This window comes from Pelagicoccus sp. SDUM812003 (genome assembly GCF_031127815.1).
Lineage (GTDB): Bacteria > Verrucomicrobiota > Verrucomicrobiia > Opitutales > Opitutaceae > Pelagicoccus.
In genome coordinates, this window is the sequence record NZ_JARXHY010000008.1 from 1 (window position 1) to 57,671 (window position 57,671).

At 58.3% G+C, this 57,671-nt stretch carries 43 protein-coding genes; 19 read left to right on the forward strand and 24 right to left on the reverse strand.

Features of this window, described 5'->3' with window-relative positions; all coding sequences use genetic code 11:
* Positions 1 to 3,039 (forward strand): putative Ig domain-containing protein (locus QEH54_RS12210; RefSeq protein ID WP_309018961.1); only part of this gene is annotated, 3,039 nt, incomplete at its 5' end.
* Positions 3,040 to 3,239: 200 nt separating this feature from the next.
* Here QEH54_RS12210 and QEH54_RS12215 read toward each other — a convergent pair.
* From QEH54_RS12215 to QEH54_RS12275, 13 genes are all read right to left on the reverse strand, one after another.
* A complete protein-coding gene (locus QEH54_RS12215) occupies positions 3,240 to 3,653 on the reverse strand; it encodes an energy transducer TonB (protein WP_309018962.1) in 414 nt (137 codons plus the stop codon).
* 247 nt (positions 3,654 to 3,900) lie between these two features.
* Positions 3,901 to 5,097 (reverse strand): hypothetical protein, encoded by a 1,197-nt coding sequence (locus tag QEH54_RS12220; protein ID WP_309018963.1) that lies wholly within the window; start codon positions 5,095 to 5,097, stop codon positions 3,901 to 3,903.
* A gap of 138 nt (positions 5,098 to 5,235) precedes the next feature.
* On the reverse strand, positions 5,236 to 6,978 hold the full coding sequence (locus QEH54_RS12225) for a sulfite reductase subunit alpha (RefSeq protein ID WP_309018964.1): 1,743 nt from the start codon (positions 6,976 to 6,978) through the stop codon (positions 5,236 to 5,238).
* Positions 6,979 to 7,018: 40 nt separating this feature from the next.
* Positions 7,019 to 8,779 (reverse strand): NirA family protein, encoded by a 1,761-nt coding sequence (locus QEH54_RS12230; protein WP_309018965.1) that lies wholly within the window; start codon positions 8,777 to 8,779, stop codon positions 7,019 to 7,021.
* A 610-nt stretch (positions 8,780 to 9,389) separates the two neighbouring features.
* Positions 9,390 to 11,597, reverse strand: a complete 2,208-nt coding sequence (locus QEH54_RS12235; protein ID WP_309018966.1) for a nitrate reductase — start codon at positions 11,595 to 11,597, stop codon at positions 9,390 to 9,392.
* A complete protein-coding gene (locus QEH54_RS12240; RefSeq protein WP_309018967.1) occupies positions 11,594 to 13,171 on the reverse strand; it encodes a DmsC/YnfH family molybdoenzyme membrane anchor subunit in 1,578 nt (525 codons plus the stop codon). The genes QEH54_RS12235 and QEH54_RS12240 overlap by 4 nt, the downstream gene beginning before the upstream one ends.
* Positions 13,172 to 13,401: 230 nt before the next feature.
* Positions 13,402 to 15,135, reverse strand: coding sequence for a bifunctional protein-serine/threonine kinase/phosphatase (locus QEH54_RS12245; RefSeq protein ID WP_309018968.1), 1,734 nt, complete (start codon positions 15,133 to 15,135; stop codon positions 13,402 to 13,404).
* 124 nt (positions 15,136 to 15,259) lie between these two features.
* Positions 15,260 to 16,729, reverse strand: a complete 1,470-nt coding sequence (locus tag QEH54_RS12250) for an MFS transporter (RefSeq protein WP_309018969.1) — start codon at positions 16,727 to 16,729, stop codon at positions 15,260 to 15,262.
* Positions 16,730 to 16,994: 265 nt separating this feature from the next.
* Complete coding sequence (locus QEH54_RS12255; protein ID WP_309018970.1) at positions 16,995 to 17,813, reverse strand: ABC transporter ATP-binding protein; 819 nt, start codon at positions 17,811 to 17,813, stop codon at positions 16,995 to 16,997.
* Positions 17,814 to 17,831: 18 nt separating this feature from the next.
* A complete protein-coding gene (locus tag QEH54_RS12260; RefSeq protein ID WP_309018971.1) occupies positions 17,832 to 18,701 on the reverse strand; it encodes an ABC transporter ATP-binding protein in 870 nt (289 codons plus the stop codon).
* Positions 18,702 to 18,748: 47 nt separating this feature from the next.
* Positions 18,749 to 20,377, reverse strand: coding sequence for an ABC transporter permease subunit (locus QEH54_RS12265; protein WP_309018972.1), 1,629 nt, complete (start codon positions 20,375 to 20,377; stop codon positions 18,749 to 18,751).
* 120 nt (positions 20,378 to 20,497) lie between these two features.
* Positions 20,498 to 21,844 (reverse strand): CmpA/NrtA family ABC transporter substrate-binding protein, encoded by a 1,347-nt coding sequence (locus QEH54_RS12270; protein WP_309018973.1) that lies wholly within the window; start codon positions 21,842 to 21,844, stop codon positions 20,498 to 20,500.
* Between the two features lie 562 nt (positions 21,845 to 22,406).
* Complete coding sequence (locus QEH54_RS12275) at positions 22,407 to 23,483, reverse strand: ABC transporter substrate-binding protein (RefSeq protein ID WP_309018974.1); 1,077 nt, start codon at positions 23,481 to 23,483, stop codon at positions 22,407 to 22,409.
* A 102-nt stretch (positions 23,484 to 23,585) separates the two neighbouring features.
* Between QEH54_RS12275 and QEH54_RS12280 the strand changes: the two genes are divergently transcribed.
* Together QEH54_RS12280 and QEH54_RS12285 are read left to right on the forward strand one after the other, a co-directional pair.
* Positions 23,586 to 24,497, forward strand: a complete 912-nt coding sequence (locus tag QEH54_RS12280) for a LysR family transcriptional regulator (protein ID WP_309018975.1) — start codon at positions 23,586 to 23,588, stop codon at positions 24,495 to 24,497.
* 51 nt (positions 24,498 to 24,548) lie between these two features.
* On the forward strand, positions 24,549 to 25,457 hold the full coding sequence (locus QEH54_RS12285) for a DUF5694 domain-containing protein (protein WP_309018976.1): 909 nt from the start codon (positions 24,549 to 24,551) through the stop codon (positions 25,455 to 25,457).
* Here the strand turns inward: QEH54_RS12285 and QEH54_RS12290 are convergent.
* A complete protein-coding gene (locus QEH54_RS12290; protein ID WP_309018977.1) occupies positions 25,427 to 27,505 on the reverse strand; it encodes a PQQ-binding-like beta-propeller repeat protein in 2,079 nt (692 codons plus the stop codon). The genes QEH54_RS12285 and QEH54_RS12290 overlap by 31 nt on opposite strands.
* A 533-nt stretch (positions 27,506 to 28,038) precedes the next feature.
* On the opposite strand from QEH54_RS12290, the gene QEH54_RS12295 reads away from it, so the two are divergent.
* A complete protein-coding gene (locus QEH54_RS12295; protein WP_309018978.1) occupies positions 28,039 to 30,273 on the forward strand; it encodes an ATP-binding protein in 2,235 nt (744 codons plus the stop codon).
* A 64-nt stretch (positions 30,274 to 30,337) separates the two neighbouring features.
* On the opposite strand, the gene meaB is transcribed toward QEH54_RS12295, so the two are convergent.
* From meaB to QEH54_RS12310, 3 genes are all read right to left on the reverse strand, one after another.
* Complete coding sequence (meaB, locus tag QEH54_RS12300; protein WP_309018979.1) at positions 30,338 to 31,438, reverse strand: methylmalonyl Co-A mutase-associated GTPase MeaB; 1,101 nt, start codon at positions 31,436 to 31,438, stop codon at positions 30,338 to 30,340.
* A gap of 281 nt (positions 31,439 to 31,719) precedes the next feature.
* Positions 31,720 to 33,891, reverse strand: coding sequence for a methylmalonyl-CoA mutase (gene scpA / locus QEH54_RS12305; protein ID WP_309018980.1), 2,172 nt, complete (start codon positions 33,889 to 33,891; stop codon positions 31,720 to 31,722).
* Positions 33,892 to 33,911: 20 nt separating this feature from the next.
* Positions 33,912 to 35,999: a methylmalonyl-CoA mutase family protein gene (locus tag QEH54_RS12310; protein ID WP_309018981.1), complete on the reverse strand. Its 2,088-nt coding sequence runs from the start codon at positions 35,997 to 35,999 to the stop codon at positions 33,912 to 33,914.
* Between the two features lie 196 nt (positions 36,000 to 36,195).
* Here QEH54_RS12310 and mce point away from each other — a divergent pair, with 196 nt between their 5' ends.
* The 6 genes from mce to QEH54_RS12340 all read left to right on the forward strand — a co-directional run bounded on the left by mce (position 36,196) and on the right by QEH54_RS12340 (position 42,203).
* The gene (gene mce, locus QEH54_RS12315; protein ID WP_309018982.1) at positions 36,196 to 36,603 is read left to right on the forward strand and encodes a methylmalonyl-CoA epimerase; all 408 of its coding nucleotides are present in this window, start codon (positions 36,196 to 36,198) and stop codon (positions 36,601 to 36,603) included.
* Between the two features lie 31 nt (positions 36,604 to 36,634).
* Positions 36,635 to 38,188 (forward strand): acyl-CoA carboxylase subunit beta, encoded by a 1,554-nt coding sequence (locus QEH54_RS12320; protein ID WP_309018983.1) that lies wholly within the window; start codon positions 36,635 to 36,637, stop codon positions 38,186 to 38,188.
* 26 nt (positions 38,189 to 38,214) lie between these two features.
* Positions 38,215 to 38,631 (forward strand): OadG family protein, encoded by a 417-nt coding sequence (locus QEH54_RS12325; protein WP_309018984.1) that lies wholly within the window; start codon positions 38,215 to 38,217, stop codon positions 38,629 to 38,631.
* Between the two features lie 52 nt (positions 38,632 to 38,683).
* A complete protein-coding gene (locus QEH54_RS12330) occupies positions 38,684 to 39,079 on the forward strand; it encodes a biotin/lipoyl-containing protein (protein ID WP_309018985.1) in 396 nt (131 codons plus the stop codon).
* A gap of 114 nt (positions 39,080 to 39,193) precedes the next feature.
* A complete protein-coding gene (locus QEH54_RS12335) occupies positions 39,194 to 40,654 on the forward strand; it encodes a sodium ion-translocating decarboxylase subunit beta (protein WP_345785657.1) in 1,461 nt (486 codons plus the stop codon).
* A gap of 58 nt (positions 40,655 to 40,712) precedes the next feature.
* A complete protein-coding gene (locus QEH54_RS12340; RefSeq protein ID WP_309018987.1) occupies positions 40,713 to 42,203 on the forward strand; it encodes an acetyl-CoA hydrolase/transferase family protein in 1,491 nt (496 codons plus the stop codon).
* A 160-nt stretch (positions 42,204 to 42,363) separates the two neighbouring features.
* On the opposite strand, the gene QEH54_RS12345 is transcribed toward QEH54_RS12340, so the two are convergent.
* Both QEH54_RS12345 and QEH54_RS12350 read right to left on the reverse strand, forming a co-directional pair.
* Positions 42,364 to 43,170 carry a MerR family transcriptional regulator gene (locus tag QEH54_RS12345; RefSeq protein ID WP_309018988.1) on the reverse strand — a complete coding sequence of 269 codons (807 nt, stop codon included), beginning with the start codon at positions 43,168 to 43,170 and terminating at the stop codon, positions 42,364 to 42,366.
* Positions 43,171 to 43,190: 20 nt separating this feature from the next.
* Positions 43,191 to 43,799 carry a GyrI-like domain-containing protein gene (locus QEH54_RS12350; protein WP_309018989.1) on the reverse strand — a complete coding sequence of 203 codons (609 nt, stop codon included), beginning with the start codon at positions 43,797 to 43,799 and terminating at the stop codon, positions 43,191 to 43,193.
* 53 nt (positions 43,800 to 43,852) lie between these two features.
* On the opposite strand from QEH54_RS12350, the gene QEH54_RS12355 reads away from it, so the two are divergent.
* Genes QEH54_RS12355 through QEH54_RS12375 form a run of 5 tightly spaced genes read left to right on the forward strand, consistent with a single transcriptional unit; the run spans position 43,853 to position 47,232 of the window.
* Positions 43,853 to 44,068 carry a ribbon-helix-helix protein, CopG family gene (locus tag QEH54_RS12355; protein WP_309018990.1) on the forward strand — a complete coding sequence of 72 codons (216 nt, stop codon included), beginning with the start codon at positions 43,853 to 43,855 and terminating at the stop codon, positions 44,066 to 44,068.
* A gap of 3 nt (positions 44,069 to 44,071) precedes the next feature.
* Positions 44,072 to 45,619 carry a CHAD domain-containing protein gene (locus QEH54_RS12360; protein WP_309018991.1) on the forward strand — a complete coding sequence of 516 codons (1,548 nt, stop codon included), beginning with the start codon at positions 44,072 to 44,074 and terminating at the stop codon, positions 45,617 to 45,619.
* Entirely contained in the window at positions 45,616 to 46,353 is a 738-nt protein-coding gene (locus QEH54_RS12365) for an AAA family ATPase (RefSeq protein ID WP_309018992.1), read from the forward strand. The genes QEH54_RS12360 and QEH54_RS12365 overlap by 4 nt, the downstream gene beginning before the upstream one ends.
* Positions 46,354 to 46,359: 6 nt before the next feature.
* Positions 46,360 to 46,827, forward strand: coding sequence for a CYTH domain-containing protein (locus tag QEH54_RS12370; RefSeq protein ID WP_309018993.1), 468 nt, complete (start codon positions 46,360 to 46,362; stop codon positions 46,825 to 46,827).
* 18 nt (positions 46,828 to 46,845) lie between these two features.
* Complete coding sequence (locus tag QEH54_RS12375) at positions 46,846 to 47,232, forward strand: NUDIX domain-containing protein (RefSeq protein ID WP_309018994.1); 387 nt, start codon at positions 46,846 to 46,848, stop codon at positions 47,230 to 47,232.
* A 119-nt stretch (positions 47,233 to 47,351) separates the two neighbouring features.
* Here the strand turns inward: QEH54_RS12375 and asd are convergent, their stop codons facing one another.
* The 3 genes from asd to QEH54_RS12390 all read right to left on the reverse strand — a co-directional run bounded on the left by asd (position 47,352) and on the right by QEH54_RS12390 (position 50,986).
* Entirely contained in the window at positions 47,352 to 48,245 is an 894-nt protein-coding gene (asd, locus tag QEH54_RS12380; RefSeq protein WP_309018995.1) for an archaetidylserine decarboxylase, read from the reverse strand.
* Between the two features lie 112 nt (positions 48,246 to 48,357).
* Complete coding sequence (gene asnS, locus QEH54_RS12385) at positions 48,358 to 49,743, reverse strand: asparagine--tRNA ligase (RefSeq protein ID WP_309018996.1); 1,386 nt, start codon at positions 49,741 to 49,743, stop codon at positions 48,358 to 48,360.
* 124 nt (positions 49,744 to 49,867) lie between these two features.
* Positions 49,868 to 50,986, reverse strand: a complete 1,119-nt coding sequence (locus QEH54_RS12390; RefSeq protein ID WP_309018997.1) for an LptF/LptG family permease — start codon at positions 50,984 to 50,986, stop codon at positions 49,868 to 49,870.
* Positions 50,987 to 51,092: 106 nt separating this feature from the next.
* Between QEH54_RS12390 and QEH54_RS12395 the strand changes: the two genes are divergently transcribed.
* The 3 genes from QEH54_RS12395 to QEH54_RS12405 all read left to right on the forward strand — a co-directional run bounded on the left by QEH54_RS12395 (position 51,093) and on the right by QEH54_RS12405 (position 54,294).
* Positions 51,093 to 52,850, forward strand: a complete 1,758-nt coding sequence (locus tag QEH54_RS12395) for a sodium-dependent transporter (RefSeq protein WP_309018998.1) — start codon at positions 51,093 to 51,095, stop codon at positions 52,848 to 52,850.
* A complete protein-coding gene (locus QEH54_RS12400) occupies positions 52,847 to 52,993 on the forward strand; it encodes a hypothetical protein (RefSeq protein ID WP_309018999.1) in 147 nt (48 codons plus the stop codon). Before QEH54_RS12395 ends, QEH54_RS12400 begins: the two co-directional genes overlap by 4 nt.
* A 323-nt stretch (positions 52,994 to 53,316) precedes the next feature.
* Positions 53,317 to 54,294: a chemotaxis protein gene (locus QEH54_RS12405; protein WP_309019000.1), complete on the forward strand. Its 978-nt coding sequence runs from the start codon at positions 53,317 to 53,319 to the stop codon at positions 54,292 to 54,294.
* Between the two features lie 120 nt (positions 54,295 to 54,414).
* Here QEH54_RS12405 and QEH54_RS12410 read toward each other — a convergent pair whose 3' ends face one another.
* Entirely contained in the window at positions 54,415 to 55,029 is a 615-nt protein-coding gene (locus tag QEH54_RS12410) for a YceI family protein (protein ID WP_309019001.1), read from the reverse strand.
* A gap of 20 nt (positions 55,030 to 55,049) precedes the next feature.
* A complete protein-coding gene (locus tag QEH54_RS12415) occupies positions 55,050 to 55,307 on the reverse strand; it encodes a hypothetical protein (RefSeq protein WP_309019002.1) in 258 nt (85 codons plus the stop codon).
* A gap of 238 nt (positions 55,308 to 55,545) precedes the next feature.
* On the opposite strand from QEH54_RS12415, the gene htpG reads away from it, so the two are divergent.
* On the forward strand, positions 55,546 to 57,396 hold the full coding sequence (htpG, locus tag QEH54_RS12420; protein WP_309019003.1) for a molecular chaperone HtpG: 1,851 nt from the start codon (positions 55,546 to 55,548) through the stop codon (positions 57,394 to 57,396).
* The last annotated feature ends 275 nt before the right edge of the window (positions 57,397 to 57,671 follow it).

A 57,671-nucleotide genomic window follows, 5' to 3' on the forward strand; every position in this document is an offset into this window, starting at 1 on the left:
ACCCTGGAAAACGGCGACCCGCTGCCCAGCTGGCTCTCCATCGACCCCACCACCGGACTACTCTCCGGCACCCCTGAAAACGCCGACGTGGGCGACATCGCGGTCACCGTCACCGCCACCGACGCCTCAGGCGCCACCGTTTCCGACATCTTCGGTATCAGCGTGGCCAATACCAACGACGGCCCCGTCGCAACCGCCATCGCCGACCAGTCCATCGATCGCGGCGAGGCATTCTCACTCGACGTCTCTTCAAGCTTTAGCGACGCCGACCCTGGCGACTCCTTGAGCTACAGCGCCACCATGGCAAATGGCGACCCGCTGCCAGAATGGCTGACCATCGATCCCTCGACTGGCATGCTCTCAGGCACCCCTGCTCAAAGCGACAGTGGCATCATCGAGGTGAGCGTCACTGCTTCCGACGGAACCGCTTCAGCGAGCGACACCTTTACTATCGATATAAACGATGTCGTAGCGCGCTACGGTGACAGTTCGGCCAACACCTTGAGCGGCGACGCCTACAACGATGAGATCTCTGGCGGCAAGGGCTCCGACACCATCGACGGAGGAGCAGGAGACGATCTCATCTACGGCGACGATTCGCCAAACAACTCAACGGCCAACGAAGGGAACTACATCATAAACGGCTCGTTCGAACACGTGGATGGCGGCGAGAACCACTCGTGGGGCAAAAAAATGAGCGCCGTCGATGGCTGGACTGAGGCAAACGGGAAACAGTTCGAAATGCACATCGAAGGATGGGACGGCATGGAAGCACCCACCGATGGCTCCTACTACCTCGATATGGAGGAATCCCCAGGAAATATCGACATCAGCCAGCAAGTGAATGGCTTGACCGATGGAGCGAGCTACACCCTCTCCTTCGACGCTGCAGACCGAGTCAGCGACCTCGGGAACCACATGGAAGTCTACTTTGGCGGAGAGCTCATCGCCACCGTCGATCCACAAAGCGAGGACTCCTTCCAGTCCTACACATTCGAAGTCACCGGAGGGATGGGCGATGGTTCGAACACACTACGCTTCGTGGGCTACGGTTCCGAAGATAATCGCGGCATCCTGCTCGACAACGTGCAGCTGCTGGACCTCCAAGACGACACCATCGACGCCGGAGCTGGCAACGACACCGTTTTCGGAGGTGAAGGGAACGATACCATCGATGCCGCCGAAGGTGACGATACCGTAGATGGCGGCTCAGGTGACGACACCTTGGTCCTCTCCGGAAATCGCTCCGACTACCAGTTCACCGACAATGGCGATGGCACCTTCACCATCGTAGATACCGTAGCCGATCGCGACGGAACGGACCTTGTATCCAACATCGAATACATACAATTCGCAGACCAAACTGCAGCTTTCAGCTTAGCGGTTAATCACGCCCCGACCGACATCGCATTCGCTCAGCCAAACGCGAACCAAGGAGTGGAAGCTCAAGTCAGCAACGCATACGTCTCCACCGGAGAGGGCGGCGGACAGGCCAGCTCTACAATCGACTTCTCTGGAGCAAACCAAGGCAGCGGCGAGATCGTCATCGAGTTCGGCCGCGTGGACAACTCTTTCGAGGTCCAGCTGAATGGACAGTCCCTCACTGGAGAAACAATTCAGCTGCAGGCCAACGACTACGATCCAGCGAGTGAAGTCTTCCTCAGATTCCAGGATGGAGGAGACATGTCAGACCCATGGAGCAGCAGCTCAAGCGGAGACCCCCGTATCAAGATGGTCATTACGGAGCAAGGAGTCGAAGTCTGGGGACTGAGAACCTCATCATCCACGACCTACGAACAGATGGAACTCGACGAGGGAGCCTTCGCTGCCCCGAGTATCAATCTCGGTAGCAACGAGCTTACGATCATCAATCCCGACAGCGTCGGGGCAGATGGTCTAAATGCCACCATCAGCGGCACCTATGACACCAGCCCCTTGGTAGCTATTGGGCTCGACGAGTCCGGAAACACCACCGCGACCCTGCCGGAAAACATCGCCGGAGCAGAGATCGCTACCCTCTCCTCCGCCGATCCAGACGCTGGCGATTCCGGGAGCTACAGCATCGATAGCGACCCCTCCGGTCTATTCGAAATCGTGGGAAACACCTTGAAGCTGAAAGAGGGCTCCTCGCTCGACTTCGAAAACCAAAGTTCGCATCGCGTCAGTATCAAAGTCACCGATACAAATGGCGCCACCTATACCGAAAGCATCACCGTTCGCGCTTCGGATGTAGACGAAAACGCTTCCAGCTCCCCAGCGGATCCTGACGTCACCTACGTCGGCACCTGGGAAACCGAAACCATCACCACCGGCTCAGGAAACGATCACATCACTACAGGTGGCGGCAATGACACCGTAAACGCTGGCGACGGAAACAATACCGTCATCGGATCAAGCGCCTCCGAAACCATCACCACCGGATCGGGCGACGACTATATCGAAACCAACGGAGGAGACGATATCGTAAACGCAGGCGACGGGAACAACACCGTTGTAGGTACCTATGGAAATGAGACCATCACCACCGGAGCGGGCGACGATACCATCACCGCCAGTTGGGGCACAGACGTCATCAACTCGGGCGATGGAAACGACACCATCTACGCCGCAGCGGAGGAAGTAGATACCATCGATGCAGGGGCGGGTGACGATACAATCATCATTTCTGAAGGCTATTCCTTCGGCTCCATCGATGGCGGCATCGGAGAAGACACTCTCCTGCTGGATGGCGCCGACAAATGGATCGATTTCACCAATATCGGACCGGCCAATCAACTCTCCAACATCGAGCGCATCGACATCCATGGCAGCGGTTCAAACCACCTCAAGCTCAGCGCCGAAGACGTGCTCGACATGACTGATGGCGACAACCGCCTCTTCGTAGATGGCGATGGCGACGATACCGTGGATCTCGATCCGTCCTTTCAGAGCCAAGGCACTGAAAACGTCGACGGCACCGACTACACCCACTACTACGACGCCACCACCGACACCCATCTCTACATCAACAACGATATCACCGACCAATCGCCGTTCTAGCGCGCTTTCCGCGACGCGCCTTTCGTCGAAATCGGGTGGCGACCTTCTCCAAACGAAAACGCTGAAAACAAGCCTCCCTAAACGAAAAAGGAGGGTCCGAAGACCCTCCGTCTTTTCCACTCCAGTCAACCGAGCTGGCGATGCGAAGCCGAGATCGTCCCCAGCCTCGCGCTCGTTGGAATGGATCGCCTATTCCTAGACTAAAGCGACGCTATCGATACCGATGGCAAATCTTCGATAACAAAGTCTACGGGGACCAATACGGTTTGAGAGATCGGCACTCCATCGGCTTTTCCTGGCTCGAAATACCAGTGCTTCACCGACTTCATGGCCGCCTCGCTAAAGGCTTTGTTCGTCGTGGCTACGACTTGGACGGCATCCACCTCGCCACTGGAAGAGACGCGCAGCTTCAAAAGCGTGCGGCCTTGGATGCCGCGCTGCAGCATCGAAACAGGATAGTCCGGCTTGACCGTCTCCAACACATAGGCGTCCTGAGAAACCATGGCTGCAGGCTGGGGCGTTTGACTTTCCTCAGCGCTCGAGCTCTGGACCAGACCAAATCCTCCGCAAACCATCGCTGCAAACGCCAACTTAACAAATCTTGGGGTACTCATAACTTTGCTCCTTTCAGTTAGAAAAGCGCTTTTTGTAACGCTGCCGTAACATTGTTGCGCTATCGTAACCTTCTCAAGTAAATATGCTAATCCAGGGCAAAACGTAACATTAGTAAATTTTCTGCGCGAAAGGCGCAGCATAAGCCCTCAGCCTCGCATCCCGGAGCAGGCCCTTGGGAACGAGAAAACCCTCCGCCATGACAGCGGAGGGTCCTCAGACTAATTTCGAATCTAACCTATTCGAATTCTAGTAATTGAGATTCACCTCGAAGGTGAAGACCTGCTTGTCAGCTCCCCCGTAGCCGACGTTCTCCGCTCCATCGCTGCTGTAGTCGGCGAACTTGGTCACAAAGGTCATGTATTCATTCAGTTTATACGACGCCACCAGATCGATCTCCGAACCAAGGTAGTCGCTGATGTTTTCCGTAGCGAACTCGTGGTAGACCAGCTTGATCGGAACGTCGCCTGCCTTGAAGCCGAGAGAGACATACATGTCTTCCAGGCCCTCCGGAAGCCCACCGCCAAGTCCGAGCGAGGGACCTGCGAAGAGATCGGCAAACCCATTGAACTTATGCACGGTTGCCAGTGGCGTGGTAAACCCAGTGGTTCCGTCGCCTCCCAGAGATTCGATTCCTGCAGCGAGCGTGAAACCGCCAAGGTTCGCTCCGAACTCGCCCGCGTAGTAGGTGAGATCGAAATCGTTCATGCTCCCGCTATTGTCCATCTGCTTAGCGAAGCTGAAACTGTAGGTGTACTTGATCTCGCCACCATCGAACTTGCCGACTCCGCGCAAGCCATAGGTGTCGCTGGAGGCCAGAACCGGACGGTCGAAGTCAAGCAAGTATACGAAGCCAGTTAGATTGAAGTCCTCGGAGAACTTGTAGTTGCCGTTGGCGATGAGACCGCTCAGATCCTGCGAGGTGGCGTTGACCCGATGAACCGCGTCGAGATAGGCGAAGTTCAAGGTCGTCGCCTCGTTCACGGAACTCGAGTACGTGACCGCGTCAAAGGTCTGGATGTTCTGCCTCCAGCCCACATGCCCGATGAAACGATGATCGTCCAGGGTGTAGATCTGGCGACCTAGCTTCGTATCGGCAAACTGGATCCAGGCCTGATTCAGCTCGGTCGTGGGCACGTCCAAGCCCGGTCGATCGTCCGGATTGTTGAAGCTGATGTCCTCCAACTCGATCATAGCGGTGATTCCGTTGTAGGTGCCGGTCTTGTAGCCGAGTCGAGTGCGAATGCTGTATCCGTTTATTTCGGACGCGCCAGCTTCAGTGTATTCGTAGCGTGCGCGAGCGTTGAGGGACACTTTATCACCCTCCTTGAATCCATCCAGAATGTCGGAAATGGAATCAGCGGAGGCAGAGCTCGCCGCGAGGCAGAGCGAGGTCATGGTAGCGAACTTCGCGGCAACAGCGAAGGGCTTGGTTGTGGATTTCATGTTCATCTAGTTCTTTTTCGTTTTTAAGTCGGCAGTACGTCAGCTGCGGATACAATTATCCTAGGCCCTTAACCCACCGGTTCAGGAAATCGTAGTTGTCAATTTTTTTCGCCTCGGTCGCGCTCTCGACCTCGTCTGCTAATACACGTCTCTTAGGTAGCGCTTTTCCTTCTTCAGCGCATCGACATAGGCCTTCGCCTCATCGGAGCTCTTTCCTCCGTGCTCCGCGATGATCTCGTGCAGGGCGCGATCCACGTCCTTCGCCATTCGGGAGGCATCGCCGCATACATAAAAACGCGCCCCGCTCTCCAGCCATTTGAAGAGCTCCTCACCGCTTTCTTTCATTCGATCCTGCACGTAGACCTTCTTCTCCTGATCCCGTGAAAACGCCGTATCCAGGCGGGTCAGGAGTCCGCTCTCCTGATAGGCTTCGAGCTCCTCGCGGTACAGGAAGTCGCAGGACGCGTGCTGGTCGCCAAAGAAGAGCCAGTTCGATCCCTTGGCCCCAGTGGCGGACCGCTCCTCCAGAAACGCTCGGAAGGGCGCGATGCCCGTCCCTGGGCCCACCATGATCACTGGCGTATCGGCGTCTTCGGGCAGCTTGAACGTTTTCGTAGGGTGAAAATAGATACGAATCGGCTGGCTGCCATCGTGATCGGCCAGGAAATTCGAGCAGACTCCCTTTCGCAGGCGCCCATGGCTGTCGTAGCGCACCACGCCAACCGTCAAGTGCACTTCGTCCTGGTGAGCCTTGGGGCTCGAGGAAATCGAATACAAGCGCGGCTGCAGCTGCTTGAGCGGGGCCACGAGATACTCGGTGGTTGGAAAAACCACCCCGAACTCCACGATCGGATCAATCATCTGACGCCCCACCAGATAGGCCGACAGCTTCTCTTCGTCCTTGACCAGCTCCTTGAGCTCGGCCGACTTGCTCAGTCGAGCGCAAGCGAGCACGAAAGCTGAGGTCAGAACAGTTATGTCGTAGTGCTCGAGCAGCGCATCGTACAATGGCAGGTCGTCGCCATGCGGCGCCGGGGCCAGCTCGTGCGGCTCGAAACCGGCCGCGGCAATGAGCTCATCCACCAGATGCGGCGTGTTCATCGGCTTCACCGCCAGGGCATCGCCTGGCTCGTAAGAGAGTCCCGAACCTTCCAGCGAGATCTCAACGTGACGGGTTTCCTTGGAGGACCCTTCTCCATTGAGAACGGCGTTGCTGATCAGTTTCGCGGGAAAAGGATTGTGCTTGCCATACTCGGACTGCGGCTCCCCTTCGTCATCCTCCGCACTCTCAGCCACCGACGCAGCCCCGGCTGCCGTCTGCACCGCGGAAAGCCATTTCCCAAAGGGCTCCTCAAAATCCACGTCGCAGTCAACGCGCGGAGTCAGACACTCCGCTCCCAGAGCCCCGAGTCGCTGGTCGATCTCGATGCCGCACTTGCAGAAATCCGGGTAGTTCTTGTCGCCCAGAGCCAGCACCGAATACTTCAGCTTCTCGAGCTTAGGAGCGCTATCGCTCATGATCCAGTCGTAGAACGCCGCCGCGTTGTCAGGAGGCTCTCCCTCGCCGTAGGTCGACGTGATGACAAGCAACACTTCCTCTTCGCTCAGCTTCGCGAAGTCGTAATCTCCCATGTCGAAGACGGCGGGAGCGAACCCGTTTCCCCCAAGCGTCTTGGAGACCTTGCGAGCAAGGCCCTCGGAATTGCCGGTCTGAGAGCCCCAAAGGATGGTGATGGGACGTGTTTCCTGCGATTGGCCACTTCCAGAATCGAGGTCGCCATGGTTCGAGTACAGACCGGCCAGGAAGCCGTTCAGCCAGGATCGCTGCTCGGTGCTGAAAGGAGCGTTTTCGGGAATAAAGGGTGCGCTTAACGTAGTCATTATCCTAATACAAATTTCGATTGTTCGTGTCGATCAGCTCCTAGCTGGCCATCAGCTCGCTCACCGCGTAGATCTCCTTTAGCTCCTCAGCCGAATGCCGGCGATTGAAGGCGATGAAGGACTCGTCCCCCTCTCGTAGCTCGAGGAAACGCTCAAGGGCGTTGGCCAGCAATGGCTTCACATCGAAGAACGGAACGGACTTGAAGACCTCCTTGGCGATCGCTTGCTCATCGTCGACACCACCACCAAAGACGATGTTGTATCCATCGACGCTTTCGTCATTCACCTTGACGCGGACCGCTTGTAGCCCGATGTCGCCGACGTAGTGCTGAGCGCAGGAATGCGGGCATCCGGTCAAGTGGATGTTGATAGGCGCATCGAGCTGGAAACGCTCGCTCAGGTACTCGCCGAGCTCGACCGCGTTCGACTTCGTATCCGCCGACGCATACTTGCAACCGAAGCTCCCCGTGCAGGCGACTAGCCCGCCGCGTATCATGTCAGGCTGGCAACTGAATCCGACTCTCTCGATTTCAGACACCAGCGTATCCACGTTTTCGTTACGAACGTTCGGTATCAGAAGATTCTGCCAAACGGTCAGTCGAATCTCCCCGTTTCCGAAGCGACGAGCGAGAGCGGCGATCGCCTTCATCTGATCCGGCAGCATCCGTCCGACTGGGATGCGAGCCCCCACGTAGCTCAGTCCCTCCTGGGATTGAGCATGGACTCCGAGATGCCCATGACGGCGAATCGGCACGCGTTGCTGGCAGTTTTCCAAAGGCATTTTCACCAGTTCGAAATCGAGTTTCTTCTCGGTTTCCTGCACGAACTTCTGGTCGCCCCAACTGTCGATCAGGTACTTCAAGCGGGCCTTCTTGCGATTGGTGCGGTCACCGTTTTCGATGAATACGCGGATCATCGCAGCCGCCACCGCAAGACACTGTTCCGGTGCGATGAGAATGCCGCAATCCTTGGCGAACTGCTTGTGACCGGTGATGCCCGCGAGCTGCACGCGAAAATAGACGCCTGGCTCCACGGCCTGACCTTCCCCCACGCGAACCGCGTAGAACGCGATATCGTTGGTATCGGCGCAGACGCTGATGGCCCCGCCACCGTCGAAGGAGATGTTGAACTTGCGCGGCAGTCCGTAAAACTCGCGCGTATTCAGAATCAGGTGATGCATCGCCTTGGCGAGGGGGCGTACGTCGAACAGTTCGTCCGGATCGAATCCTGCGGTCGGCGAGCCGGTGATGTTTCGCAAGTTGTCCGCTCCCGCTCCGCGAGAGGTCAGCCCCAGATCGACCAGCTTCTCCAACACCTTGATGGCGTTGCGAGGCTGTATCTCGCGCAACTGAAAATTCGCCCGGGTCGTTATGTGGGCGTATCCGCCCGCCCAGTCCTCGGCCATTTCAGCCATGCCTTCCAACTGATGGGCCTGCATCAAGCCTCCAGCGATGCGACAGCGCAGCATCAGGCTCTCCTGAGCCGGAGACACGTTGAACAGTCCGTAGTACTTGAAACGGAACACGTCGGCGCCCTGAGGCAGCTCGTCCTTCGCCGCGCAAGCCGCGATGTCCTCATAGCAGTCCAGGCCATCCTTTTCATGTTTGATACGTTCCTCCTTGGAAAGCTCGTCCAAGGGAGTTCCATAAACGGTCTCCGCTTCAGCCGATGCGCTTTCCCCGGTGTAGGATCCGTCAGGCAGCTTGCCCAGAAACGGACTGAAGCCCCTTTGACTCGCTCCAGCGAAGAAACCGGATAGGTACTCCTTTTGTTCGGGGGTGAAAGGTAGATTAGAATTCATTTTCGTCTGAGGATTTTCGCGCCGATTTCGCAGGGCCCCGATGTCTGAAAACCGAGGCCTGAAACCCGCGCAATGGTTAGTGACTCCAACTTTAGCAGCCCGGATGCCAAGTACTCCTCACGCCAAACCAATCCTATCCGCGCATTAGGCGTCCCATGCCTTTCGCACGAAGACCAAAGGTACGCTTTTACCTGAACTACAGATACTTACAAAACACATGAAAATTAGTCCTACGTTTCCATACTGCAAAAACGCTCCATTTTAAGCGAAAACTCGCCACGACGCCCCCGTCTTCAGTGACCATTTTTGCATGTATACAAATAAAGTTCTTATCTTTATCTATCGATTTTATTCATGTTATCAAAACTGAGCATAAACCGCTAGGGAGAGCCCTGAAAGCTAGCCCGAAAAGCCCCTGCCGAATCCTGCAGATCGAAACAAGGCGCAGCCTTTTTTCCGCTGGCCGAAAACGGCCCTAGCCGTCCGTTTGCAGAAACGAGAGGGCCAAGCGAGCGCCGCCGGCGAAAAGCCGCTCATCCAACTCCAGGACCGCGACTCGGGCCCTGGGCTCCGCATCTTATGGGCTCGTCTTGAAGAAGGGACTGGCGTCCTAACGAACGCTCAGGGCCACGGCGCAATACTTAAACGATGGCTGGCGAGAATGCGGGTCGACATCGGGCTTGGTCAGCCAGTTCGTTTCAGCGTAATGCATGGGCATGAAGACCTGGCCTGGCTGCACTGTCGGCGTCACAAACGCCTTCGCTTTCACCGATCCCCGACGCGAGGCGACCACGATCACCTCGCCCCCAACCACACCCATTGATCGGGCGTCGTCAGAGTTGATTTCCACGTACACATCTTTTGGGTACAGCTTTCGCAAAACATCGGACTTGGAGGTTCGCGTTTGGGTGTGCCATTGCGCCGAAGTCCCTCGCCCCGTCAAAAGGATGAATGGGTAGTCACGGTCAGGCTTCTCCGGCACTTCCTTCGGCGCATCGAATAAAAACCGCGCTTTGCCATTCGGGTGGTAGTAGCGACCATCGGCAAACAAGCTGCGATGCGTCGCCCCGTCTCGGTCCTCCGAGCGATACGGCCATTGCACACCACCCTTTTCATCCAGCATAGCGTAGCTCTCGATACCGGAAATATCACACGGGCGGCCCTTGGTCAGCTGAGCCAAAATCTTGAATACGTTCTCTGGAGTATCCCACTTTCGGAACATGTCTCCACAACCCCAATACTCCGCTAGGATCTTGAAGATGCTGAAATCCGCTAGGGCCAGCCCTGGCGCTTTGCGCACTTTTCGAGTTCGACCGATGCGCCGCTCCGAGTTGATAAACGTGCCCTCGCGCTCGCCCCACGCTGCAGCCGGCAATACCAGATCGGCCATCTGAGCAGTCTCGGTGCTGTGGTACATATCCTGCACCACCAGGAAGTCGAGCTTGCGCATCGCGTCGCGAAAACGCCCTTGTCCGATCCACGAATGAGCGGAGTTGGTGGCTACGATCCACAGTCCCTTGATCTTCCCCGTTTCCACGCCTTCCACGATCTGATCGTAGGCCCAGCAATTCTCGTTCGGAATTTTGGATACATCGATCTGCAGGATGTCCGCGACCTTGCGGCGATGCTTGTCATTGAGAAAGTCATGCCCGCCCAGCAGACTGGTGGTATTGGAAAAGAGCCGCGAGCCCATGGCGTTGCATTGTCCCGTTATGGAGTTCGCTCCAGTTCCCGGACGCCCGATGTTTCCCGTCATCAGACAGATGTTGATCAGAGACTGAGCGAGCCGCACTCCTTCGTAACTTTGATTGACCCCCATGGTCCACCAAATGGATACGCGTTTTCCTTCCCCGATAGTACGGGCCAGGGTCTTGATGCTCTCCACCGACAACCCGCTCAGGGCCGACACCGATTCCAGATCGTAATCCAGCACGAACTCCGCAAACGCTTCGTAACCCTCGGTGTGCGCGGCCAAGTAGTCCTGGTCGATCCAGTCGTTGGCGATCAGCTCTCGAGCTACCGCATAAAAAAGGGCCAGGTCCGACTTTGGAGCCAGGGCGTAATGCTGGGTCGCCGCAACAGCAGTTTCCGTCTTGCGTGGATCGACCACGATGATCTCCGGATTGCGCCGATTGCGCATAACGCGCTGCCACATGATGGGATGAGCGATACAGGGATTCGCGCCCACGAAAACCAGCACATCCGACTCCTCGAAATCTTGATAGGAATACGGCGGGGCGTCGAAACCAAAAGACTGCTTGTACGCGGTGACCGCGGTCGCCATGCACTGGCGCGTATTGCCATCTCCATGACGGATGCCCATGCCGAACTTTCCGAGCGCCCCGAGAAAAGCGTGATCTTCGTTAGCGATCTGACCAGTCCCCAGCCATGCTAGGCTGTCTGGTCCATATTTCGACTGAATGCCCTTGAACTTCTCCACGAAGGTCCGTGCCGCCTTGTCCCAAGAAACAGGATACAGCTCCCCGTCCTCACCACGCAACAGCGGCTCCGTTGCCCGGTCTGGAGCGTCGAGCACCCGCATCGCTTCCCAGCCTTTCGGGCAGGCCATGCCGATGTTCACCGGATAGGCCTTGTTCGCGCTCAGATTGATGCCTTCCCCGTCCTTGAGATGGACCTTCAGAGAGCAACCGGTGGCGCAGAATCCACAAACCGAGTCAACTGTGCCATTGGGCTTCAGCCGCTCCGGGACCTTCCCAAGGCCGAAACCTCCCGGGTTCAGCACCAGGTCCTTGGTGAGCGGACCGTTCCATTCTCTGAATACAGAGTTCTCTTTGGTTCTTTCTGGTATAAACGTCATCCGTTGAGTCCTCCCGGCATCTTCGGGGCGTTGACCGCCTTGAAGTAGATAATGCGTTCCATGACCTCGCTAGCCACCACCCCCAAAAGAGCAACGAGGAAAAGCGCGGGTTGGTTGAGTGAAAACGAGAGGACCGGAACCAGAATCCCCACTCCGGCGCCCAAGGTCAGGCGAGATTTCCAGAGGGTGGAAAGAACCTTGGTAGCGATGCCTTCGCTTTGAAAATTATCCTGTATCGAGCGCACCTCCAAGACGAGCTTGCCAAATACGACGACAGAGAAAGCAAGGGAGAACAGCAGCGGATCCTGCCCGCTCGCTAGAGCAATGCTCGCCAGTCCGCCAAGCATCACCGAACCATAGAACTTGCTTCCGGTGTAGCTCATCCTCCAAAAGCTTCGTTGCGTATCCACGTAGATGAATACAGACGTCATCACCCCTACCAGCCCCATCAGCGAGCTGGCCCACAGCGCTAACGGAACAAACGCGCCTGTCTCCACAACGGGAATAGACACCCCGAAGTAGTTTCCAACCGACATTGCGAAAGCGCTCGTCGACAAGGCCGAGACCACCCCTAGAGCGACTGCCTCGCGGCTGAGCCAAGAGTGCTTGAAGCCGACGAAAATCCGCCAGGCCTTGAGCGGTTGTCCCAGATGAAGGACGCTGCAGAGCAAGCCCGCATGGAGGATGGCCCAAAACGCCCCGAGAGCCAGCGTAGCGGCTCCCACCTCCAGCTGATTCCAAAGCGCCGCCAGGCCAAGGTGGCCGCCAATGCCGATCTGGCTGAGGGCAAGCAAACCGACCAAAGGCCAGTGCGTGTGCTGAGGACGCAGCACATGGGCGTCGCCAGCCACCATCCTTTTAGGCAGTTGCTTTTTGGATACGTAGCGCGTCGTCGGCTGCGTGTAAGCAGGTTCGGGAGCGTCCGGCAGAAAGCTTTCGGGATCGCGCGAGCGCTCGCTCGCCTCGCCCTTATCCACCGTAGTGATGGTGATAGCCCCATGGGGACAGGCTTGCACGCAGGCCGGAGCCTCTCCGGAGGACAGCCGCGAATGGCACATGTCGCACTTGCGCACGATGCCACGCTTCGAGCTGTACTTGGGCACGTCGTAGGGACATTTCAATACGCAGTACTGGCAGCCGATGCACTGGTCATCGAGGTGCAGCACGATGCCGCTCACAGGGTCCTTTTCGTAGGCATTGACCGGACAACCGTTCAAGCAGGCTGGATCCACGCAGTGGTGACAGGCGGTCGTCACCGTCTGCTGGTAGGCGCCCGACTCGTTCTCGCCCAGCAAAAGCCCCACGTCGCGCCAGGTCTCGTTTTCGTCCAGACCATTGAGACTGTGACAGGCCGTGACGCAGCCCTTGCAGCCCGAGCAGAGATCCAGGTTCACCTTAAACGCGTACTGCTCGCCCGGCTTCGGAGCGGAAAGCGGAATCAAGTCGCTGTGCTCCGGAGCGCCGGTCGACTCCGCTTCCTCCGCGAAGCGACCCACAGGAGTATCAAGCGTCTGCTGCTCTTCCAGCAGCAGATCGATCAAAGTCTTGTCCTTTAGTTCGATGAGGTCGCTCATATCAAATCGTCCGAGGCCTAAAACTAGCGGCATCCATGCCACCGCACGCAGGCGCTGAAATTAGCACTTATCTATTTTGTAGGGTTTTCTATGAATAACTTTATCGTTATACGGTCGTTTCTGAACACCATGGTGACTCCAAAACGTAATCAATCCACCCGGGGGCGTAGCGGCTCCGGGCCCATCGTTTTTCCGCAAGTCCCTGATCTCCAAACAGTCTATGTCCTGACCTAATCCGAAAGCATCCAAATCCAGCTTGCCGCCAACGCGAGCGCCAGGATGCCGGCGGTCATCTTCCAGAACAGCGTCGGATTTCGTTCAATGAAGGGCCCGGCGTTCTCCGGAAGGAACTTCGGGTTCGGATGCTCAAGATCGTACTCGAATTCTGAATAGGATTCATAGCGAAGCTGAGGATTTATGGAAACCGCCTTGCGGATGGCCCCATCCATCCAAACCGGCACGTGGGAGTTGAACTGGGTGGCGGGCCGATAGAAGAGCACGGAAAAATCCCGGGCGCTGTGGCATCGCTCATAGCGCTCGCCGTATGGCAGCTTTCCGGTCAGCATCTCATAGACGATGACCCCGAGCGAAAACAGGTCGGAGCGACGGGTGGGCTTTCGTTCCAAAAAGTACTCCGGAGCGCTGTATCCGAGGGTGCCGAGAGCCTTCTCCCGCTCAAACGGGGCGTCGATCTCCTGCAGACCCGCCACGCGCGTGGATCCGTAGTCGATGATGACCGCCCCGCGCGTCGGGTGCAGGATGACGTTGCTCGGTTTCAAATCCTGATGCAGCATTTCCATGCGGTGCATGGCTCGAAGCCCCTGCAGGATCTGGCGGGCGATGCGGGCCACCTCGCGCACATCCGGCTTCGGATTGCGCTTCATCCACAGCTCCAGGGAATCCCCTTCGATGTACTCAAGAATTGTATACAGAAAATCCTGACCCTTGGGAGGTACGATGGCCGCCGCCAGGTGACGATGCTTCAGCTTCCGCCCGATCCAGCCTTCCATCAGGAAGCGTTCGATATAGCTCGGATCTTCCTCGAAATTTACCGACGGCGTCTTCATCACCACCAATCGGTCGCTGCTGAGCTCTCGAGCGAGGTAGGTCTGGCTGCGGCTGGTCGACTGGATCTCTCGCTCGATCTCGAAGCCATCGATCTTCATGCCCGGAGCGAGATCGGGCGGAAATGGCAAGCGCCTGAAAATCCGCTCATGCTCTCTCCGACTCGCCGCTCCCACTCCCATGACCTCGAGCAGAATAGCGGAGCAATTGTCGTTGCTTCCCGCAGACAAGGCCGCTTGGCAGAGGGCTTCGCAGGCGAAATCGAAGGCGTTCGTCTCCGACTTCTCCACCGTTTCGCGCAAGGCGTTTTGCGTAACGAATCCATGGATACCATCGGTGGTGAGCAAAAAGCGATCCCCCGGCTGGACCCGAAAGCTACGCGTCTCGATCTCCACCCCAGTGTCCATGCCCATGGCGCGCGCCAGGCCGCCGCCGCCTTTGCCGTAGCGAAAGCAATGGTCCCGCGTGAGCTGCTCGAAGCTCTCGCCACGCAAGCGATAGATGCGCGTGTCGCCGACATGAAAGACATGCCCGCTCTCCCCTTTGAATACGAGTCCGCTGACCGTGGTCACGTAGCCGCGGCCGTCGAGAGAGTTGCTTTGGCCCAAACCGAAGAGCCAACGATTCAAGGATTGCAAGACCTTGAAGACGCAGGTCGCGACCGTCCAGGCCTCAGGCGCGTCGTAGTAGTCGTTGAGAAAGCCTTGCACGCAGATCTCCGCCGCCTGCTTGCCGGCCTCGGCCGAACTGACCCCGTCCGCGATGACCACCGCCACGCCCTTGGTGAGCAGCTCCATGCCTTCTGGAGTCCGAAGGCCGAGGCAATCATCGTTCTGCTCGTTCGGCCCGGCATGGCTGAACATGCCGGCTTCGATCTTCAGGGCGGACTTGAGCTGCATAGGACTTGGCGGGAAACGAGAAGTGAATGGCAAGGGGCGGCCCCTCTCAACGTCAAAAGCAGCGGCCGCCTTCGACGCCGCCGCTGCCCTGACCTAAGGGAACAAACTACACTCTGAAAAAAGACTATGCCACCTCGATGCGCTGCACCGTACCGTCGTCCAGCACCTCCACGGTGTGGCCTTGCGGCTCGTCGAGGAAGTAGGAAGCGGCAAATGCCAAGGCGGAGGAAGCCCCGATCACCATGAAGAAGGTGGAGGCGTCCACGAAACTATAGACGGTGAGGAAGCACACGGCGCCGACGTTTCCGTAGGCCCCGACCATGCCAGCGATCTGACCGGAAAGACGACGCTTCACCAGCGGCACGATGGCGAAAACCGCGCCCTCGCCGGACTGCACGAAGAACGAACACAGCATGGTCGCCATCACCGCGAAGACGATGGGCCACGAACTGTTCACCATGCCCATGACGAAGTAGCCCACCGCCAGGCCGCAGATGAGAATCATCATGGTGGCGCGGCGTCCGAACTTATCGGATACAAGCCCGCCGATCGGTCGAGCAAGCAGGTTCATCAACGCGAAACCGCCGCCGAAGAGGCCCGCCATTTGAGGCGACAATCCGAAGGTATCCATGAAGTACCCCGGCAGCATGGACACCACCGCCAGCTCCGAGCCGAAGGTCACGAAGTAGTTGACGTCGAGAATCGCCACTTGCTTGAAGTTGTAGCGCTGCTCCTCCTCCACCCCATCGCGGAGCATGTCCTTGTTGACCGAATAGATCGAGGCGACCTGCACCACGAACAAGGCCGCCAGAGCCAGGTAGATGCCGTAGGTGGCGCCTTGGGACAGCAAGTCGACTCCGGATGGAGAGAGCTTCCAGGCCAGCACCGCCAAGCAGGCGTACATGGGCACCGTCATGCCGATGAGGAAATAGAAGTCGCGCTTGCAGGTGACCTCGAGACCGCCGGACTTCTTGGGCTTGAAATACGTCGAGCCCTTGGGCGTGTTGCGGGCTTTGATGAAAAAGAAAACGCCATAGACCGCAGCGATCGCTCCGGTGGTGAGCACCGCGTAGCGCCAGCCGTTTTCGCCTCCGTAAAAGAGCATCAAGCTAGGCAGGGTGAACGCCGCCGCCGCGGAGCCGAAGTTTCCCCAGCCACCGTATATGCCTTCCGCCAAACCGACCGTCCTGGCGGGAAACCACTCCCCGATCATGCGTATGCCGATCACGAAGCCCGCTCCGATGAAGCCCATCATCAGACGGGCGAAGGCCAGCATCTCGTAGCTGCTAGCCATGGAGAAAAACAGGCAAAGCCCGCCCGCCGCCACCAGCAAACCGCTGTACACGTGCCGCGGCCCGAACTTGTCGACCAGCATGCCGATCACGATGCGCGAGGGAATGGTGAGGGCCACGTTCAGGATCAGCAACGCCTTCCATTGCGCCACCGACATCTCGAAGGTCGACATGATGGCGTCGCGCAGCGGGGCGTGGCTGAACCACATCACGAAGGTCAGGAAAAACGCGAACCAGGTGATGTGGAGGGTGAAGATCCGAGGATCGGAAAAGTTGAATAGGTTGATTCTAGTCTGAGACATTGGGAGAGCTTTTTTAGTCTGCTTCCCGTTTCAGCTACGCTCATGCCAAGCGCTCGCGATGCTCAAATTAATCCATTTCAAATTTCTAAGAACTTTCCTAAATTTATTTCATACCTATCGTTTTTCCCAGCGTCGGCCGGCCTTTCATCGCCCCGCCTTCCACCCGCCACGAAAAAGCAGGAAGCCCGGCGCTCTCTCCATCGCCGCGACTCCCTGCTCAAAAATCAGCCCGCCGAGCGGGCCCCTAAGGCGCATCTCGTTTCGTCTAGACCGCCTTGGCCTTCTTTCGGGCCTTCTTCTCCTGTTCGCAATCGTCGAGAAACTGCAGCAGACGGCGGCGATATTCGTAAAAGTCGGCCGTCTCCATGATCTCCTCGCGATCGCGGGGACGTTCGAAATGGATGTCCATCACCTCGCCGACCTTGGCGCCGGGTCCGTTGGTCATCATGCAGATCCGATCCGACATGTAGACCGCCTCGTCCGGATCGTGCGTGATCATCATGGTGGTCAGCTTTTCGAAGTTCAGGATATTGAGAATCACGTCCTGCAGCTCCATGCGGGTCAGCGAGTCGAGGCGACCAAAGGGCTCGTCGAGCAGCAGCATCTTGGGACGCAGGGCGATGGCGCGAGCGATGCCCACACGCTGCTGCATGCCGCCCGACATCTCGCGAGGAAACTTGTGCATCGAGTCCTTCAAGCCGACGGCGCAAAGCGCGTACTCCACCATCTGCTGCTTCTCCGCCTTGGACGCGTCGGGAAACACCTGCTTCACGCCCAGCATCACGTTCTGATAGGATGACATCCAAGGCAGCAGGCAAGGAGCCTGGAAGACCACCGCTCGGTCAGGGCCCGGTCCCGTGACTTCGCGCCCCGCCACCACAACCCCGCCGGACGTGATAGGGATCAAACCCGCCACCATGTTCAGCACCGTCGATTTGCCGCAACCGGAGTGGCCGATCACGCTGACCAGCTCGCCCTGCTTGACCAGCAGATTGAATCCGTCGACCACCTTTATGGCCTCGCCAAAGGGGTTCGGATAGGCCTTCACCACGTCGTAGAGCTCTACGTATCTATCTTCTAACATTTCTCAATTCCTCCGTAGTTATCGAACCACTACCGAGCGACGAGTCGCAGGCATGAAATCGTAGGGTTTGATGTCCGGCATCGGCACGGTGTTGTCCACCTGCAGCTCCTTGGACTCCTTGTTCAGTCCCACCATGAAGCGGGTGACCGAATTCTTAAGCTTCATGAACTCCGGGTTCTTGTTCAGATTGGCTCGATCGCGGGGACGCTCCATGGTCACCGGAAACTCCTTGGCCAGAGTGGCCCGCGGACCGATGGTCAAAGGCACGATGCGGTCCGCCATCAGCGTGGCTTCGTCCACGTCGTTGGTGATCATCACCACCGTGCGCTTGTCCTCCTCCCAGATGCGAATGATCTCGTCCTGCAGCACCGCTCGCGTCAAGGCGTCGAGAGCGCTCAACGGCTCGTCGAGCAGCAGCACTTCCGGCTGCATGGCCAAGGTGCGAGCCAGCGACACGCGCTGCCGCATGCCACCGGAAAGCTCGTGGGGCTTCTTCTCCAACGCCGGCGTCAAACTCACCATCTCCACATAGCGCTCCACGTGCTCCTTGGTCTGGGCCTTGGAGTAGTTGGGAAACACCTGCTTCACCGCCAGCTCGATGTTTCCGAAGACCGAGAGCCAAGGAAGCAGCGAGTAGTTCTGAAACATGATGCCGAGACGCGGACCGGGCTTGTCGATCACCTTGCCGTGCAGCCTAACCTGCCCCTTGTCTGGCTGCTGCAATCCGGAGAGCAGCGACATCAAGGTGCTCTTTCCGCTACCGGAAAAACCGATGATGGCCACGAATTCGTTTTCCTTCACCGATAGATTCACATCGCTCAACACCTCAGTTCGATTGGTCGGAGGTCCGAAGCCGATGGATACATTGTCCATTTCTAGATAAGCCATGCGTAACGCCTTTCTATTTCGGGTTATTTTTCTGGTATCCAGATTTCCTAGACAGTGGCGCCCTTGTCGTCAAAGGAGACGAAGCGCTGCAGCACGATCATCATGCGATCGAGGAAGAACCCGATGATTCCCACCACGAAGCAGACCATGATGATGTTGGCGAAGGTCAGGGACGAGCCGTTCTGGTACTCATCCCAGACGAACTTGCCCAAGCCGTCCGACGAGGACAGCGCTTCCGCCGCGATCAACACCATCCAACCGACGCCCAGCGAAATGCGCAACCCGGCGAAAACCAGCGGCAGAGCGGAGGGGATGACGATCTTGAACAGGCGATCCCAGAAGCCCAGACGCAGCACGCGGGCCACGTTGATGTGGTCGTTGTCGATGGAGGACACGCCCAGGGCCGTGTTGACTAGCGCCGGCCACACCGCGCACATGGCCACCGTGCACGCGGAGAAGATCAGCGCGGGATTCACCTCCAAGGAGGAGATGAAGGGAAGCGAGTTGAGAAAGTTAAACAGCGGGTGGTTCTCCGGATCCGGGAAGAACGCCCCTACTACGATTTGAAAGATCAATAGCCATACCACCGGCGAGACCGGCTTGAAGATGGAAATGATAGGCGTCATGCACGCCATGAAGATCTTGTTCAACCCGCACATGATTCCCACCGGGATAGCCACGAAAGCCGCCATGAAGAATCCCACGAAAACGGTGAAGATGGAACGCTTGATCTGGTGATAGATGGTCACTGCGGACGCGTACTCCTGCCCCGCCAGGCGCTCGATGCTTTCCTCCGATCGCACCGCTCGCTTGGCTATGGACAGCGCCTCCTTGGCGGTCTCCGCCGCAGCGAGCTCGGCCAAATAAGCCTCTAGCTCGGCCTTCTCCTCGTCCAGCTTCACGTTGAGGTTGCGATCGTCGAGAAACTCGAGGCGCGTCTTGAGAAAGAAAAGCTTGTCCGCCAGGCTGTCGTACCGCTTGCGCGCGTCGTCCAGCGGCTTGTACTTGGCGCCGCGAATCTCATCGATCTGGGTCTTAAGCGCATTGAGCTCATCCCGCTCGGCGTCCGACGCCAGGGCATCCTGCCGAATCGCCTTGATTAGAACGCTCTTGTCCGTACGGCCAGCGGCGACCTCCTCCGAAATGCTGGCGATCTCAGCATCCCGAGCTTTGGCAGCATCTCTGTATTCAGATCTCAACTCGTCGTAGCGGGATTCGATCGGAGCGATGCGCGTCTCGATGCGGGACGCCTTTTCGGCCTCCTTCTCGGCAACCAACGCTTTCGCATCCTCCACTTCATTTTCCAGCATGGCGTAGTCCGTCGAAACCTGCTGAAAAACGCGCTGGCGCTGCTCCCCGCTCAGCAGAAAGTCCTGTCGCTTCACCTTCTCGCGGTCCGCTATGGTATCGTTGATCTTCACCGAATCCCAAACGACATCCGGCGTAGGAACCTCGCCCGACTTGGTCTTATGCCTCGGGCCGAGCCAGTCCCAGAACCAGAGACAGGCCAACACGAAAAAGATAGGGATCACCAGGTACTTGAGGATGCTCTGAAGCTGCTTTTGCGGCTCTTCGCCGAAAGCGAGCCGTATCACCGGATCGAATACCGTAAAGCCGCTCACATCGAGCGCCTTGAGGATTTTATACTTAACTTTGTCCTTAGCCGATTCAGCCATGGTCGTAACGGGTCGAGAGGTTAGTTTCGAATCTGAGTAAATGAACCTCGAAGGGAGGCGATCGGCTCAGTCCGCGAGCGGCGATCGCCTCCTTAAAAGGCCTTTTCAAAAAAGGATTTGCTAGTCCTTGTTTCCGATCGTGTGAGCGTTCAGGTAGCCGATCGGATCCTTGGGGTCATAGGTGATCCCGTCGATGAACTCGTCGGTCGCCGGCTTGTATCCATCGGTCTCCCAAGGGATGTCCGCCTCCTCGATGTAGCCTTCTTCAAGAAGGTGGCGAGCCGCTTCCAAATACACGTCAGGGCGATAGACCTTCTTCGCGGTTTCGTGGTACCAGTCAGCCGACTTCGGCTCGGTGATCTGGCCCCAGCGGCGCATCTGCGTGAGGAACCAGATTCCGTCGCTGTACCATGGATACGTGCTGTGGTACTTGAAGAACACATTGAAGTCCGGCATCTCGCGCTTGTCGGTCTTCTGGAAGTAGAAGTAGCCGGTCATGGAGTTCTTGATCACGTCGAAGTCCGCCCCGACATAGTTGGGCTGGGAGAGGATACGAACCGCCTCTTCGCGATTGACCAGCGTCCCGTCTTCATCCGTTTCGTCGAGCCATTTGCCGGCGCGTATCAAAGCCTTAACGACAGCGATATGCGTATTCGGATTCTCTTCGGCCCACTTCGCGGTCACGCCGAACACCTTTTCCGGGTTGTTCTTCCAAATGTCGTAGTTGGTGGTCACCGGCACGCCAATGCCCTTGGCCACCGCCTGCTGGTTCCAAGGCTCGCCCACGCAGTAGCCGCTGATGTTTCCGCTCTCGAGCGTGGCCGGCATTTGAGGCGGGGGCGTCACGGAAAGTTCGACCTGGGCGTTGGTGAAACCCTTCTTGTCCTCCGCGGTGTAGAAACCGGGATGAATGCCAGCGGCCGCCAGCCAGTAGCGGATCTCGTAGTTATGAGTGGATACAGGGAAAACCATTCCCATCTGCAGTTTCTCGCCCGCATCGATCTTCTCCTCGACGATCGGCTTGAGGGCGTCCGCCGTGATGGGATGAGGCGGCGTATCGGTATCCAAAGCCGGATCGTTGTACTGCATTTCCTCCCAGATGGAGTTCGAAACCGTGATACCGTTTCCGTTCAGGTCCAAAGTGTAGGCCGTGATGATGTGGGCCTGGGTGCCAAACCCAATGGTCGCCGCGATGGGCTGGCCGGAGAGCATATGGGCTCCGTCAAGCTCGCCGTTGATCACGTTATCCAAGAGCTGCTTCCAGTTCGGCTGGGCGATCACCTCCACCTGAAGGCCCTCTTCCTCGAAGAAGCCCTTCTCCTTGGCGATCACAAGCGGGGCGCAGTCGGTCAGCTTGATGAAGCCAAATTTCAGCTCGTCCTTTTCCAGGTCCAGTTGCTCCGCAGTAGCGGAGGAAACAGCCAGCGTGAGGCTCGCTGCGGTGATAAGTCTTCTAAGGTTTTTCATACTCGATTCAGTTCGGGATTTCAGGTCGTCTCCAGTTAGCCAACAGATGTATCGATTTTCTCATGACAGGGTTATCCCTGCCAAATCTAGAAAACCATGGGATTTGTTGATACCTGCTATTAGCGACCCATGCGCCAAAACGCGTCGAAATGGACAAATACACCCGCTCCCGAACACCGTTATACTGAAATCCTCCCCACGCTTTTTCCTTACATTCAACAGCTTACACGAAACTCTCCCTCCTATTCGCATTACAAATAATTTTACATATACACCGCTTTCATGAATTTCATTCATTCCTACAAGAATTGCGTTCCATGGAAGCTCGTTAAGTTTAAGCGGGTGGCGAAAACGAAGCATGAACGATTTTACGCGCTTGAGATCCGGCGGGTCGCTCCAGCAGGTCGCAATGCCTCAGAGCTAAGGGTTGGACTCTAACGAAGGTCGCCGAGCCGAGACGCGCCAATCTGGGGCGAGCTTCGCAAAAAAGCCCCCTGCGACGATCGCAGGGGGCCGTTTCAGACCTGGCAGATAAAAAGGGATAGAGGCGCTTTGCGAAACGTCAGGCGGGCACGAAGCGAGCTCGAGAGAGAGCCTTCTCGTAGAGATCCTCGCGGAAAACGGTCGAAGCCCGATCCACGGCGGCAGCGTCGATCTGGCCGCAGTTCTCCACCAGGCGGCTGACGATCCATTCGCGATCCGCGGCGCTGGGTCGATTCGAATCCTGGGCGTAGAAGCGCATAAAGGCCGGACTGCTTTCCACCCTCCCCAATCCGTAGTTGAATTGTGGCGACAAGCATTGCTCGATCAGCTCGGCAGGGCAATTGATGCGTTTGCGATCGCTGATCATTTCCGAAATCTCGGAGCGATGGGTCGGATCGTCGCAAAGGGCGCAGGCTTCGATCAATGCCGACATCAAAGCGATGTGCTCGTCCGGATGCTCCTCAGCGAAACGCTCCCGCACCATCAGCACCTTTTCCGGATGCCCAGGGCTGAGGTCCACGGAATTGACCGGCGACCAGCCGATCTTCTGCGAAATGGCGAGGCTGCCCCACGGCTCTCCGGCGCAGAACCCGTCGATGGTGCCGGCATGGAGATTTCGACACATCTGCGTCGGAGGAAGCGTCACCAGCTCCACATCTTCCTCCGGATCGATGCCTGCCTCGATCAGCCACTCGCGCAGGTGGAAATTGTGAGAGGAACACGCGTAGACCGTGGCGAACTTGTACTTTCGAAACGCCTTGCGGTTGTCCACGTCCATCTTGAGCGTCTCCTTGTTCTTGACCCCGCGACGACGCAGCTCCTCGGAAAGCACGATGGCGTTTCCGCCTCGGCTGAGCACCAAGCCAGTGATGCAGGAAACCGCTGGGGCTCCCATGCCAAAGGAACTGGCGAACGGCAGGGTGCAAAGGGCGTGCGCCGCCTCGAGCTCGCCGAAATTGATCTTCTCGCGAATCGTCGCCCAACCCACTTCGCGACTCAACGCCACGTTCAGACCCTTCTTTTCGAAAAGACCATATTCGGCTGCGACGATCAAAGGAGCCGCGTCCACCAGACCGATGTAGCCTAGCCGCGTCACCGAGCGACGATTGAAGACAGAGGGAGAGATTCTGGCATCAGAAATTCTAGAGGGTTGCACGCCATTCATCCTGCGCCGTGCAGCCGCCCGCGTGCCAAAAGAGTTAAAAATCTTGAAATACAAAATATTCTAATCCAAATACTCTTTTCCGTAATATTTTTCATGAGGGATGATATCATAGACAGCCGTCAGCTCCTGGCATTCAAGACTCTGGCCGAAACGGGGAGCTTCACCTTGGCCGCCAAGCAGCTCAATCTTACGCAATCCGCGGTGAGCCACTCCATCAAGGCGCTCGAAGACGATCTCGGCTGCGCCTTGATCAATCGCTTGGGTCGCAAGATCCACCTGACCGAGGCGGGTGACATCTTCCTCGCCGCCGCCGAGCGCATCCACCAACGCATGCATCGGGTGCGTTCGGAGCTGGAGGCGCTGAGCCGCTGGGGAGCGGGGCGTCTGCGCATCGGGGCAGGCACCACCGCTTGCCAGTACATCCTGCCCACCGTCATTCGCGAGTTCCGCCAAACCTTTCCCGACTGCCAGCTCTCCATTTCGCCAAACGACGCCAAGGAACTGATGGATGAATTGCGGGGAAACGAGATCGATCTCGCCTTCACCCTCGCCCCGCTGTCCGACGACGATATCGAATGCCAAACGGTATTCGAAGACACCCTACAGTTCGCCGTGGCCCCATCCCATCCTTGGGCCAATCGCAAGGTGGCTCCGGGCTCGGAGATCGACGAGCAAACCTTCGTCACCTACAGCAAGCGCAGCCTTACCTTCGAAAGCATTCGCCGACACTTTCGCAACGAAGGGCACACCTTTTCCAAGGTTATCGAGCTGGGCAGCATGGAGGCCATCAAGGAGCTGGTGAAAATCGGCATCGGCGTCGGTATCATCGCTCCATGGGTAACGCAGAAGGAAGCCCACGAAGGCAGCATCTTCCTGCTCTCCCCCAGCCGCAAGGCCCTCAAGCGCTCCTGGGGCGTCTGCTACGTGAAAGGCCGACGCCTCTCCCTGATGGAGGAAACCTTCATCGGTCTGTGCGAAAGCGCCTGCGATTGCCTGGAACAATAGGCTCGCCGACAAAGAGCCTGGGCGTGGCATATGAGATGCTGAACGCCCTGCGTGCCTGATTCGCCCTTCTACTCTCGTCTCCCTGCGCTGCAGCGTTTCCCGCGCGTTGCTTTGCTGGCCATCGCGCTGGCCGCCACCACGCTCGCGAGCGCCAAACCTGAGATCCTGATCCTGGGAACCGATCATCTCAGCCAAACCTATCGGGAAGGCCAGCCAAAGACCGATGTGTTGAGCCCGGAAAATCAGGCTTCGCTCGAACGATTTCGAGACGAGATCGTCGCCTTCGCTCCCGACGCGGTGATGATCGAAGTCCTGCCCAGCCGACAGGAGAAAACCGACGAGGAATACGCTCTCTTCCGCGAGAACGCTTTGGATCCCTCGCGCCTAGAGTATCCGCGACACGAGCTTTACCAGCTGGCCTTCCCCATCGCCCTAACGCTGGGGCTGGATCAAGTGCATTGCGTGAATTCGATCGGCGGCACCTCGCAGGGAATCCTCACCAATGGCGACAACATCGAGATCTACCGCGAAGCGGGAAAGGAGCTTCGGGAATTCGCCATCGCGAAGTACCAGCAACTGGGCGACGGCGACCTGTCCTTCTACGGCTTTCTCCACTTTCTGAATACACCGGAAGCCTACAACAAGATCTACCATCTTCGCTACATGGCGCCCGCCCGCGTCCGTAACGGCACTTTCTCGAATCCCGACGAACGCGTACCGCCTGAGTCATACTTGGAAACTGAATACATCGGAGCCGAGCTGATCTCGATATTCAAAAACAGAGATTTCAAGATCTACTCGAACATTGTCACACGACAGCTGGAAACCGGTTGCCAGCGCATTCTACTGATCGTCGGCACCGGCCACGTGGGCAGCCTTCGCAGCATCTTCCGCGACGACCCGGAATTCGAACTCGTCGACGCTCTTGCCTACTTGTCCGCTAACGCGAACGCCAAATAGTAGTCGCCGCTCTTTGTACCCATTTTTCCACCACCGCAGGCGATCACCACGTACTGCCGCCCATCGACCTCGTAGGTGGACGGCGTCGAGTAGCCGCCCGCGGGCAGCTTGTAGCGCCAAAGCTCCTCTCCCGTCGCCCGGTCGAACGCGCGAAAATACTCGTCCTTGCTGGCTCCGATAAACAGCAGCCCTCCCGCCGTGACCACCGGACCGCCGTAGTTTTCGGTACCGGTCGGCGGCAGCCCTTTTTCCACGAGTTCCGGCACGATGCCGAGCGTCGTTTTCCAAAGGTACTCGCCGGTGTTGAGGTCGATGGCGTTCAGGGTGCCCCAAGGCGGCTTCACCGCAGGGTAGCCTTTCGAATCAAACCAGCGGTTGTAGCCGGTGTGGGTCCACGGACGCCGCGGCTGCGACGCCTCATCGCTGGACGCGGTGGCTTCGATTTCATGCCGATCGCCGGAGTCCACCGTCAAGAGATAGTCCACGATGGCGTCGCGATCCGAGTCCGCAAAGAAGCCGAAGGCAGGCATTACGCCTTTGCCCAACTCGATGCGATCCGAAACGTCCTGCGGCGACAGACGCTCTCCCACATTCAGCAAGGCGGGAATGTTCTGGGCAGGGCTTCCGCTTCGGTCCGCGCCGTGGCAGCCGGCGCAGTTCTGCATGTAGATGCGCTCGCCGGTTCCGGTCGCCTTCGTGGTATCGACCATGGTGAGGATCCACGGCATCTCGTTGGAGTTGATGTAAATGACGCCTTGCGGATCGACCGCCGCTCCACCCCATTCGCCACCCCCGTCGTAGCCGGGGAAAATGATCGTTCCCTCCTGACTCGGGGGCATGAAAGGGGTGTGAGGTTTCAGGGTCACGAAGCGATCGAGCGCTTCCTTATGGGATTCGGGGGAAACGTCGGTGATCAGGTCATAACTGAAAACCTGACGAGCGAACGGCTCCGGTTTGGTCGGCAGCGGCTGCGTCGGCCAGGCTTGCTCGCCCGCTAGGTCAGACCATGGCACTGGAATTTCCTCGATCGGATAGAGCGGCTCTCCGGTCTCGCGATGAAACACGAAAACGTGTCCGGATTTGGTGATCTGGGCTACCGCTGGGATGACCTCTCCGTCTCGCTGCATCGTAAACAGATTGGGCGGTGCCGGCAAATCGCGGTCCCAAATGTCGTGGTGCACGAATTGGTAGTGCCAGATGCGTTCTCCAGTACGGGCGTCGAGCGCCAGCAAGCAGTTGGCGAATAGATTCTGACCGAGGCGATCCCCGCCCCAAAAGTCGAAAGCCGCCGAGCCGGTCGGACAAAAAACCATGCCGCGTTCGCGATCGATCGACATGCCCGTCCAGACATTGGCTCCCCCGGTTTTCAGATAGGCGTCTTCCGGCCAGGTGTCGTAGCCGAATTCGCCCGGGCGCGGGATGGTGTTGAACTTCCAAACCAGCTCGCCGGTGCGAACGTCGTACGCTCGGATCGGACCCGGAGCGGAAGGAGCAGGCCCCTCGCCTACCCGCATGCCCATGATGATGAGATTCTCGAAGACGACGCCAGGCGTGTTGGCCTGCACTTGGTAGCCTTCCACGTCGCGTCCCAGTTCGGCCTTCAAATCGACGCGGCCATCGACGCCGAAATCCGCGATGCGCCGCCCGGTCCCTGGATCGATCGCGATCAGGTAACGGTTGACCCCGAAAAGGATTCGTTTCTCGTCTCCATTCTCCCAATACGCCAGGCCGCGATTCACGCCCCGACCTTCGTTCGAGTCGAGTCCCTCGTAGGGATCCAGGCGCCAGAGTTGCTGGCCCGTCGCTGCATCGATAGCCACCAGATCGAGCCGGGCGTCGGTTCCGTAGAGCGCGCCTTCGATCACCAGCGGATTGCATTGGATCTGGCTGCGACCGTCCGGATCGTCCGCGCCTCCCTGCCATTGCCAAGCCAGTTCCAGCTGATGCACGTTCCGAACAGTGATCTGATCCAAGGTCGAAAACTGACTCGAGGCGGCGTCGCCCAAGTACGTTTTCCAGTCCGCCGAAGCGGCAGCGTGAAGAGGCATGGGGAGGTGAGCGACCAATGTCGCTACAGCGAGAAACAAGCGGGGCATGAGGACTAGCAATGCGAATCCGCACGATGTTTGGCAATCCCCGAAACCAGTCGCCCAACTGCGGAACGCCGACGAATCCATCGCCCCTTGTAAGAAATCTGAGAAAGCGACGACTCGCGTAGCGGGCGGCCCGACATTGCTTATGTTGCCCTCCTCAGCTCCTTCGCGGACTGAAAAACGCTCGTCGTCTTCCAACCATGGTTTCCTACTCCCACCGTTCCATTTCCCGTCTTGAGTCTCACCCTCAGCCTGCTGCGAAGAGCGCTACCGAGACGATTCAGCTCCCCACCGCTTGCGATTGCCCACCTCCTAGATTAGAGATAGGGGCTAGTGGCCTCACCGACCTAGAGTCCCAAAGCCGTTCGCATTGCAATGCCACCGGCGTCACCACCTCTGGCGAGCAGTTCGGAAACCCTTTGGATACTCAACCGCTGACCGGGATCGCGATCGGATAGGCCCCCACCGTCCTTCCGAAGCCAAGTAACATGAGCACCTCCGACCACGATCTTGCCAAAGCGAACGAAGCCCTTCGCGAGCGTATCCAGGAACTGGAGAGGATCAACGCGTCGCTCACGCATCAGGTGGAGCGGGCGACCCAAGCGGCTGAAAACAGCTCCATCGGGCGCGCTGCCAAGGAATTGGAGGAACAGGTAGAGGAGCGCAATCGTCAGCTGGAAGAGACCTTGCTCGAGCTGGAAAGATCCAACGAGGAATTGACCATCGCCAAGGAAAAGGCGGAGGCCTCAGCCCATGCCAAGAGCCAGTTTCTGGCCACCATGAGCCACGAGATCCGCACTCCCATGAACGGATTGGTCGGCGTGCTCACCCTCATCGAAGACGGCCTGCCGGCGTCCAAACGCAAGCTCCTCAAAACTGCCCAAAACTGCTCGGAGGACCTGCTGCTCATCATCAACGACATCCTCGACATCTCCAAGATCGAAGCGGGCAAGATGAATCTCGAGCGCATCGTCTTCGACGCCCGCGAACTGCTGGAAAGCGTATGCGAACTCCATAGCGCCAGCGCTCATGCCAAAGGGCTGGAAATCGTCTGCGATACCGATCCGCAGCACGACTACCAATGCCTCGGCGACCCGCTTCGCATTCGGCAAGTGATCTCAAACATCGTCAGCAACGCGGTGAAGTTCACCGACAAAGGCGAAGTCGTGGTGAAGGCCAGCGTGCTGCTCAACCCCATCATCGGAAACAGCCTGTTCATCGAGATAATGGATACCGGAGTCGGCATCAGCGCCCAGGCCCAGGAACGCCTCTTCGAAACCTTCTCCCAAGCCAACTCCTCCACCACCCGCAAGTTCGGCGGCACCGGACTCGGCCTGGCCATCGCCAAAAAGTTCGTCGAGCTCATGGGAGGGGAAATCGGCGTCGCTAGCAACGAAAACGTAGGCACCACCTTCTGGCTGCAGATCCCCCACCCCAATGAGCGCCCCCATGGTCGGCACTCCTTCGACACGGAAAAGATCGCCGGAAAACGCGTGCTGATCGTCGACTCCAACGAGACGAACCGCGCCTACCTTTCCCGCTGGCTCACCTACTGGGACTGCCAAGTGACTGACTCGGGCTCCATGAAGGATCTATTCGAGAATATCAGCAAATTGGATACACCAGAGCGACCGAGCTACGACATCTTCCTGATCGATCAAAAGCGGGCAGATCGGCATAGGGAGAGCTGGAAGAAAGCCGCGGAGGACATCCTGCAAGCCAGTCGTACCCGAATCATCACCCTCTGCCGCGCTCAGGACGGCCGCGACTGGACCCTGGACGATCCCAACAGCCTCGCAAAACCTGTCACCATCGGGCGCCTTCACGATTGCCTCGCTGGGAACGCATCGGCAGACGATTCCTCCGACGCCCAACGAAAAGGCATCGCTTTTCAGCGCTACGAGTCGCTGCGCCTCCTGCTGGTGGACGACAACATCACCAACCGCTTGATCGCTTCCCAGCTCCTCGAACAACGTCATGGCATCAAGGCGAAAACCGCCGCCAACGGCATCGAAGCCCTCGAAACCCTCAGAGACGAGCCGTACGACATCGTGCTGATGGATTGCATGATGCCCGATATGGACGGGTACGAGGCCTCGCGGGCTATTCGCCGCGGGGAAGTGGGAGCCACCAACAAGGACGTGATCATCATCGCCCTCACCGCCAACGCCATGAGTGGCGACCGTGAAGAGTGCCTCGCCGCCGGCATGGACGACTACCTCACCAAACCGCTGCGGGCCGCCTTGCTGGCCAAAGCTCTCCACAAATGGGTGGGCGGAAAAAAGAGCCCCTCCGTGCACAAAATCCCCGAGGAGCCCCGTGACAATTCCGGAGACGAGTTCGCCAGAGCCCTCTCGTGCGAACCCCTTTTCGACCCGACGAATCTGATTGAGATGTACGAGGAAGAGTACGCGGTCATCAACAATCTGCTGGAGTTCTTCCTTTCGAATCTGGACGACACCTTGAGCCAGCTGCAAGAAGCGGTCGAATCGAACGCCGACGCCGAACGGCTACGCTTTCTTTCGCATCAGATAAAAGGCTCCGCCGCCAACTACGGCGCCCAGCGGCTTTTCCTCATCACCAAAACCATGGAGCAGCACTGCGTGCAGAACGAAAAGGAAAAAGCGATTTCGCTCTTCCCGGAAACCAAAGAAATCGTTTCGCGCACAATTCGGGAAATCGCTCAGTTCAGCGTGGACAGCAACGGAACCGCAAGTCAGTAGGCCCGTTGCCGCGACCGACATAACGCAAAGCCCTCCAGGCGGCCCCAAACGCGTATCCTTATCCTCAATACGTTTGCAGAACGCGTTCAACGGCTTCCATCACGGTGAGCTCGCCAGCCGCCACCTTGTCGCGAACCTCGGATAGACAGCCCTTCACTTCGCTCTTCTGATAGAAAAGCCGCAAGGCGCTTTCCTCCAGCAGCGTCTTGAACCACTGGGAATTCTGGGCCGCCCGACGCGACTCGAAGACGCCGTTCTCCTTCAGGAATTGCTCGAATCCGGTGATCATCTCCCAAATTTCATCCACCCCTTCGCCGGTGACGGAGGAACAGGCCATGGCCTTGGGCTTCCACTTGGGCGTGTACGGATGCAGAAAACGCATCACCCGCTCGTACTCGGATCGCGCCGCCCGGGCTCGCGTGACATTGTTTCCATCGGCCTTGGTCACCACGATGGCGTCCGCCATCTCGATCACCCCTTTCTTGATGCCCTGAAGCTCGTCGCCCGCTCCCGCGATCTGCAGCAAGAGAAAGAAATCCACCATAGAGCGAACCGCGACCTCGCTTTGCCCGACGCCAACCGTTTCGACTAGAATCACGTCGTATCCAGCGGCTTCGCACAACAGAATCGATTCGCGCGTCTTAGCTGCCACACCGCCGAGCGTGCAACCTGAAGGCGATGGACGAATGAATACGTTCGGCATACGCGAAAGCTCTTCCATACGGGTCTTGTCGCCCAAGATGCTGCCGCCGCTGACCGAACTGCTCGGGTCCACCGCCAATACGGCGAGCTTGTGGCCTGCGGCGCAAAGCTTCTTGCCGAGGCACTCGATGAAGGTGCTCTTTCCCGCTCCCGGAGTGCCCGTTATCCCGACGCGTATCGACTTTCCGGATGCGGGCAAACAGCGACGCACCACTTCGCGGGCGATTTCCTTATGAGCGGTCGCTTCGCTCTCCACCATAGTGATGGCCCGCGCGAGCAACGCTGTATTGCCATTCTCGATACCTTCTACCGCTTTATCCGCGTCGAGAGGAGCCTTGCGCCGCCGCCCTGCGTTCGGTCGATCGGAGATTGAAATGCCGCTCACGATTTCGCCAGCGTAGAGCGACTTGTCCGCATCCTTTGGATGCCATTCTGGGTTGCACTTGATCGTTTTGGGTTTCATCGGGAAAAATCGTTTGAGAGCTGCTGATCACGAGGTCGGGCCTAACCAGATCTTCAGTTTTTCATAGTCTGCGACAAACAGGCAAGATGCCTTTCGGTTTTCAGTTTGCAGGGCGGGGCGTCGACCCGCCATCTTTGTCGCCTCAGCGCGGCGACCTACACCATGGAGCCGCGTTCCTGCGGAACGTGCCAGCTCCACGCGCCTCTCCTTCGCCCACGAAAACGCGCCGCCTGCATTTCTACAAGCGGCGCGTCGCGAGAGTGACGATTCAGACAGACTGACTAGAGGTCCTTGAGCAAGAGCTTCAAGGTCTCCTTGGCGGAGTTCGGGATCACGGTGCCGGGACCGAAAATAGCGGAAGCTCCGTTTTCGTAGAGGAACTCGTAATCCTGTACCGGGATCACGCCGCCGCACACGACCATGATGTCCTCACGATCGTACTTCTTGAGCTCGGCTACGAGCATGGGAAGCAGCGTCTTGTGACCCGCGGCCAGCGAGCTCATAGCGACCACGTGCACGTCGTTTTCCACCGCTTGACGAGCGGCTTCTTCCGGAGTCTGGAAAAGCGGCCCGATGTCCACGTCGAATCCGAGGTCGGCGTAAGCGGTCGAAACCACCTTCGCTCCACGGTCGTGTCCGTCCTGACCAAGCTTGGCGATCAGGATACGCGGACGACGTCCTTCCTTTTCCACGAACTGATTGATGAGTTCCTTCACTTCGTCCACGCCTTTGTCCTTTCCGAATTCTTTTGAGTAAACGCCAGAGATGGAGCGGATCTGAGCCTTGTAGCGTCCGAAGGTCGCTTCCATGGCGTCGGAGATTTCTCCCAACGAGGCCCGGCAACGCGCCGCTTCGACCGCCAATCCGAGCAGGTTGCCCTTCTCGCCGGCCGCGCAGCGTTCGATGGCTTCCAGCGCCTTGCGACAAGCCGCTTCGTCGCGGTTGGCCCGCAGCTGCTCGAGGCGCTTGACCTGTGAGTCGCGCACCGCGGAGTTGTCGATATCGAGGATCTCTAGTGGATCTTCCTTGGCCAAACGGTACTTGTTTAGGCCGACGATGGTTTCCTTGCCGCTGTCGATGCGAGCTTGGCGACGAGCCGCCGCTTCCTCGATACGAAGCTTGGGGATGCCTTCTTCGATAGCCTTTGTCATGCCGCCCAAGGATTCGATCTCCTGGATATGGCCCCAGGCCTTCTCCATGAGCTCCTTGGTGAGCGACTCGACGTAGTAGCTGCCGCCCCATGGGTCGATGACATTGCAGATACCGGTTTCTTCCTGCAGGAAGAGCTGGGTATTGCGGGCAATGCGAGCCGAGAAGTCGGTCGGCAGGGCGATGGCCTCGTCCAGAGCGTTGGTGTGCAAGGACTGAGTGTGACCGCAGGCCGCAGCCATGGCTTCGATGGCGGTACGGGCCACGTTGTTGAACGGGTCCTGCTCGGTGAGCGACCAGCCGGAAGTCTGCGAGTGCGTGCGCAGAGCCAGCGACTTGTCGTTCTTCGGATTGAACTGGCTGACGATTTTCGCCCACAAGCAGCGAGCGGCGCGCATCTTGGCCACTTCCATGAAGTAGTTTTTGCCGATCGCCCAGAAGAAGGACAGACGCGGAGCGAAGGCGTCGATATCCAGCCCCGCTTCCACACCGGTGCGGAGGTACTCAAGGCCGTCCGCCAGCGTGTAGCCCATTTCCAAGTCCGCAGTCGCCCCGGCTTCCTGCATGTGGTAGCCGGAGATGGAGATGGAATTGAACTTCGGCATGTTCTGCGAGGTGTACTCGAAGATGTCGCCAATGATCTTCATCGATGGCGCCGGCGGGTAGATGTAGGTGTTGCGCACCATGAACTCCTTGAGGATGTCGTTCTGGATGGTGCCGCTAAGCTGCTCCAGAGAACACCCCTGCTCCAACGCCGCCGCGATGTAGAACGCCAGGACCGGGATAACCGCCCCGTTCATGGTCATGGAAACGGAGACCTTGTCCAAGTCGATGCCGTCGAACAGCACCTTCATGTCTTCCACCGAATCGATGGCCACCCCAGCCTTGCCGACGTCGCCCGCCACGCGCGGGTGATCGCTGTCATAACCGCGGTGAGTCGCCAAGTCGAAGGCGACGGAAAGGCCTTGCTGACCGGCGGCGATATTGCGGCGATAGAAGGCGTTCGACTCCTCAGCAGTCGAGAAGCCAGCGTACTGCCGAACGGTCCACGGACGGAAAACGTACATCGTGGCGTACGGTCCGCGCAGGAAAGGAGCGATACCGGCGGTGTAGCCGAGGTGCTCCATGCCTTCGTAGTCCTTTTTCGTATACAGCGGCTTTACGTCGATGCGCTCCATCGTTTCCGATACGAACGCGTCCGCGTTTTGCCCTGTCTTTGCTTCGAGGTCCTTTTCCCAGGCGCCAACATCGGCTCCCGAAACGCCGGCCTCGAAATCTATAGAAGTGAAATCCACATCTTTCATTTTAAAATCGTGCTCGCGGTTTAGAGGGCTCCCAGTTCCACCAGGAACTTCTTGTTGGTTTCGTAGTTGTCGGACTTGATGAATATGTAGTCGTCCATGCCAGCTTCGCGGTATGCCGCTTCCTTGTCGCCGGGATAGCCGGCGAGGATGATCGTGCAGTCCGCAGTCGCTTCCTTGAGGGCTTTGGCCAGCGTCGGAACGCGTTCCTCATAGTCCGGATCGGTGCCGCAAATGGCGACCAGCTTGGAACCGCTTTCCTTGAAGGCTTCCACCGCTGACACGTCATCGTCGAAGCCCTTGGGGAAAATCACGTCGAAACCGCCCGCCTCGAAGAAGGAGCGCGTGAAGTCGGCCCGGGCCTTGTGCTTCTTGAGCGGTCCCAAGTTAGCCAGGAACAGCTTCGGTCCATGGCCGTGCTTGGCGGCGTAGGCTGCCGACGCGGCGCGAAGGTCTTCGTAGATCTCCGCGAGACGCTTGTTGGGCAACGCTTCGCAGCTTGGCTTTTCGTCAGCCACCTTGCGCAAGGCTGCAACCATCTGTCCGATCGTCGCTCCGTTTGCAGCAGCGCCTTCCAGACAGCCGGAACATTTTATGGAAACGTCCTTGGCCCGAGCGGCAGCAATCGCTTCCGAGCGATCCGCCTTCAATGCCCCGACGCCTACGCCTTGTCCTTCCAGCGGTTTTTCCTGCAGGTTCGGATAATTGTTCGTACCGACAAGACGGATACGTTTCTGGCCAAGCATCTTCTCCTTGGCGGAGCGCGTCGCAGCGACGACACCCTGAACGTATCCACTTTTCAGTGACTCGAATGCGCCACCTTCCTTTTCGATACCTTGGAAGGCTTTCCAAGCGACCTTCGAGAGCTCGCTGGTAAGATTTTCCACGTACCAGGAGCCGCCCGCTGGATCCACCACCGCAGTGAGTTCGCACTCTTCCTGCAGGACCAGCTGGACGTTGCGAGCGATGCGGTTCGCGAACTCGTTGTTGGGGCGGAGAATCTCATCGAACCGTCCGACGCAGATGCTGTCCGCGCCGCCCACCACAGCGGAAAACGCTTCCGTGGTGCCGCGCAACATGTTCACGTATGGATCGTGCTTGGTCTTGTTGTACACGCCGGTGCGAGCGTGCAGGCTCATCTTCGCCGCTTCGGCTGAACCGCCCATGGAGGTGACGATCTTCGCCCACAGTTTGCGAGCGGCCCGCAGCTTCGCCACTTCCATGAAGAAGTCGGGACCGATGGCGAGGTTGAACTGCAGTTGCTTGGCCGCTAGATCAACGTCGACGCCGCGCTTGACCAGTTCTCTTATATAGAAGACGCCGTTGGCCAAAACGCCGGCCAGCTCTTCCGTAGCGCTGGCGCCAGCAGCATGCAAAGGCCAACCGCTCACGCCGATGGAACGGAAGCTCGGTGTGGTTTCGCTCGCGCTTTTCACCAGATCGGCCGCCTCGTCCATCAGAGCGTCCAGACTCGTCGAGAGGCTTCCCTCGCTGGCCAGAACGCCGAGCGGATCGAAATTGTAGCCGCCGCTGACCTTGGCCAGATCCACGCCTGTTTCTTTCAGCCAAGCCGTGAACAGCGACGCGAAGTAAAGGCCGGAACAGCCGGTTTCGAAGTAGAAGGGAACCGCGTCCGCCACCACTTCCTTGAAGGCCTTGCGCAGATCCTCCACGCAAGCTAAGGAGAGTCCGTCCTGACCCACTTGCTCTTCCTGAGCCTGATCCGGGTCGAGACCGTTTCGAGTAGCGGCGTCCAGGCGAACGCGCACCGCGTTTTGTCCGCTTTGCAACGCATGCAGCAGAGTCTTGTTGAACTCCTCTGGAGCTCCTCCTCCAAGATCCTGGGCCACTTCCCAGCCACCCTGCAGGTAGCCCTGAGGTTTCGTTCCACGAGTGTAGTCGCCTTGGCCCGGGACGGATTCCGCAGCCTCCAAGTCGCTACAATCCTCGCGCCGATAGATCGGCTGAAGAACGATCCCCTCGGGGGTCTTCGTAAGCATCTTCTTATCGAAGGGAGCTCCTTTCAAAAGGCGCTCCGCAGCTTCGCGCCATTGCTCGTAGGAGCACGCCTCGAAGTCGCCCAATAAAGGTTCCTTGACTGTGTCACTCATGATAAATCGGTGTACGTAGAGGTTAATCAAAAACCGACGTCACGCGAACGCGCGTAGCGTCGAGTCTGGGCCCCACAATCAGAACCTCGCCGAATTTGTCAATTAGCTAATTTTATCCAAAGCATTATTGACTTAAGTAGGCCTAATGTCCAATTTCGCCACCGATTCGGCACGACAACACCATATGTCACTTCCAATGATACAGCAAATCGATCACATCGGCATCGCGGTCAAAGATCTCGAAGAGGTGAAAGCCTACTACGAGAAGTCGCTTGGTTTGAAGTGCGAAGCCACCGAAGAGGTGGAATCGCAAAAGGTACGCACGGCATTCTTCCATGCTGGCGAGGTCCATATCGAGCTACTCGAGCCGACCGACCCGGAGAGCCCGATCGCCAAGTTCCTGGAAAAAAAAGGCGAAGGGATTCACCACATCGCCTTCCGCACTGACAATATCGAGGGTCAGCTCCAACACGCCAAGGACAGCGGCGTGAAGCTCATCCACGAAGTACCCTTCGAAGGGGCGGCCAACAAGCTCGTGGCCTTCCTCCATCCGAAGTCCACCCATGGAGTGCTCACCGAGTTCTGCATGGAGAAGCCGGACTAAGGACCAGTCGAAGCCTCAGATTCTTATCACCATGGCAATCGATCCCAAATTGTTAGAACTGCTGCGCAAGAAACGCGAAATCGCGAAGAAGGCCGGCGGCGAGGATAAACTGGCCAAGCGCCGCGAAAAGGGACAGATGTCCGCTCGCGAGCGACTGCTCTACCTGTTCGACGAAGGCACCTTCCAAGAATTCGGCATGCACGCAGCCCACACCGCCACCCGCTTCGGCATGAAGGACAAGCTCATGCCTTACGATGGCGTGGTCTGCGGCACCGGCTTCGTCGAAGGACGCCCAGTCGCCGCTTTCAGCCAGGACTTCACGGTCGGCGGCGGCGCGGTCGGACGTATCCACGCCAAAAAGATCTGCGATCTTATGGACTATGCTCACGAAGCGGGCATGCCATTGATCTCCGTAAACGACTCCGGAGGCGCTCGCATCCAGGAAGGCGTGGATTCGCTTTCTGGATACGGACAGATCTTCTTCAAAAACGTGCTGCTTTCCGGCGTCGTTCCCCAAGTCGCCATCATCGCTGGCCCCTGCGCCGGCGGCGCCGCCTACTCGCCCGCCCTGGCGGACTTCATCATCATGACGAAGTCCAACGCCAACATGTTCATCTGCGGACCGGACGTCATCAAGGCGGCCACCGGAGAACAAGCCTCGCTCGATCAGTTCGCCACCGCGGCAGCTCACGCATCCGTTTCCGGCAACATCCACATGATCGCCGAAGACGACAAGCACGCCCTCGAGCTCGCGTCCCGTCTGCTCAGCTTCCTGCCGAGCAACAATCTGACCGATCCGAATCACGATCTGGAAGTGGAGCTCGATCTCTCCCCAGACGAAGGCATGAACGAGATCGTTCCCGGCTCCCCCAAGGAAGCCATGGACGTTCACGCAGTCATCGAACGCCTGGTGGACGATGCAGACTTCTTCGAAATCATGCCGAGCTTCGCTCGAAACATCGTCACCGGTTTCGCCCGTATCGGCGGCATCGTGGTCGGCATCATCGCCAACCAGCCGACGGTCAAGGCCGGCACCCTGGACATCGACAGCTCCGACAAGGGCGCCCGCTTCATCAGAACGTGCAATGTATATAATGTACCACTGGTAAACCTGGTCGACGTACCCGGCTTCATGCCAGGTCTCGCTCAGGAACGCGGCGGCATCATTCGCCACGGAGCCAAGATGCTCTTCGCCTACGCGGCATCCACCGTACCCAAGATCACCCTCATCATGCGCAAGGCCTACGGCGGAGCCTACCTCGCCATGTGCTCAGCTGACATGGGAGCGGACCGCGTCTACGCCTGGCCCACCGCGGAAATCGCGGTCATGGGCGCTTCCGGAGCGGTTAACGTGCTCTTCCGCAACGAGATCAAGAACGCCGAAGACCCCAAGGCTCGGGCCGCGGAGCTCATCGAGGAATACGCGGAGGAGTTCTCCTCGCCTTATCAGGCGGCGGCGAACGCCATGATCACCGACGTGATCGAGCCTTCGGAAACGCGGGCCACCATCGCTGAAGCCCTCCGCCTGACGCTTTCCAAGCGCGACACCCGTCCGCCCAAGAAGCACGGCAACATTCCTCTCTAAGCGAACCGGCCTTAACCTTAAGGATTATGACATTCGTAAACCAAAGCGCCCTTCTCGCGGCAGGATTTCCGGCCCGGCCGGACTTCGGCGAGAATATCACGTTCATCGTGGTCGGGTTCGTCTTCGTGATGTGCGTGCTCATCGCCTTGTCTCTGGTCACCAGCGCCATCGGCGCCGGATTCGTCAGGGCCGAGAAACGAAAGGCCGCTCAGCAAGCCGCTGCAGCGCCGGCGCCCGTCGCCTCCGCTCCCGCAGCCAAGACCTCTTCCGGTCCATTCGATGCACACGGCGTTCCCGAGCACATCCCCGCTCTCATCGCAGCCGCGGTGCACGTCACGTTGAAAGGCAAACGGCACCGCATCCGCGGCGTTCGCGTCGCTCAAGGCGGACGTTGGGCTCAAGAGGGCCGTCGCGATATCTTCTCCTCTCACCGCGTTCGCTAGCTGCGTGCCGCGCTGAAAACCAATCTAAAAACAGTTCCAAATTATTAAGAAAATGAAGCGCCTACGCATCACTATCGAAGGCAAACAGTACGAAGTTGACGTCGAAGTTATCGGCGAAGAAAACGCGGGCTCCCAAGCGTGGCCTGCCATGAGCTCTCGCTCCGCCGCCTCTTCCGCGGCAGCAGCTCCTCCCGCTTCGGCACCTGCTCCCTCCTCTCCTCCTCCAGCCGCCGCGCTCGGCGATGTCGTTAGCCCACTCGCAGGCACCGTCGTTTCCGTCGACGTGCAGGAAGGCGCCCAAGTCAAGGCGGGCGATAAGCTCGTCACCTTGGAAGCGATGAAGATGAACACCATCGTCAACGCTCCCTCGGACGGCACCATTGGGGCCATCTACGTCAAGGCAGGCGATCCAGTCGAGGAAGGCAAGCCGCTCGTAAGCTTGAAGTAGGCTTCCTCAAAACCTTGGCTGACCAGCCAAATAAACGCAGGTAATATAATGCAAGCAATTGAGGAACTCTTCCTAAATACAGGCCTCTTCGCTCTAGAATGGCGCATGATCGTCATGTGGGGCGTGGTCGCCGTGCTGCTCTACTTGGCAGTCTTCAAGAACTTCGAACCTCTGCTCCTCGTGCCCATCGCGTTCGGAGCGCTGCTCGCGAATCTTCCGACCAAGAACATGACCAACCACCCGGCGGGGCCGGTGCTGGCTCCCGTTAACGGTAGCATAGTGACCAGCAATCTCGCCTACGGGCAGACCATCGAGCTGCCCACGGTCATGCACGAGATGCCCACCACGGTGGCTCGCATCGGTTCGAAGGAGGAAGCGATCGCGCTGCTCGAGGAACAGTTCTCCGCCAAGATCAGCGGCGAACAGCTGCTGCTCTACGTGATCCGCCCCGACGCGCTTCACGAGGGATTGGAAACGGAGTTCGACGAAGTGACTGTCAACGCAAACGGAGCCACGATCACCCTCAAGGCGACGGACATCCTCGTCTGGGCGGACGCCTCCGGCAACGTGGCCGAAGCCAACGCCAAGGTGGGAGACAAAGTCGTAGCGGGCACCGAGCTCGCTCGTCTGCACAGCTCCCACACCGGCGGCCTCTACCACTACATCTCCATGGGGATCCTGCTGGAGCTTTTCCCTCCTCTGATCTTCTTGGGAGTAGGAGCGCTCACCGACTTCGGTCCGCTGATCGCGAATCCGCGCGTGCTTCTGCTGGGCGGAGCCGCCCAGTTCGGCGTATTCGCCACCTACGCAGGAGCCATGGCATCGGGACTGTTCAGCTCGAGCCAGGCCGCTTCGATCGGGATAATCGGGGGGGCCGATGGGCCGACCTCCATTTTCCTAGCCAATAGCCTCGCTCCCGAGCTGCTGGCCCCGATCGCCGTCGCAGCCTACAGCTACATGGCCTTGGTTCCGGTTATCCAGCCGCCTATCATGCGAGCGTTGACCTCGGAAAAGGAACGAAAGATCCGCATGAGCAGCCTGCGCAAGGTGAGCAAGCTGGAGAAGCTGATCTTCGCACTGGTGGTCACCATCTTCTGCATCCTTCTGGTTCCGGACGCGTCGCCGCTGATCGGTATGCTCTTGCTGGGCAACTTCATCCGCGAATGCGGTGTGGCCGAACGCCTCAGCAAGGCCGCACAGAACGAGCTGATCAACGTGGTAACGATCTTCCTGGGCACCAGCGTGGGCATCACCATGACCGGCGACCGCTTTCTCAAGGCGGAGACCTTGGCCATCCTCGGCCTCGGCATCGTGGCCTTCGGCGTGGCCACCGCTTGCGGCATCTTCATGGCCAAGGGCATGAACTTGATCTCCAAGAACAAGATCAATCCGCTCATCGGCTCAGCCGGCGTCTCCGCCGTGCCCATGGCCGCCCGCGTCAGCCAGGTCGAAGGACAAAAAGCGGACTCGAGCAACTTCCTGCTCATGCACGCCATGGGGCCAAACGTGGCCGGCGTGATTGGTACAGCCCTCGTAGCGGGCTACTTTATGACTGTAATGGGAGGCGGACACTAATCCCAACAAAACCCTTCAAGCGCCACTGGTGCATCCAGTGGCGCCACTCGTAAGAAAAATGAGGACATTGAAAGAAATCACTCCAGAGGAAGCTGCTTCGTACGTGAGCAACGGCATGACCGTGGGCTTCAGCGGATTCACTCCAGCTGGCGCCGCCAAGGTCGTACCAAAGGCCATCGCCGCCAAGGCCCGTGAAGAGCACCAGTTTGGAAGAGACTTTAAGATCGGCGTAATCACTGGAGCCTCCACCGGAGACTCCCTCGACGGAGAGCTGGCCCGAGCCGACGCCGTCGCGTGGCGCACGCCCTACCAATCGAACAAATACCTTCGCGGAAACATCAACCTGGGAAAAACCAAGTTCTTCGACATGCACCTTTCGGTGCTGCCGCAGAATCTGCGTTACGGATTCCTGGGCGAAGTGGACGTAGCGGTTATCGAAGCCAGCGAGGTACAGCCAGACGGAAAGATCATCCTTTCCACTTCCGTGGGAGCCACTCCCACCATCTGCAATATCGCGGAAAAGGTGATCATCGAGGTCAACGAGTTCCACTCGAATTCCGTGCATGGCATGCACGACATCTACGAGCCGCTCGATCCTCCTATGCGTCGTCCGATCCAGCTGTCCACCTGCTCCGGACGCATCGGCACCGAATACCTGCAGATCGATCCCAACAAGATCGTGGGCATCGTGCGCACCAACCTTCCCGACGAAAACGGCGGCTTCAAGGAACCGGACGAACTCACCAACAAGATCGGAGAAAACGTCGCCACCTTCCTCGCTGGCGAACTTCACAGCGGCCGCATTCCGCATTCATTTCTCCCGATCCAATCGGGCGTGGGCAACATCGCCAACGCGGTGCTGGGAGCCATCGGAGCCAACCCCGACATCCCCGCTTTCGAAATGTACTCGGAAGTCATCCAGGACTCGGTGGTCAAGCTCATGGAGGCCGGACACATTCGCTTCGCCAGCGCTACTTCCCTCACCCTGAGCCCGGAACTGCTAACCCACGTCTACAACAATCTGGATTTCTTCAAGCCGCGCTTCCTGCTGCGTCCTCAGGAGATCTCCAACCATCCGGAACTCGTGCGTCGCTTGGGTATCATTTCCATCAATACCGCCATCGAGGTGGATATTTTCGGAAACGTGAACAGCACCCACGTCATGGGCAAGGAGATGATGAACGGTATCGGCGGCTCGGGCGACTTCACCCGCAACGCCTTCATCTCCATCTTCACCTGCCCTTCCATCGCCAAGGGCGGCAAGATCAGCGCCATCGTTCCTTTGGTCAGTCACACCGACCACAGCGAACACAGCGTACAGGTTCTCATCACCGAACAAGGCATCGCCGACCTGCGTGGGAAGAGCCCGGAAGGACGCGCCCGCTCCATCATCGAGCACTGCGTGCACCCGAGCTACAAGGCCGATCTGGAGAAATACTTCACCGCCGTCACCGCCAACCGAGGTCACACTCCGCAAACGCTGGCCGACGCTTTCAGCATGCACCAGCGTTTCATGGAAACCGGCGACATGCGCAGCAACCCAGCGTAAGCGAAAACGAGAAACACTCTCTCCCAAACAACATCGAACGGCGTCCAACTCGGACGCCGTTTTCTTTTTCAAGGTAGGGCGTGGCCGCCGCGCCACGCCAACACAACCCGACCAGCACCCCTCCCCAATTCCTCCAGAACCACGAACCCAGAACCTGAACCTACTCCACCAAAAACTGGATCTCCGTCAGGTACTTCTCCGGGTTGCCCTTCAAGATCATGCCCGGACCCTTGTGGTAGACCTCGCGCGACGGGGACACCAGCTTAGCTCCCTCCCGTTTGACGACTTCGAACAGCTTGGCATAGCCCTCCGACAGGCGTTCGTATGGCCCCTTGAACAGATAGGTCAAAGCGGTCCCGCCCGGCAGCTCGCGAGACGCTACCCCTTCCTTGTCCACCGCTCGCTTCACTTCGAAACAGGGTTCGATATCCGCGTCCTCCTCCTTGTATTCCCCATCGTAATACAAGCACATCGCCCGACCGGAAATGAAACGGCCCGCATGTCGACCAAGAACCTTGAACCCCTTTCCCACCTCGTCATAGCGCCCCTTCATGCGATAGCCAGCCACCAGCATCGCAGGGATCTGCTTCTCCTCCACCTCGTGAGCGTTGCCCTCCAGTTCTTCGCCAGATGGCGTCACGCGAAGAATCCCGTCGATTTCGTCGATCGACTTGCGAAACGACGATACCTTCGTTTCCAAGTCGCGTCGTTTGGCATTCAAATGAGCGACCAGTTCGCCATCCTCCACGCATTCCTCCAGCAGCTGCTTGATCTCTGCCAGCGAAAAGCCCATCGCCTTGAGCGCTTGAATCACGCGAGCATCCGAAACCTGATCCGGAGCGTAGTAGCGGTATCCACTTTCTGGATCCACGAAATCCGGAACCAGCAGCCCGCGGTCGTGATACAGTCGCAAAGCCTTCACCGTCACGCGAGCAATGCGAGAGAACTCACCAATCGAATAAGTCATGTCCTATCTCCTTTCCTATTCTAGCGCATGGGTTGACGCAGCACCGTACGGAGCTTTTCCGGGGCCGCCCGTCTCGGATCGCTCAAATAGATTTCATGGTGCTTCAGGGCCCGTTCCTTGCCTTGCTCAGCGATAAAGGCATGCAGTCTTTCCACATTCGGACCTTCCTCGCTATACGGCCCTAAATGCATGATTTGGGCGCATTCGCCTTCCTCGTAAACCTCGAATCGTACCCGATCCAAAGCGGCCGGATTATTCTTCTTTCTGACGCGCTCAAGCGCGGCCGCTACCATGTCCTCGCTCACGCAATCCGGCTGCATGATCATTAGCGTCCAGCGCCACTCGTCGAGGCGACGTTCCAGGTAGGCGTCCATATCGTCGGCCCACCAGAGCCCCTCCAGAGGCATCACCACGAAGTCTATGCCCGCATCGCTCTGCTTCGACATGAACTTGAGCGTATACGCCAATGGATACAAAGCCTCCATGGCTTGCTCGAACTCCTTCGACTCCGGGGCGCCGGCGCCATCGATCATAAGATAGCGAAGCGGCGGCACGTCGACCGAAGACACAGATTTGGAGCTGGGGCGATAGAGCTCCATGAGCTCTTTCTTGTAGTCGATCTTCTTCATCGATGCCATCATCATCCCTCCCCCAAGGGGAGAGTCAGCAAGAAAGCGCTATCATGGAAACTTTCATTGACGTCCGAAAGGGTGACGTCATGCTGTCAACTCAACCGCTCATGTCCAAAGCCGACGACAAGAAGAGCAAGCGCAGGAACACGTCCCTGCGCCTCGACAGCGAAATGCTGAAGGCCTTGAAACGGAGAGCCATCGACGAGGAGACTAGCGTGCAGAGAATCCTCGAAAAGCTGATACGGGACTATCTCAAGAAAACCTAGCCGATGCCACTTCACGAAATCACCTACCGCTGGCACTACGCCCCGAGCGAAGACCTGACAAGCTTCCCATCCACTCTTGCGGGTTATCACGTCGACCAGAGCGGTGAGGACCGCTCCTTGGTGGAGCTCTTCGATTCCTTCGATCAGATCCTAAGAAAGACCGGCCTCGTCCTTGAATTCCGCGACCAGCACCTCTCTCTCGTGGACGCGAGCGACCTGGTTTCCGACAGGATCGGCCAGCAACTCGACACGCTTTCGGTTCCTATCCGATGGCAAGACCTGCCCTCCGGATACCTTCGCAGTTTTCTGGAGACCGCTCTCGACCTCAGGGCGGCTCTCCCTCTCATCCGTATCCATATATCCACTCGCAACTTCGACCTGCGCAACCAGGACCGGAAGATCGTCGCTCGTCTGACGCAGATCGCCATCAAGCCGGAGAAATCCAATCTCCACCACAGCGTTATCACGCTCGAACCGCTCATCGGGTATCAGGACGACGCGGAGCTCATCGCCGCTGCCATCGACGACTTCCCCAACTCCTTGCCCAACCCGCCACCATTGCTGGAATCCCTTCTTCAAGCGATAGATTTCCCCGATCCGCCTCCCAAACCGCAAAACGCCGTGACGCTCGAGCCCGAGCAATCCGCTCAGGAGGCCGTGCTCGCTATCGCTCGCGTCATGGTCGAGGCAGCTCGCAAAAACGAAGCCGGAATCATCGACGATATCGATACGGAGTTCCTTCACGACTACCGCGTATCGATCAGAAAACTACGCTCCGTTCTCGCCTTGATCAAAGGCGTTTTTCCCAGCGATGAAACGCGGAAGCTGAAATCCCTGCTCGGTTCCTTCGCCAAAGCCACCAACGGGCTTCGAGACCTCGATGTCTACCTGCTTGCAGAGGAAAGCTACCGCAGCATGGTCCCCGCCAGCCTGCGATCAGGACTCGACCGCGTATTCTCCGACTTTCGAAAAGGCCGCTCGAAGGAGCTGCTGCGCGTTCGCCGGCGCTTGCAGTCCAAATCCTACCAAAGCGAAGCCAAGCGCCTCGAATCGTTTTTCCACCAAGACGAGCCATCGAGCGCCAAACGAAGCGACATCCCAATCGGAGAGCTCTCCGCAGCCGAAATCTATCGCCACTACAAGCTCGTCGCCAAGCAAGGCGCCGCGATCGACCAGGAAACGCCCGACGAAGATGTGCACGAGCTGCGCATCGAATGCAAGAAGCTGCGCTACCTGCTCGAGCTTTTCGCATCCCTCTACCCGGCGGACGAAATCAAGATCATCATCAAAAGCCTAAAACGCCTGCAAAACACGTTGGGCGACTTCAACGATCTCTCCGTTCAGCAAATCGCGCTGACAAACTACCTGCAGGAAACGCCCAATCTCGAACGAAAGACCGCCGCCGCCCTGGGAGGCCTGATCACAAGGCTCGGCGTCATGCAGGACCAGAGAAGGCGCAGCGTATCCAAACGTTTCGTACAGTTCAACGATCGCGACACCAAGCTACGTTTTAAAACGCTGTTCTCCCCTGAACGAAAGGCGGTTTCATGAGCATCATCGCCTGCTACAGCAGCAAAGGCGGCGTGGGCAAGACCTCCGCCGCCATCAACCTGGCCCACGCCTCTTCCCAAGCGGGCAACCATACCCTGCTGGTGGACCTGGACCAGCAAGGAGCTTCCTCCTTCTACTGTCGGGTACGCCCGCCCAAACGGCATCGAGCGAAAAAGATCCTCTCCGACCGCGAAGCCCTGAGCGATGCCATCCGCGAAACCGACCACAGTGGCCTTCACTTGCTGCCGGCCCACCAGTCGTACCGAAACTTCGATGCGCTGCTCGACGGCATGAAGCGGTCCAATCGGCAACTGGCTAAGGTCATCGATCAAATCGCCAGCGAATACGACCACCTGATTCTCGATTGCCCGCCCTCTCTGAGCCATGTCGCGGAAAACGTCTTTCGCGCCGCGGACACCATCCTCGTGCCGCTGGTCCCCACCACGCTTTCCCTGAGAACCTACGAGCAACTGAAGGCCTTCTTCGAGAAGAGCGGCTACAAGCGCAAAAAGATCCACCCCTTTTTCTCAATGGTGGACCAGCGAAAGCGGCTGCACCGCGACATCATGCAAGCGCTGCGCGAATCCGAAAAACGAATACTGGATACGGAAATCCCATACTCCGCCCAGATCGAAGCCATGGGGCTTCACCGCGAGCCAGTGGCCTGCTTCGCCCCCAAGCATAAAAGCAGTCTTGCGTTCCAGCGTCTTTGGCAGGAAATCGACCCCTCGTAATCGCACATGCCTGCTAACCAAGAAATCGAACGCAAGTTCCTGCTCGACTCGCTTCCCTCACAATTGGGGCAAGCCGAGTCCTCCCAGCTTCGCCAAGGCTACCTCAGCGTGGAGGACGCCGAGGTCCGCCTGCGGCAATCGGATGACCGCTACACCCTGACCTGCAAGCGAGGCGACGGTCTCGTGCGGGACGAAGCGGAGATAGACGTTTCCCAAAGCCAGTTCGAAACGCTCTGGCCATTGACAAGCGGTCGGCGGTTGGAGAAGACGCGCTACCGCCTCCCCTACCAAGGCCTACTGATTGAAATCGACGTCTATCACGGTATATTGAAGCCGCTTCGAGTGGCTGAGATCGAGTTTCCAGACCGCGAATCCAGCGACGCTTTCATTCCTCCAGACTATTTCGCCCGCGAAGTCACCGATGACAGCCGATACAAGAATCGGTCGCTTTGCCAATTCGGCGTTCCAAACTAATCCCCCCTACAAGCCTATATGCCGAACTATCAAGTTGGAGTTTTCGCCACGACTGGAAAAAACAGTGACAAAGTCATACTGGTCACTTCACGTACCGGCGAGCGCTGGATCTTCCCCAAAGGCAATACCGAAAAAGGGCGCTCCGACCGCAAAGTCGCGGAAGAGGAGGCCCTCGAAGAAGCGGGCATCATTGGCACTTTGAAATCTGGATACACCGAGTTCGAGGTCTCCTACGGCGAAACCAAGTACCTCCGTCTCTATCAAATGAAAGTGAAGAAGCTGCTCGATAAATACCCCGAGAGCAAAGAACGAAAACGGGCCGTGCTCACGATGGAAGAAGCGTACAAGCGCCTCGGGCCCGACTTGCAAAAGTGCCTGAAAAAGCTCGCTCAAAAGCATCTCTGAGAGCGGATTCGCCCAGGGAATCCCGCTTCGCGAAAGCGGCCCGAGCAACAGCCTCGGGTCCGCCGTCATGCGCCCGTCTCGGCCTGCGAGAAGCGGGTTTCTGGCAGCGTCGAATTCACCTACGAGACACGCCCTAGCTCGTCGCCAACTCGGGCGTAGACCTCGAGCTGCTTGGCTCCGTAGCGCTTAAGATCCTCGCTCAACTGCAGTCGGCCTTTTTCGAAAAGGCTCACCACACAGGAACCGCCAAAAGCGAAATAGCCGAGCTCGTCACCCTTGGAGACCGACTGCCCTTCCTTCGCCGTCATGATGATGGAGCCGACGCAGGTCGCTCCGATCGCCACAAAGGCTACCGTGCCGAGCGATTCCGTCTCCAGCTCGGTGAGCACGCGTTTGTTCTGCCAAAGGTAGCTGGCCGAACGACGCAGAGCGATAGGGCTCACGCTGTAGAGGTCCCCGTTGATCAAACGCTGGCGCATCAGCTTTCCGGATACAGGGGAATGGTAGCGATGGTAGTCGACGGGACACAGTCGCGAGATCACCGCGACGCCATCGGCGAACCGTTCCGCCAGGGCGGCGTCACCGAGAAACGTGGGTAAATCGAATCGCTGCCCTTTCACGTACAAGCCATCGCAGTTTTCCAGATCAGCTATGGCCAGATGGCGCGCGTCCGCGGGCAGAGCCACTGAGGACGCTCCCTCAGCGACTGGTCGGGCTTCGGGTTTCAGTTTCCGATAGAAGAAGTCGTTGAAATTCGAATACGTTTCCACCGGATCCAGAAACTCCTCTTCCTTCAGACCATAGGTCGCGACGAAAGGGAGAATCTTCCGTTTGGAGGACGGCTTATTCATCCTCCAACCGTACCAATGGGAAAACACGGCGCGCTTGGCGAGCAGCCAAAGGCCGACACGTCCCATGGCGGTCTCGTAAGTCCAGCGAAGAAAGGACTCACCGTAGACTTCCTCGACTTGCGTCTGTCCGGTGTAGCGGTTGTAGAATCTAATGTCCGACATGTTGCGCTTTGTGAACCACAGATGGCTCAGATTTTCTCAGAACGAATCCGAAACCTATTCACGAGAACCCTGCTATCTGTGAAATCTGAGGTTATGACAATTTCGCTTTTCCTTAAAACTCAGCGTGACCGGGCACGCGCGGGAAGGGAATGACGTCACGGATGTTGGTCACGCCGGTCACGAACATCAGCAAGCGTTCGAAACCGAGCCCGAAGCCAGCGTGCGGCACGCTGCCATAGCGACGCAGATCGACATACCACCAGTAGTCATCTTCGGAAATGCCGTGCTGCTTCATGTTTTCGAGCAGCAGCTCAAGCCTCTCCTCCCGCTGGCTGCCTCCGACGATCTCGCCGATGCCCGGCACCAGCACGTCCATGGCAGCCACCGTCTTTCCGTCGTCGTTGGCGCGCATGTAGAATGGCTTAAGCGTCTTCGGATAGTCGTAGACCGTGACCGGACATTTGAAATGCTCTTCGGTGAGGTAGCGTTCATGCTCCGATTGCAGGTTCACACCCCACTGCACCGGATGTTCGAAGGTCTTGCCGCTCGACTGGAGCAGCTCGATCGCTTCGGTATAGGGCAAGCGCTTGAAGGGACGGGAAACCACGAACTCCAGCCGCTGCTTGAGCTCCTTGTCGACGAAGTTGAAAAACAGCTCCAGATCAGCGGAGCAGCTTTCCATCACCTCTGCGATGACCGATTTCACGAAGTCTTCCGCCAGCGTCATGTCCTCCTGGAGGTCGCAAAATGCCATCTCCGGCTCCACCATCCAGAACTCGCTGGCATGGCGCGAGGTGTGGGAGTTTTCCGCCCGAAAGGTGGGACCGAAGGTGTAGATGTTTCCCAGTGCGGTGGCATAGGTTTCGCCCTCCAGCTGTCCGCTCACCGTGAGGTAGGTCGACTTGCCGAAAAAGTCCTGCGAATAGTCAATTTTTCCATCTTCGCCGCGAGGCGGATTTTCCGTATCCAAAGTTGTGACACGGAACAGCTCGCCCGCCCCCTCGCAATCGCTGGCTGTCACGATGGGCGTATGCACGTAGAAGAACTTTCGATCCTGAAAGAAACGGTGGATGGCGAAGGCCAGCTTGCTCCGGATTCTGAATACGGCTCCGAAAAGGTTGGTGCGGGGGCGCAAATGGGCGATCTCGCGCAGGTATTCGTTGCTGTGCCGCTTCTTCTGCAGCGGAAAGCTATCGTCGGCGGCGCCGATCAGCTGCAGCTCTACGGCTTGCACCTCCCACGACTGACCCTTGCCCTGCGAAGCGACGAGTCTCCCTTTTACGGATACAGCCGCCCCAGTTGTTATCCCCTTGGATTCGTCGTAGCCCGGCACGCCTTCGTTCACCACGATTTGCAACGATTTCAGCGAAGAGCCGTCGTTGATTTCCAGGAAGAAAAAGGTCTTCGAGTCGCGCCGCGTGCGCACCCAACCTTTCACGAGAACCTCCTCCCGCTCCGATTCGCTGGCTAATAGATCGACAACTAACTGACGCGTCATAAGGCAAATAAGGATTCAATTTTCCAGAGGATGCAAGGCGCGAAAAAACCGAGTCGACCCCAATATCGAGACCGTTTTCCCTAGGACCAAGACTCACTGGCGCCTCCGCAGAAGAGGTCGCACGCTAACGCACCCTCCGCATCAGGACGTAGGCCAGCAGGATCATGAACACCATAGGCGTCCAGGCCGCCCACTCCGGCGGTAGAGCGCCTTCGCGGCCGAGGGCGTTGAGAACGCTGGTCAAGAGATAGAAGGCGAAAAACAGTCCGATCGATTTGGATACGCCCACCGCGGGATTGGTGCGTACGCCAGACACCGCGAAGGGGATGGCGATGCCAGCTACGATGAGGCAACTGGCGGCGCTGGCCATGAGGGCGTGCAGCCTGGCCTCGTAGGTGAGAACGTTTGGATTGTCGTCTTGCGTGAAATTGTCGGTGATGCGCTTGAGCTGCAGAAACGATAGGTCCTTGGGCTTCTTTTGAAAGAGCATCATCAGCTCCGGATCGTCATCGAGATCGACCGCGTCGAGCCGATCGAACGGCGGCATGGTCGTCTTTTCGTCATCCTCGAGATCGTATTGGATATCACGGCCGTCGAAGAGCACCCAATGCCCTTCAACTTCGTCGTAGTAGCCGTAGCGAGCCATGACGCGGCGCACTTCGCGACGCTGCTCATCCATCACGGAAACCGTCACTCCGTAGGCCTGGCTTTTGTACTGGCTGTAGCGGTTGATGAACCACATGCGGCCGTCCTTGCGATTGTCGAAGGACAGGCCCTTCACGATCCCTACCTCGTCGTCGCTTTGGGCCTCGCGGGCCTCTTGGGAAAGACGCAGGTTGAGAATGAGGCGATCCGACTGCTCCACCGACCATGGAATCAGGCTGGAGTTGAGGTACCACAGACCGGCCGACGCGAAGAAGCACGCCAGCCAGATGGAGCGCGTCACCCGAAACACGCTCATGCCGGCGGCTCGGAAAGCCACGAACTCGTTGGCGCGGTGCAGCTGGCCCAAGGAGTATAAAATGGATACAAGGATGGAAGCCGGCAAAGCGATGGTCAGAAAGCTGGGGGCCAGGATGGAATAGTAGAAGGTGATCTCGCCGACCGAGGCCTCGTAGCTGAGCAAGTCGCCGAAGCTGTCCTGGATCTCGAACAGGATGAGCAATCCGAACATGGAGCCGAGCACCAGCACGAAGGCTTTGAGCCACTCTCTAAATACGTATCTGTCGGCGACGCTGAACATAGGTGATGCCCTGTGACACTGCGAGCGAGCCGGGCGAAGTCCAGCGCGTTTCGACATCAGCTTTTTACTGGCGTTTCATAAGCCGCTGTTTACAACTCCGTTGCTAATGACGTCCCAAGCACCGAAAGAGTCCTGGAACTCTCGACTCGGAATAATCCTCGCCGTTGCCGGCAGCGCCGTGGGGCTCGGCAACTTCCTTCGATTTCCTGGTTTGGCCGCTCAGTATGGCGGAGGAGCCTTCATGATCGCCTACCTGGTGGCGCTCTGTCTGATCGGTCTTCCCATTTGCTGGGCGGAATGGGCCATCGGCAGAGCCGGAGGCCAGCGCGGCTTCAATAGCTGCCCGGGCATTCTGGGCGTCATCACGAAAAAGAAGTCGTTTCGGTTTCTAGGGGTCATCGGAGTGATCATCCCGGTAGTGATCTACATGTACTACGTCTACATCGAGGCGTGGTGCCTGGGCTACGCGCTCAATTTCGCATCCGGCGATCTCTATCTCGATTCGGTGGAAGATGCCACCGCGTTTTGGGGAGCCTTCATCGGCATCGAGAAGGACGGTTCCGCGGTCGGCTTCGGATGGCAGCAGGTGGGCGGTTTTCTCCTCGTGGTCTTCATCCTGAACTTCTACCTCATCTATCGCGGGCTCTCGAAGGGGATCGAACTGTTTTGCCGCTACGCCATGCCGACGCTGCTGGTGCTGGCGGTGGTGATTCTGGTTCGCGTGCTGACTCTCGGCACGCCGGACGAAGCCCATCCCGAGCGCAGCGTCTCCAACGGACTGGGCTACATGTGGAATCCGACCAAGCTGGTCATGCACGAGAAAGTGGTGAGCCCCAAGTCCGGTCGAGTCCGCTGGGAGGCGCTGGAGGATGGCGAAGTCGTGGGCGAAACCGCCATCGCCGAGGCGGAGGCCCGAGCCGCGGCCGACCCAGATCTCGAGCTGCGCAGCATCAACATGCTCCAGCAGCTGAGCAATCCGCAGCTTTGGCTGGCCGCCGCAGGACAGATTTTCTTTTCCCTCTCCGTCGGCTTCGGGGTCATCATCACCTACTCCAGCTATTTGAAGAAGGACGACGACGTGGTGCTCAGCGGACTAGCCGCCACCAGCACCAACGAATTCTGCGAGGTGGGTCTAGGCGGCTTGATCACCCTGCCGGCCGGCGTGGCCTTTCTGGGCGTCGCCGGGGTGGCGGGCATGGGCACCTTCGACCTCGGTTTCCGCGTCCTGCCCATGATCTTCTCCGAGATGTGGGGCGGGCAGTTCTTCGGCTTCGCGTTTTTCTTCCTGCTCTTCCTCGCGGCGGTGACCAGCTCGCTCTCCATGCTGCAGCCCGGCATCGCCTTTCTGGAGGAGGCCATGAAAATCAACCGCAAGCAGTCCGTGGCCATCCTGGGCTTCGTGACCGCCATGGGCTGCGCCTTCGTGGTGTACTTCAGCGAAAGCGTCAAGGCGCTCGACACCATCGACTTCTGGATCAACAACCTCTTCATGGTTTCCCTGGCCTTGATCGAAATCATCATCTTCGGCTGGATCATCGGCACCGACAAAGGCTTCGAGCTCGCCCACCGCGGGGCCGCCATCCGCATCCCGCCGATCTTCAAGTTCATCATGAAATACCTGAGCCCGGCCTTCCTGATCGTCATCTTCGGCTCGTGGTTCTACAGCCAGGTGCTCGGCTTCAGCTTCAGCGGCGAGGGACGCGACTACAGCTCCTACATCATCGACCTCTTCATCGAACCCAACCGCACCGCATGGTACAGCGTGGGCCTGATCGCCCTCACCGCCAGCTTTCTGGTGCTTCTGACCATCGGCGGCGCCAGTTGGAACAAAACGACCCCTAAAAAGAAGGAGATCCGATCATGACAATCGGCGGCATCATCATCATGACCCTTTCAGTCGGCGCAGTGGCCAGTCTATTCGTCTGGTGCATCTGGAAAGTGCTCACCACCGAGGGCGAGGACGAAAAGGTCCACGGCTTCGAGATCGAGACTCCCGACAAGGACTGATCCCAACCCTGCGTCCCCTTTTCAACAGGCGTTCACGGCTCCGGCCGGAACGCCTGTTTCGCACCCTGTTGGCGAGCCCAGCTCCGGGGTGGTGGTCTAGGTTGTCCTAGAGGACGGACTTAGCCGACCGATTAAGCCCTTCTACTTAGCCCTTGCTTAAGCTTTTTTAACCAAAAAAGCCTTCGGCCACCTCAAGCCGCGGGACGCGGCCACCGATAAAGGTGGTTGAAACCGTTCCGTCTTTGGCACGCGGCTACCACCAATGCGACCAACGACGAAGCGCCCCCCCGAAAGACCGACTCATTTTCAAGAAACACAGCACCATGTCCAAGGTTCACAAAAACACCGATATTCTCCTCGAAGCCGGCACCAACGAAGTCGAGGTTTTCGAATTCAACCTCGGCGGACACCACTACGGCGTAAATGTCGCCAAGGTGAACCAGATCATCCAGCGCGACCAGGTGAAGATCACCCGGACGGACTGCCCGCCGCACGGCGTGCTTGGCACCATCACTTTTCGCGGCAAGCCCACCATGACGCTGGACCTGCGCTCCGTGCTGGGCATCTACGGCGAGGAGCCCGATCCTAGCCGCGCCCTCATGCTCGTCACCCAGTTCAACGATCAAGTGGTGGCCTTCGCCATCGACGGAGCCGAGCGCATCCATCGCGTCTCCTGGGAGAAGTTCGAACCGATCAGCTCCAATTTCGCCCAGGAGAATCCATACGTCAACGGCATCATCCGCCTCGACGATCGCCTGGTGCTCATCCTCGACCTGGAGTACATCCTCACCCTGATCAACCCGCGCCTGGGCATGACGGTGGACACCCAGAAGCTCCAGAAGATCGAAGAGGAGTTCAAGCCGCGGGACCACATCAAGATCCTCTTCGCGGAAGATTCGGCCATGATCCGCAAGATGGTGCACGGCCAGCTGATGGACGTGGGCTTCACCAATGTGGACCTCGCCACCAACGGATCCGAAGCCTTGGATAAGGTCCGCCGAGCCAAGGAGGAATCCGACGCCTCCGGCACCCCCTTTTCGGAATACTACGATCTGATCCTCACCGACATCGAAATGCCAGTGATGGACGGGCTGACCTTTTGCAAACGGGTGAAGCAGGAATTGGCTCTCGAGACGCCGGTCATCGTTTTCTCCTCGCTGATCAACGATCAGATGATCGCCAAATGCAAAGCGGTCGGAGCCAACGGCTGGGGCACCAAGCCCAAGGTCAACCTGATCGTGAACATCATCGACCGCCTCATCGTGCAAGGTGAATCCCAGATCGGAGACCTTCTCGACTAGCCCCGCTTTCCCGCAACGCTTTCACACTCAAAAAAGCGCCCTCCTTTTTCCAAAGGAGGGCGTCCGCGTTTATGAAAGTGAGGCTTTGGGTCACGGCCTTGGAGCCGCGGCCAAGCGAAACTAGGAGTCAGCCGGGGCAAAACCCGCGATGCTCAGGCGAAGCTCGACCTCGTCGGACACCTTTTCCTCGTTCTCGCCCGCGTTCACGCCAAAGTCGCTGCGCGAAACGGAAAACTCGGAACGCACCACTACGATGTCGCCCTCCTGCCCCTGACGCTGCTGCATCATGCCAGGCAGATAAGTCAGCGAAACCGGTACCGCCATCTCCTTGGACTTGCCCTTGATGGTCATCGTCCCATGCGCGGTAGCGGAGACCTTGTCGCCATCCTTTTTCACATCGGAAAGCGAGGCCAGCTCGAAGGTGATCTCTGGATACTGGCTCTGGTCGAGCCACTTGCCACCCATCATGTGCTCCTTCATCTTGCCGTTCGGCACGCTGAGGGAATCCACCGCCACCACGATCTTGCCGGTCGTGGACTTGGGCGAAGACGGGTCGTAGGCGAGCGTTCCGGAAATACCCGTCGCCGTGCCGTTGATGGACTCCAGCGGTGCATCGAGCAGGAAGACGATGTTGTTGACGCCTTTGGGATCGCTCAGGTCGAACTCCATGGCGTTGAGAAGTGGCAATGCCGCCAGAGTGGCGCCCGCCGCGAGGCTCTTGATGATTCGTTTCATAGTCTTGGTATTGGATCAGGTTAAGTGTTGCGCAAAGTCCGTTCGATGCGACGCTCCCAGAGAGCCGCCGCGAGTATCGCCAGCGCGAAAATCATGAAGCCTCCCGCCAAGGTCTCGATGCCCGGCAGGAAGGCGGGCACCCGCTCCTCGTAAGCGATGCCGAGGATCTCGTCCATCTTCTCGATTGTGTAGTACTCTCGATAAAATCCGATCTGCCCACCGCCATACAGCCACAAAAGCATGCTGGCCCAGAGGGCGAAGACTCCTAGGTTTCTCACGATGCTTGGCTTTCCGATCATCCCGCGATGGCCCTCTCCGAGAGGACTCGAGTGAGAAACGACGCAAGCCCGCCAGCGCATGCGCCGCTAGCGGAAACAAATTACGACTTGAAGCTGCCCGACGCTGCGTTAAGTCAAACACCCCGAAAAAAACCGCCGCTACCGCCCACCCATTCCCCGCAGCAACACTTTCAAACGCACTTCATAACTCTCAATTCGTAATCCATACTTCAAAACAATGAGCGCGCAAAACATCGAAAAACACGAGTTCAAGGCCGAGATCAAACAGCTGCTGGATATCGTCATCCACAGCCTCTACACCGAAAAGGAGATCTTCATCCGCGAGCTGATTTCCAACGCATCCGACGCTTTGGAAAAGCTGCGCCACCTGCAGATCACCGAAAAGGACATCCACGACGACAATCTCGACCTCGAGATCAACATCACCACCGACGACAAGGCCAACACCATCACCATCCAGGACTTCGGTATCGGCCTCACCCGCGACGAGCTGGTGGAAAACCTGGGCACCATCGCCCATTCCGGCTCCAAGCAGTTCCTCGAAGCCCTCAAGGCGGGCGGCGAGAAAAACGCCGACCTCATCGGCCAGTTCGGCGTAGGCTTCTACTCCGCCTTCATGGTGGCCAAGGACGTCAAGGTCTACACCCACTCCTGGAAAAAGGACGAACCGGGCCACCTCTGGACCAGCGACGGTGTCGGCGCCTACGAAATCGAGGAAGTCGAAGGCCAGCGCCGCGGCGCCAAGATCGTCATCTCCCTCGCAGACGACTACAAGCAGTACGCCAAGGGCGATACCGTGAAGGAGATCATCAAGCGCTACTCCTCCTTCGTCCAGTTCCCCATCAACCTCAACGGCGAGAAGGTCAACACCATCGACGCCATCTGGCTGCGCTCCAAGTCCGAGATCAAGGACGAGGAATACACCGAGTTCTACAAGTTCCAGGCCAACGCCTTCGACGAGCCGCACTACCGTCTGCATTTCTCCGCCGACGCTCCGCTCGACATCAAGGCCCTGCTCTTCACCCCGAAGACCAATCCGGAAAAAATGGGCTTCGGCCGCATCGACCCGGGCGTGGCCCTGCACTGCCGCAAGGTTCTCATCGACGCCAAGCCCGACGAGCTGCTGCCCGAGTGGCTGCGCTACCTCAAGGGCGTCATCGATTCCGCCGACCTGCCGCTCAACATTTCCCGCGAAACCATGCAGGACAACGGCCTGACCGGAAAAATCAGCCGCGTCATCACCAAGCGCTACCTCAAGTTCCTCAAGGAGGAAGCCAAGAAGCGCCCCGAGCAATACGCTGAATTCTTCAAGAACTTCGGCATCTACCTGAAGGAAGGCGTCGCCACCGACTTCACCTACCGCGACGACCTCGCCAAGCTGCTCTACTTCGAGTCCTCCGTCACCGAGAAGGGCAAGACAACCAGCCTCGCCGACTACGTCTCCCGCATGAAGGACGAGCAGAAGGAGATCTACTACATTCTCGGTCAAAACCGCGAGTCCATCGAGTCCGGACCCTACCTCGAAGGCTTCAAGTCCCGCGGTCTGGAAGTGCTCTTCCTCTACGAGCCTATCGACGAGTACGTCATGAACAACCTCGGCCAGTTCGAGGAAAAACAGCTCACCTCCGCCGACCAAGGCGACCTCAAGCTCGACGACGCCCCCAAGCCCGAAGGCGAAGCCCTTTCGGACGATGACGCCAAAGCTCTCTGCGAATGGCTCAAGACCGCCATCGGCGACCGCGTCAAAGAGGTCAAAGTCTCCAGCCGTCTGGTCAACAGCCCCGTCATGGCCCTCTCCCCCGACGCCATGTCCAGCCAGATGCGCCGCATGATGCGCCAGATGGGTCAGGACTCCAGCGCCATGCCGCTCGAGGTGCTCTTCGAGATCAACCCGCGCCACGCCCTTATCAAGAATCTGAATACGCAGCGCAGCGCCAACGAAGACCTCGCCAAGCTCGTGGCTCAGCAGGCTTTCGACAACGCCCTCGTCGCCGCCGGTCTGCTCGAAGACCCCAAGGACATGGTCACCCGCATGTACCAGATCCTCGAACAAGCCGCCACCAAGTAAACGGTGGCGCGAGGCGTCCCCGACTCGCGCTCTCCGCAGCTCAATTCAACCCAAAGCCCGGCCCGCTCAAGCGGCCGGGCTTTTTCGCATCCACCAAAACCCAAGGGCGACCTCCTACATTGACTTAAGTGGGCAAACTCCCACCCTAGATCCCGAAAATGAAGCACTTCTGGGCAATTCTATCGATACTGGTCGTGACCTGCTGCTTGCAGGCGAGCGCCTCGACAGACCCGTGCCCATGCGATTCAGAGACTTACGCGCTTCCGGCGGCCGAA

Bases quoted from the DNA above. Each gene is read 5' to 3' on its own strand.
- QEH54_RS12405 (WP_309019000.1), top strand. From the start codon at position 53,317: ATGTCCAAGGTTCACAAAAACACCGATATTCTCCTCGAAGCCGGCACC.
- QEH54_RS12310 (WP_309018981.1), bottom strand. From the start codon at position 35,999: ATGAGTGACACAGTCAAGGAACCTTTATTGGGCGACTTCGAGGCGTGC.
- QEH54_RS12325 (WP_309018984.1), top strand. From the start codon at position 38,215: ATGACATTCGTAAACCAAAGCGCCCTTCTCGCGGCAGGATTTCCGGCC.
- QEH54_RS12225 (WP_309018964.1), bottom strand. From the start codon at position 6,978: ATGACTACGTTAAGCGCACCCTTTATTCCCGAAAACGCTCCTTTCAGC.
- QEH54_RS12375 (WP_309018994.1), top strand. From the start codon at position 46,846: ATGCCGAACTATCAAGTTGGAGTTTTCGCCACGACTGGAAAAAACAGT.
- QEH54_RS12365 (WP_309018992.1), top strand. From the start codon at position 45,616: ATGAGCATCATCGCCTGCTACAGCAGCAAAGGCGGCGTGGGCAAGACC.
- QEH54_RS12370 (WP_309018993.1), top strand. From the start codon at position 46,360: ATGCCTGCTAACCAAGAAATCGAACGCAAGTTCCTGCTCGACTCGCTT.
- scpA (WP_309018980.1), bottom strand. From the start codon at position 33,891: ATGAAAGATGTGGATTTCACTTCTATAGATTTCGAGGCCGGCGTTTCG.
- QEH54_RS12255 (WP_309018970.1), bottom strand. From the start codon at position 17,813: ATGTTAGAAGATAGATACGTAGAGCTCTACGACGTGGTGAAGGCCTAT.
- QEH54_RS12335 (WP_345785657.1), top strand. From the start codon at position 39,194: ATGTGGGGCGTGGTCGCCGTGCTGCTCTACTTGGCAGTCTTCAAGAAC.
- asd (WP_309018995.1), bottom strand. From the start codon at position 48,245: ATGTCGGACATTAGATTCTACAACCGCTACACCGGACAGACGCAAGTC.
- QEH54_RS12260 (WP_309018971.1), bottom strand. From the start codon at position 18,701: ATGGCTTATCTAGAAATGGACAATGTATCCATCGGCTTCGGACCTCCG.
- QEH54_RS12290 (WP_309018977.1), bottom strand. From the start codon at position 27,505: ATGCCTCTTCACGCTGCCGCTTCGGCGGACTGGAAAACGTACTTGGGC.
- QEH54_RS12280 (WP_309018975.1), top strand. From the start codon at position 23,586: ATGAGGGATGATATCATAGACAGCCGTCAGCTCCTGGCATTCAAGACT.
- QEH54_RS12235 (WP_309018966.1), bottom strand. From the start codon at position 11,597: ATGACGTTTATACCAGAAAGAACCAAAGAGAACTCTGTATTCAGAGAA.
- htpG (WP_309019003.1), top strand. From the start codon at position 55,546: ATGAGCGCGCAAAACATCGAAAAACACGAGTTCAAGGCCGAGATCAAA.
- QEH54_RS12330 (WP_309018985.1), top strand. From the start codon at position 38,684: ATGAAGCGCCTACGCATCACTATCGAAGGCAAACAGTACGAAGTTGAC.
- QEH54_RS12340 (WP_309018987.1), top strand. From the start codon at position 40,713: ATGAGGACATTGAAAGAAATCACTCCAGAGGAAGCTGCTTCGTACGTG.
- QEH54_RS12400 (WP_309018999.1), top strand. From the start codon at position 52,847: ATGACAATCGGCGGCATCATCATCATGACCCTTTCAGTCGGCGCAGTG.
- QEH54_RS12395 (WP_309018998.1), top strand. From the start codon at position 51,093: ATGACGTCCCAAGCACCGAAAGAGTCCTGGAACTCTCGACTCGGAATA.
- QEH54_RS12265 (WP_309018972.1), bottom strand. From the start codon at position 20,377: ATGGCTGAATCGGCTAAGGACAAAGTTAAGTATAAAATCCTCAAGGCG.
- QEH54_RS12320 (WP_309018983.1), top strand. From the start codon at position 36,635: ATGGCAATCGATCCCAAATTGTTAGAACTGCTGCGCAAGAAACGCGAA.
- QEH54_RS12215 (WP_309018962.1), bottom strand. From the start codon at position 3,653: ATGAGTACCCCAAGATTTGTTAAGTTGGCGTTTGCAGCGATGGTTTGC.
- asnS (WP_309018996.1), bottom strand. From the start codon at position 49,743: ATGACGCGTCAGTTAGTTGTCGATCTATTAGCCAGCGAATCGGAGCGG.
- QEH54_RS12360 (WP_309018991.1), top strand. From the start codon at position 44,072: ATGCCACTTCACGAAATCACCTACCGCTGGCACTACGCCCCGAGCGAA.
- QEH54_RS12270 (WP_309018973.1), bottom strand. From the start codon at position 21,844: ATGAAAAACCTTAGAAGACTTATCACCGCAGCGAGCCTCACGCTGGCT.
- QEH54_RS12350 (WP_309018989.1), bottom strand. From the start codon at position 43,799: ATGAAGAAGATCGACTACAAGAAAGAGCTCATGGAGCTCTATCGCCCC.
- QEH54_RS12390 (WP_309018997.1), bottom strand. From the start codon at position 50,986: ATGTTCAGCGTCGCCGACAGATACGTATTTAGAGAGTGGCTCAAAGCC.
- QEH54_RS12250 (WP_309018969.1), bottom strand. From the start codon at position 16,729: ATGTCTCAGACTAGAATCAACCTATTCAACTTTTCCGATCCTCGGATC.
- QEH54_RS12355 (WP_309018990.1), top strand. From the start codon at position 43,853: ATGGAAACTTTCATTGACGTCCGAAAGGGTGACGTCATGCTGTCAACT.
- QEH54_RS12230 (WP_309018965.1), bottom strand. From the start codon at position 8,779: ATGAATTCTAATCTACCTTTCACCCCCGAACAAAAGGAGTACCTATCC.
- QEH54_RS12295 (WP_309018978.1), top strand. From the start codon at position 28,039: ATGAGCACCTCCGACCACGATCTTGCCAAAGCGAACGAAGCCCTTCGC.
- mce (WP_309018982.1), top strand. From the start codon at position 36,196: ATGATACAGCAAATCGATCACATCGGCATCGCGGTCAAAGATCTCGAA.
- meaB (WP_309018979.1), bottom strand. From the start codon at position 31,438: ATGAAACCCAAAACGATCAAGTGCAACCCAGAATGGCATCCAAAGGAT.
- QEH54_RS12410 (WP_309019001.1), bottom strand. From the start codon at position 55,029: ATGAAACGAATCATCAAGAGCCTCGCGGCGGGCGCCACTCTGGCGGCA.
- QEH54_RS12240 (WP_309018967.1), bottom strand. From the start codon at position 13,171: ATGAGCGACCTCATCGAACTAAAGGACAAGACTTTGATCGATCTGCTG.
- QEH54_RS12345 (WP_309018988.1), bottom strand. From the start codon at position 43,170: ATGACTTATTCGATTGGTGAGTTCTCTCGCATTGCTCGCGTGACGGTG.
- QEH54_RS12220 (WP_309018963.1), bottom strand. From the start codon at position 5,097: ATGAAATCCACAACCAAGCCCTTCGCTGTTGCCGCGAAGTTCGCTACC.
- QEH54_RS12245 (WP_309018968.1), bottom strand. From the start codon at position 15,135: ATGCAGCTCAAGTCCGCCCTGAAGATCGAAGCCGGCATGTTCAGCCAT.